Raw genomic sequence first — 42,932 nt, 5'->3', positions numbered from 1 at the left:
CTTCTAGTAGGTGGAAAACCACGCCTTATATCCCCGTCCTTCAGGGCGGGGTTTTACGGCGCACTGGATAAAATATTTTTTATGCCTTTAACGAGCACAATCCCGGAATACCGGGATTGTGCGGTCGGCTTTCATAATGACACCGGTATCTGACGGTTAACCCTGCGGGATACTGCGTACCGGAAGGTTTTTACTTGTGGTAATTACCGGTGTTTCTCTTTCCCTGAGTTTAAAACCTGAAAAATACGAATACAGGACACAATCATTGTTGTTTCATCAGCGATAATTATTCTCGTGTTGTTTGACAGACAATAAATCTGACCAGAAACCATAGTGGAAGAAGAGCAAGCAGGCACATCCCCGCCCCGGCAAAGGGAGTGTATGCGAGCTTATTATGGTGCACGAAAACACTGCCAATATTTTCCCCACAAAAAATACCAAGATTAAAAGCAGATATATTCAGGGCAGAGGCAAATCCGACAGCTCGCGGAGTATAGCGTTCTGCCACTAACAACATGCCCTGCTGTACCGCAGGAGATAATCCAAATGCCAGAACTCCCTACAGGAAAAGTAACCCAATGACAACCGCTTTCAAATGAAGAAAAGCAGCCAGAGCTATTAATGTCACGGCCAGCAACACCATCTGCACCCCCAGCGTTTCAGACCAGCCCCGGGTTGATGAAAAATGGCCGCCAGCCAGGTTACCGGTCATTGTGGCCACCCCGAAAACCATCAACAGAAAACTGGCGGCTTCGGAAGAAAATCCGCTGATTGTTGTCAAGATGGGAATCACAAACGTAAAGGCAGCAAAACTGGCCCCAAAACCCAATACAGTAATGCTCATCATGGTCAGGATTGCCGGATGTGACAGAGCCTGCAACTGTTCTCTTACATTACCAGATTCGCTCTTTCTGATGCCGGGCAACCAGAACATTGTTGACAGTAATGCAAGAAGAGCCAGTAAACTCACCATGATCAATGGCACCCGCCAGCCCATTATCTGACCAATAAAGCTGCCAAGCGGTACCCCAATAACCATGGCCAGGGTCAGTCCGGCAAACATAACGGCTATGGCCCTACCTGCTTTCCCCATTGGGGCTATTCTGGCCGCTACCGTCGCACCAATGGCGAAAAAACTGCCATGCGCTACGGCGGTTACCAATCGCCCGGTAAGGAAAAGAGGGTAACTGCCCGCTAGTGCCGAAAGCAGGCTTCCTCCCAAAAATATAAGGATCAGGGCTGTCAGCACCGGTTTTGGGGGGTAACCAGAGATCGCCATCACCAGTAACGGTGTACCGATGGCCAGAGCCAGCGCATATAAACCCACCAGGTTGCCGGCACGGGGTAGATCGATGGTCAGAGCTGTCGCGATTTCAGGCAGAATACCTACAACAATAAATTCTGCCATACCAATAGCAAATGCTGTCACAGACAATGCGAGCAAACCGGGATGAATACGCAGCATAGCCTTATACTCTGCCTGTAGTTGACGTTGCCGCGGCCCCCGACAGAGCGAGTTGCTGGTCTGAATCAACCGAAGCCCCGGCCACGCCAACAGCGCCAAGGATAGTGCCCTCCTCATCCCGCAGAACAACACCTCCTCCAAAACTGATTAAGCCTCCGTTAGTCGACTCCAGTGAATAAATTTTCCCGCCCGGGCAGGCCTCCTGACCCAGGGTGGCTGAATCAGAACCAAACAAAGCTGCAGTGCGTGCTTTTTTAATCGAAACATCAATCGCGCCGGCAACAGCACCGTCCATTCGCAGGAAACTTCTCAGCTGGCCGGCATTGTCCACAATACTGATACACACAGCCAGGTGTTCCTCCTGAGCCAGTGAGGTGATTGTGCGAATGGCATCACGTGAAATTTTTTCGAACATATAAAAACACTCCGGTTGATGAAAGAGTGTTTTTTATAGCGGACCGGGTATTATTGCCCAAGTAATGCCAGTTATTAGCTATCAAAGTTTGATAATATTGAACATTTCCCGCATCACTCTGACAGCCAGTCGTCTGAGATAGTCAGGATGCAGGCGATTAGAAGGACCCGCCATTCCCAGTGCGGCGACAACGTAACCCTGCTGACGGAGAGGAAGTGCCAGGCAATTGAGTCCTTCTTCGGCCTCTTCTAAATCAAGCGCATATCCACATTTAGTGATACAGGCCAGCTCATTATTAAGTTTGTCAGTAATAAATCCCTCCTTTCTGAGGGTTCTTGTCAGTTCATCATCAAAAGCCAGAAAGACATGCCCAATTGCTGAAGTGGTTAGTCCTTCCCGTCTCCCCCTGGGACTGGCTACCCGAAGTGAACTGCCACCCTCAATCGCATCAATATAGAGGTACTCACGTGTACCGCAGGGCACAGCCAGCCAGCAGGTTTCGCTGCTGAGCGCAGCCAGCCTGCGCAGAGCGGGATTAAATTGTTCGCGAAGTTGCTGGTCCGTCTCCGTGAGTGGACGAGCAATATCCCGTAACCGCAGCCCTGCAATATAATACTGTCCCCGCCGAGAAACATATCCTAGCGACGAAAGCGTGGCGAGTAGCCCATGTAACGTAGTTTTATTGAGAGAAAACTGTTCTGACAGTTCAGCCAGACGAAAGCCTTCGTTTCGGGTGACCAGTGTTTCAAGAAGAAGCATGGCCCTCTCTACGGACTGTATGTATTTACGCTGATTCACGGCCAGATATCCTGAGCAGAATAATGACGAAAAAAGAGTAACAGGTCAGAAGTCTTTCTAGTGGCTTGACGGGGCAGTTCCGCAATAGTTTCTCCGGTGGGGACGCTCCTCTTAATATCAGACAGCTTGAGTAATTCCCCTGGTCTTTTTTGTCTCTGTCCGTGTAGGCAACCAAAGTCGCACCATTAAAGCCTAAAACCCTTACCCCGTAAAACTTCCGGTTATCTTTTTCGGATCCCAACTGAAAAAGAGAGAAGGAAACCTATACATGACATATCCATATGCCACACATGTACATATGGCAGGCATATGCTAATCATCTGCATATCCTTCACCTATATAGATGTAGAACATCTGCCTATACTTGGCATATGTATAAATATAAAGGCTGGTCGGCCAGGAGAAAGACCATGAGAACCGTATCGATATTTAAAAACGGTAACAACCGTGCCATCCGTCTGCCCCGAGATCTGGATTTTGACGGCATCACCCTGCGCCCCGTCCGCCAGCCTGGAAAAAGCCGATCCGGACTTTATGGCGGAGTGTGAGGATGTTGTCACTGATGAAGGACGATTTAGCCTGTGAACAAGACCAGGATGCTCGACACTGACATCTGCTCGTTCATTATGCGAGAGCAGCCAGACGCCGTACTGAAGCGCCTGGAGCAGGCTGTGCTGCGCAACCAGCGCATCGTTATTTCGGCCATTACCTATTCTGAAATGAGCTTCGGCGCCACCGGCCCGAAAGCCTCGCCGCGCCACATCCAACTGGTTGATGCCTCCACGAACATTCCGTGTATAAACACTGCCTGCGAGGTCTGATACACGACTTTCATCGCATGGGTAACAAGTGTTTCACCATATCCTTGGTGATGAATGCTTTTATCAATTGGCAGACGACCCAAAGTCACACTAGGAACATTTTTATAGGGCACACGCTTTTGTTGTGTTTTGCTGGGTAGAAGTGTTTTTTCAAAGCAACTGCCAGACAGGGCGTAGTATCCCTTAACACGTGGTTTATCCTCTCTCGTCACGAGCAGATAACCCTGTAAAATCTAACTGTTGTGCTGCCGTTTCAGATGATCGGTGAGAAACGTATTCAGATACTCTTCTCCACAATCGAAGTTGCTTAATTCATATTCAATTTCCTCTGAAAAAATCTCAATCTTTAAACCATCCATCTGTTACTCAAGTTCCTGGAGACGTTTAGCAGCGCGTTTCAGCCGGTCATTCGGTACTGGCGGATTAGTGATTGCATCCATAACCAGGTTCCAGGACTCCTTATTGAGGAGCAAGCGACGGTGCTGGTCAATAACTTCTGCAGCAGCCGTACTGACCATGAACTGTGAAATTGGCTGGTTAGTTATTGCTGCAGCTTCTTCGATCATGTGTTTGTCGTCTTCATTTAATCTCAGGTCGATTCGCTGCTTCTTCAGTGATGGCATGGTTTTTCTCCCTGACCACTCTTACTTCTGAAAGAGCGGACAGTTTTGTTGGGCCGGGCCTTAAGGCAATAGCATTTATCCAGGCCTGTAGTGATATCTCGATAATATGTACGGAAGTATGCCGTACAATAATAACAGGATTATGGTATGCAGGTTTCAACCACCAGTTGTCACTGAACTTGGGTACAGCACGTAAATGTATAGTGAGAAGACCCACGACGTTAATCTGAGTAGGATCAGACTAACGTCGTGGGGTCTGCCCATAAGAAACCATTATGTACTACATAACCACTGTATTATTTCTCTGCATGAAATTCAGGTACGGCATACTCTACATTGAGGGCTGAATACATTAGTGCTCGCCGCAGTCCGGTGACCGGGCTTTAGCCCGCGAACCGGCGAGGAAGCGCAATAAAACAGAAGCTGAAGGGAGCAGGTACGCACTGGAGCTACGGCAAGTGATCATTTAGCAGGGCATGAATTACCTTGTCGGTCAGCAGGTTATCCACATATACAGTCATTCGATCCAGTAATAAGATCCTTAAAGTGATCCCTGCAAGATCCAAAGAAGATCCCGGCACCTCTGAAGGCCGCGCCAGTACTGAGCCTGGAGCATGATCACATAAGCTGTAGCTGGTTGATCATAAGCTGTAACTGGTGCAGAATAAGCTGTATTATGCAAAAGATATGCTGTAATGAGCCAGTAATATAAACTACAGTGAGTATGTCCCCTGAAAGTTCATCAGGGTTGTGCATAAACTGAAGCCAGTTGTCTGGCGTCTTACAGACCATCACATGAAAAGAGTGGCTGCTTTTATTCTTAAACTATCCACCGATCGGAGGCTCTCTGGACAAGGACAATCTGGACATAAAAAAGCTGTTTGAAGAGGTGGATAAATCCTCCGGTGAAGTCGTAAATCTTACACCTAATGCCAGTAATACAGTGCAGCCTGTGGCCCTGATGCGGCTTGGGGTGTTTGTTCCCACGCTCAAATCACTGAAGAACAGCAAAAAAAACACGCTTTCCCGTACTGATGCGACGGAAGAACTGACGCGCCTGTCTCTCGCCAGAGCCGAAGGTTTTGATAAGGTGGAGATCACCGGCCCACGGCTGGATATGGATAATGACTTCAAGACCTGGGTAGGAGTGATCCATTCCTTTGCCCGGCATAAAGTTATCGGCGATAAAGTTGAGCTGCCGTTTGTTGAGTTCGCAAAACTCTGCGGGATCCCCTCCAGTCAGTCATCACGCAAGCTCCGGGAGCGTATCAGCCCCTCGCTCAAACGTATCGCGGGTACCGTGATCTCGTTTTCCCGCACAACCGAGAAGCACACCAAAGAGTACATCACGCATCTGGTGCAGTCGGCTTACTATGATACGGAGAAAGATATCGTCCAGTTGCAGGCCGATCCGCGCCTGTTTGAACTCTACCAGTTTGACCGGAAAGTGCTGCTGCAGCTCAAGGCCATCAATGCCCTGAAGCGCCGGGAATCCGCTCAGGCCCTGTATACTTTTATAGAGAGTCTGCCGCGGGATCCGGCGCCGATATCACTGGCACGTCTGCGGGCCCGTCTGAACCTGAAATCCCCGGTATTTTCGCAGAACCAGACGGTGAGGCGAGCTATGGAGCAGCTCCGGGAGATTGGCTATCTGGATTACACTGAGATCCAGCGGGGACGCACCAAACTCTTCTGCATTCACTACCGCCGGCCCAAGTTAAAGCCACCGCATGATGAGAGTGCGGAGAACCCGCAGTTGCCTGCTGCACAAGGAGATGTCAGTCCGGAGATGGCCGAAAAACTGAAACTTCTCGAGAAGCTGGGCATCACCCTTGATGACCTGGAAAAACTTTTCAAATCCCGCTGACCATAAGCTGTAGTGAGTAAACCGCGATGTAATACTCGCTACAGCTTATATTACTGCCTCTGGTGAGTGTTCTGCTCACTACAGTTTATATATGCACTAATGAGAGCTGCACATACCGGCACTTCAGTCTTGTGGCTGGGTCGCAAACCACCCTGAATATCGTTCCTCCTGTAGCCAGAGCTCTATGCATCAGCAATACCTGGCCACCACAAATCTCTATCTGCTCACTACAGTTTATGTTACTAACTACAGTTTATTTTACTCACTACAGTGTATTTCTGGAATGCTTTACTCACCACAGCTTATATAAGCTGTGGTAAGCGACAGTGTCACTTCAGGGGAGGGAGTGTTCGGAGGATCTGTGCGGCATCATGCCCGTCACCGGTGAACGGCACGGCCAGCGTGGCCGCCATGTCCAGCGCAAACACCCGCGTATACACCTCCATCGAGCGCGGATCCTTGTGACCGGCCAGCGCCTGAATAACCTTCCTGGGCTGGCGGTGATAAAGCATGTGCATGATATAGCTGTGCCGGAATGTATGCGGTGTCACCGGAATTGAGAAATGCACTCCATCAGCTTCGGCCCGCTTCACGGCCTGCTTCAGCCAGTTCCGCATGGTTTCGTCGGTGACGGCCACAGTGGTTCACGCCGGCGGGGACGGGTGGTGACCATCCAGCTCTCCATCTGCCTGACATAGCTTATATCTGTCAGCGGGACCAGACGGACCTCATCCTTTGGCGGGCGACCGCGTCGCGCGCGGACTTTTTCAGACAGCACCCGCACAAACGGTCGCAGACCGTCGAGATCAAACGACTCCGGCGTCAGCGTTCTGGCTTCTCCGATACGGATGCCGGTGTTCCACATCGTGGCGAACAGCATGTGATGCCGCTGGTCAGGCATATACCAGAGGAGGGCGCTCACTTCCGGGGCCAGAAGATAGGCCGGGGTGGCCCCGGTGGAGGTGGCCATGCGTCGTAATGCCACGGCGGTCGCAAAATCAACGCCCGGGGCGATCGGCAACAACGAAACGCGTTCTGGTGAATTCTGCAGGGGAATGACGTTGTTCATCAGTTATTTTTCACGTAGCGCACGCACTGTTTATGGATACAGGTATTTTGCACCTGACCGGCCGATCCTGCCATGACAATAAATCGCAGCGCGCGGATCCTTTTATTGTCTTATCCCGCATTATTGCGGGTAAAACCAAATGCGTAAAGGATCCTTTTTCAACATAGATCCGCGTTAAAGCCAGTCATGACGCGGCCTGAGGGCTGTTTTACGGTTTTTGGGGTAATGCCAGGGCAATCTAGGATTGGAAGGTAACGGGTAAAAAGCAGAAGAACGGGAGATGCGCTACGTGAATTCTGACCAGGTACCCCACAGTAACCTTGTCAGTTTTCACGCAGCGCAATGTGGTTGCTGACTACTGCCAGTTGAGATGACGGCCGGCATCCTGATGCTGGATTAATATACGGATAATAATAATTTCAGTATCAGTCTGCAGAAAATAAAGCATATGCCGTTCAACGGGCAGTGCGCAGATATATTCCCCCAGTTCAGGACGGGGAGTACCGATATTATTATCTATCATAAACTGAAAAATACCGGATATCTGATTAATATATCTGTCGGCCTGCTCTTCACCGAAATGGTGGTAACCATAATACCAGATATCCTCCAGATCCTGACTGGCTTTAGGTGTGAGTTTAACGGTTTTCACCGGCGGCCCTCGTGCCAGCTTTAACTTTTTTCAGGAACGCGTCCTTTTCCCACGCCACGGGTTCACCGCTGCTCAGGCCTTCTGCCAGTAAATCCCGCAGAGCCTGGAGACGTGACTCTGCCTGTTTCTCGCGCAAGAGACGAAGTGACTCGCGGATTACTTCACTCTGGGTACGATAATCACCTGATTCTATGAGTGATTCTATGAAGTCACGGAGTTCATCTCCGAGATCCACTGTCATTGTTCTGGCCATATTCAAGCCCCATGATTGTAAGTTTAAATCTTACAATCATTTTATTAGATACTCAAAGGCGCGTCCAGTGCTGAACATTTGGGTGAAATGGGGTAATGCCAGGGTAACCCGGATCAGGACAAAAGGAAGAAGAAGACAGAAGGAAGAAAAAGACAGAAGAAGGGGGCGCTACGTGAATTATACTTTGAGTCAATAACCTGAATAGAGGCTCCAGACTGAAGACTGATGAGGTATTATCTAAATACCTTAGCGTAAGATAACTGTATTCCCCACTTAACGTGAATAGGTTTTAAATTAACTGGATGAAAAATAAATTTCTCGCCATTCATAGTCGACCTCGTCTATATCGGTCGCGAGAGTTTGTATCATTCGATGACCATCAGGGACTTCTGAAATAAAACTCTTCATCATTTCGAAAGTAACATTGTCGGATATATCAATTCTGGTAAAATCTTTCTCTGCAATATAAGTCATAGCAAAATGTTTGAATAAATCATTTCGAAGTGTCTGGACAGAACTGAGGCAAGCATTTCTCTGTCATCTTCAACTTCAGCATGTAAGAAAAAAGATTTCATAAAAAACTCCTTAATTTGATATGTAATATTACTTGTCCGCTTGTCTGAAAGCAAGTTGACAACTACAACCATGCAGATGGTGATAAGTTGTAAGTTGAAGAGGGTAGTTTGCACAAATCTGGCCCGGTGGAATGACATAAATAATTAATAACTTTATTAAAGTTAGATTGTTAATTACTCCTGATGGATCTGGAGAAGAGTACATCCATACTAAGAAATTCAGAGGAATTTGGCTATTATGTGAGTAAGGAGACTGGAAGAGGGAAGTTGTGCTACGTGATCTGACCTTGGCTACACCTCCTGTAACCCTGTTATATTTTCGCGAACTCAATGTGAATTATCGGTTACTGCCCGTTGAGATGACGACCGGAATCCTCTAAATAGCTGCGCCTAATACCGCTACACTTTTGCCTGCCCATGTTTCCCTCCCGGGAATGGGCTGATGGTTTTTGCCCGCCGATATGTGGCTTTAAGGTGTTTCTGCAGGCTGATGAACAGCGCCGAGCTTTTGTTGTTGCCACCAACGTAACTGACTTTTCCCGTGCCACTATGTAGCGCTCCGGCAAGATAGTATTTTTCATTCTGGCCCGACATGACCACTCGTTTTTGCTGTCCGCGAAACTGCCAGTCTGCACCGATTTTTGGATTGAGATGGATATCCACTTCATACTCATAAAAGACCGGAGTTCTGTGTTGCATTCGTCCAGTGCTTTATGGATTGCAGCCATTTTTTCGTCCTTATGGGGATCGCGGATACGCAACGTTGATGCGGTCCTACGCCATACCAGTCCCGCAGATGGCAATCAGCGACGCACAGTCCCGGCATGTAACTGGCATCCGGTTATATCATTGACTTTTATTGCCAGTAATTCGGTACTTCAGCGCGGACGTTGATAACCAAAATCGCCGGGGAAATGTTTTGTCAGTTCACGTAACAGGGTGCAGATATGCTCAAAAGGCCAACATCGGGAGTGTCCTGCGGTTAAAGATTTCAGGCCTTCAGCACCTGATAACGTGAACCAGATAATCCAGCGACCGACGGATGAACGGGCACAGCAGAGCCTTCAGGCGATGTCACTGATACAGTCTCCGCGATACAACATCAGCATGGCAGTGAGCCTGCGGGCATGATTTTTACACGTGTTTTATGGATAGCTTCTGCGTCAGGCATCGTTCGTCACGGGGTATTGGTGCTATGATCGGCATCGCTCAGTCCGGTTGGTGATTTGTTTTGATTTGGCGATTGCTCAGAACGCACAATCCAGGATGAGTTGCATTTAAGTGCTCTACTATTCTGCGCAGCTATTTAGCTTAATGTACGGATAAAATAATATCGGCATCACTTTGCAGAAAATAAATGATCTTCCGTTCGAAAGGTAAGTCATTGATATATTCCCCTTGTTCAGGCCTTGGAGTGCCTATACTGTTTTCGCCCAACATATAGAAAATATCAGATATGAGATTGATATATTTATCAGCCTGAACCTTACCAAAATGGTGATAACCGTAGAACCAGATATCTTTCAGATCCATGCTAGCTTTCGGCGTGAGTTTAACGGTTTTCATTGCATGCCCTTTTACTTGCTTTGAGCTTTATCATTAATACATCCTTTTCCAACTTCACGGAGTCCTCACTGCTCAAGAACTAAGGAAACACAGTTAGGGGATAAGTATTATATGATGAATCAACTTCTTCATTCTCAAAAATAGGTATGAAATATTTGAAGATAAAACAAGAAGAATCATCTTTAGATATTATCTCTATATCAAAGTCATCTCTTTTAGGAAGATTAAAAAAAGGTAATAAACTCATATAAACATGATAAATAAAATGTAAATAGCTCTCATGAGAACCTGTAAAGGAAAAACAAGCATAACTACCTGAATTTAATTCTATTTGGGTATTAGAATGTTCGGGATCTGTCCAGATAATAGTATCTATTAACACTTCATTGTTGGTTGTTTTTTCTAAACATATTCTATTTGAAATATAAATTGTGTTTCTTTTTTCTAATTTTTCATTTATTCTCCTAAGTCTTTCTTCTGATGGTTTTCCTGTGAAAGGAATTTGTTCTTTATGTCTAAATAAAAATCCATTAATGAATTTATTATCTATATGATAAATTTCAGGAAGAGGGAATAAATTATTAGTGTCTCTATATCCAGTCATATTGCGGAATGTCCATATCTTATTTTTTCTATATTGAAGAGGTGTGTGGCCGGTATTTTTTTTAAACTCTCTTGTAAATGTTTGCTGTGAATCATAGCACAACCTCGTTGATATACTTGATATAGATAAGTTGGATAACCTGAGGAGAATTGCAGCTCTGGATATCCTGCGTAACTGGATATATTTACCTATTGAAAAACCTAGTTTATCTTTAAAAATCTTTTGTAGATAGCGTCTGCTATATCCAGAGTAAGAAACTAAAGAATCAATATGAATATTTTTTGCTTCAATATTATCTTCAATATATTTTGTTATCGAATTTATAGTCATTTCTTTAATCATTATAGCCTCAATAAAAGATTAAAATATTGTTCTCTATAATTAACAACAAATAATTATTAGCTAATTGTGCACATTATACACGAAAATGCATAATTAGCTAATACAAAAAATAAAAACATAAATATAATAAAAACACTAAATATTAGTAATTGTTTGATTACTTTCTGATGCATATTTATAGAGATGGTAATTATAAAATCTTTATTTATCGTTATCTATTTATTTTTTGACCATTAAATGTATTGAGGCTAATAGATGACTATGAAATCATTTTATGAAAATTTTAGCAGTGCACATCGGTTAATCCCTGGAAACACAGAGCAAGAGCATTTAAAGTTATTAATTGATATTTCGAAAACGCGTAGTGGCAAAGTTATTAATGCACTGCATGACTATTTTGTTCTGGGTTCACCCAGAACAGATATATGTCACAAATATAATGTCAACCAAGGTTACTTATCACTAAAAATAAGAGAGATGCAGGAGCTAAGCGGTCAAGTCTATAAATTATTCCCCTATTATATTTAATTATAACTGATTAAATAATATTCTTATGGATAAATATAACAATCAGATTGGCGTAGTTTCGAAAAGGTATTGCCAAATTATTGATCTCTTTGTTTTAATATATAGTTCAATAAAAATGTTATCCCCCGCCTTTACGGCGGGGATCTGTCACTTTAAGCGATCAATTTTTCATATCTGGTCAATATGGCAGGAAGTTATTAAAACTTCCAAGTAAAATGACTGGCAAGTAGTAGTCTATTATAATTAAATGTCGGTGTGTGATACCAAGATTTACCTACAGTCAATCCGAGGTGTATTTTTTCGGTTATTGGCTGAATACGTTGTACACTGATACTCTTAACACTGCCATAAAGAGTTTCAGACGACCAGTCATACATATAAGCACCTGTCCCTCGACTCAGCCACAACTGAGTATAACTGCCACTGTGAGAGGAGTTCAGGCGCAGAGATAACGTATTACTGTAACTACCTCCCACATCACTTGAATCATAGTAAGTATAGCGGTAGCTTGCAATTATCGATCCTACATAGAGTGATACGCCACCTTGCAAGGCATTAAGCTCCACATCGTCATAATATTTAGAATAACGATAACCGGTAGTGAATAAAGTTTTTGATAGTAAGTTCAGATTAAAATCCTGCCGAAAATCCTGCCGAGCAAAGACGGGAGTATTATCAGCAAAGGCAAGGCCGGTTCGAGTTGTCAACCAGTTATTCCATTTATACCAAAAAGCCCCTTGCCCTCGTGTAGCATCAAAATTCTTATCCTTATAATCACGGTGTCCTTGTGAAAGATTCAAAAGAAACGTCGTTCCCTCATCTTTTGCTATAATTTCAGTATATGTTAAATTGAGTTTGCCATGTTCTTTTGAATAATTCGTAAAATTATATCCTGCTGTAAGTGATGTCAAATTAGCATAGGCAGGTAAATTTATAAATATTATAGATATTAACAAGGCCTTTATCTTCATTTTAATGTCCTACTCTGATAAGTTCTTGTCGCAGAGAATAAACACCAGAAGGTAAGTTACGTTCAACAATAATCCGAGGACCTAGTTGTGTATCTGGAGCAATAATTCTTCCGGGTAAAATAATAACCTGGACACCGAGTTTTGAACGACGACCTATATAACAACCTAATTTATCACGTCCGCTATCAATATATTTATCGTATATACGAACGGAGACAGGTTTTGCATCTAGACGATGATTGCTTGTCCTCACCTGTGCCCCTAAATATACTTTATGTTCAACAACAGAGTCAGCAATAAAGCATTGAGGTCCAATAATTACGCCCGATTCAATAACTGAATTTTTCACTTCTGAGGCAAAACCAATTTTCACACCATTACTTATTACTGTTCCTGAACGTATAAATGAATAATTCCCGATTAAACAATCAGAACCAATTACTGCAGGTCCTTGTATTACAACACCTTGGCAAATACGCGTATTTACACCAATGACAACATCACCTACGCTTTCATCAATAATTACTTGTTTTGCAAGTTGTATATTTTTATCTCTAGCATCTAGATTCAGATATTTTTTCATTTCCTGAGGCAGTGTGCTGGGAATTAGTTCCCGACGATTCCACCAGAATGGTGTAACGTGTTGGTTTGTCTCGCAGGGGTTCACGTCCAGTAAAAAAGGCAACAAATCCATAAATAATCCAGATAGTATAAGCTAATAATACATACAAAACGGAAAGTGGCGCTAACGGAACTAATAACCAGCAACGATGAAACCAAGCGTTAAAAGCACCGATCAGACATACCACTCCAACCCAAAACAAAGGAAAAATTGCTAAGATGGCTCCATGCGGACCAACAGTAAGTAACTCATTACTCCAAGTAATCAAATAAATCACAACACCATAAATCACAACAAGAACCATGGGGAAAATACTGAATATCCCAAATCGACTAAATAAGAGTGATTTATGTAGCCGCATACAGACTGCGTAACCAATGATCCAGCGTCTCCAGCGTCTCCATTCATCACTCAAAAGGTTGCATTCCTGTGGGTAAACAACACAACGATTAGCTTGACGAATACGATAACCATTTTCAACGAGTGTCCAAGATAGATCGAGATCTTCAACTTTAGTTCGATCAGAAAAACCGAATTTTCGTAAAACATCCGTACGAAACATCCCACAGGAACCACTGATAATGAATGGGGCACCACCCAGAAATTGCTGCAATGTCCGTTTCATAATGATCATTGGCAACTTTACTGTAGCTCGAATGTGTGGCAATAAACCGGCACCTTTCAATGCAGTAGAAGGAATACCTCCCACTGCATCTGCACCACGTTCTATTTCTGCTAACATATAGCCTATCCCGTCACTATTCGGTGGTACAAAAGTATCGGCGTCACTTAAAAAAACTTGATTGCAAGTTGCGTAATTAAGACCATTCATCAAAGCACCGCCTTTGCCTGTATTTTCTTGTGTAACAGCTATAAAGCGATCTCCCCATTTCCGTTTAATTTCTGCCATAATTTCTTCGGTATTATCTGTGGAGCCATCATTAACGCAAATCACTCGATGAAAATAAGGATTACGTAGTAAATTTTCTAATGATAATGCCAGACAAGCCCCCTCATTATATGCAGGAATGATAGCATCAACACTGTTTTTATTTTGGCTCGGTTTTGTTCTTAACTTACACAAAAACCATAGGGATATGGATAACGCCATAAATATAAAAATCCATGTTTTCATCTGCTCTACTCAACACTTAAAGAATCATTTTGTGAATAACAAAACCTTCACCAAGGTCACTATTGACCTGTTGTCCTCGAAATTGTGCGACAGCCCGTAAGCGTTCTGGACGCATATAATCACGCATGGATTGACTTTTATGTTTGCTTAAAGCACTAAGCTTTAAGTTGAAATTATCTTCTTCTACAGATTCAAAAACCTGAGGCATAAACGAAAGCCAAGTACTTGGTGTTTCATAGCCAAGAATTTGTGGGATAGAGCGGCAGGCAACCATTGAGGCCTGATAGACTGCAATATGATCTTGATGTCGATCAGCATCATGCATTGTATATACACGGATAATTTCAACATCATGTGGAATTTCATGTTTAATGACATTTTCCAAGGTGGATATCATATCGTTTAGCTGTAGATAAGTCTGTGTATCAGTAAAATCAAAATGAATTATTTTTTTACATCCTAATATTGTTAAGGCATTGTATGATTCTTGACGGCGATCTATAAGCTCATTGGTACCATATTTACCAGATGTCATGACAACTGCTGTTATATAAACGCCTTGCTTTGCGAGGCGGGCAAGGGAAGCTCCACAACCTAACTCAATATCGTCAGGATGCGCGCCGATAGCAAGCACGCCAACTTTTCTTATATAAGAAGAAAGGGAAAACTTTTGTAAGTATCTCAAATTATACACCTATCTTATTTATAGTAGGAACATGACATAAATTCAATATAGTTGTCAATATTATTGTAGAATTAAAATATCAGTTGACAGATGACCATTGCAAGTAGAATTAATTTAAAATAATTTGCTTTTTTATATAATGTCGATCCTCATAACGATAAAAGATGATTAACTATCTGATTTATATGTAATTAATAACGCCGCAGTTTTCAATTTAATTTAATTATTCTGTTTTTTATTTTTATGTTTATATCAACTTATAAATTATATATGTTTTATGCTAATTAATTGCTCTTATTGAATCCCCAAATAGTTAATATACACATCAGAGCATTTAAATAGCTGCGCAGAATAGTAGACCACTTAAATGCAACTCATCCCGGATTATGCGATCTGAGCAATCGCCAAATCAAAACAAATCACTAACCGGACTGAGCGATGCCGATCATAGCACCAATACCCCGTGACGAACGACGCCTGACGCAGAAGCTATCCATAAAACACGTGATAAAAATCATGCCCGCAGGCTCACTGCCATGCTGATGTTGCATCGCGGAGACGGTATCAGTGACGTCGCCAGAAGGCTCTGCTGTGCCCGTTCATCCGTCGGGCGCTGGATTATCTGGTTCACGTTGTCAGGTGCTGAAGGCCTGAAATCTTTAACCGCAGGACACTCCCGATGTTGGCCTTTTGCTCTATTGGATGCTGCTGTAGTGGTACAGTAAATTTGGCCACCTGATTAAAGGTGATATTCTCACCGCAACATAAAACAGGTGACTTAATGAACAAGAAAACTAAGCGCACTTTCACCCTTGAGTTCAGGCCGGAATGTGCATAGCTGATTGTTGATAAGGTCTACTCATATCGACAAGCCAGTGAAGCGATGAATGTTGGTTCTACCACGTTTGAGAGCTGGGTGCGCCAACTCAGGCGAGAGCGTCAGGGGATTACGCTCTCTGCAACTCCCATTACTGCAGAGCAGCAACGTATTCGCGATCTGGAAAATCAGGTTCGCCGTCTGGAGGAACAGAATACGATATTAAAAGGCTACCGCACTCTTTATATCCGATTCACTGAACGGTTCACGATAGCCACCAGACAGAATGACAGCCATACGGTTGTAAAACTTTGCTCCGCGCTAGAAATACACCGTAGCAGTTATAGGTACTGGCGAAAACGACGAGATACTGTCAATCAGGCTGTACAGCGAAATACTCCGGGCGTGGAACCAAAGCCGGGCTCAGCAGGCGCATGCACTCTTGCTGAAATGCTGGCCCAAAATGACGTTCCGATGACCCGTTACCTTGCCGGGCATCTGATGAAATATCTGAACCTGAGTAGTTGCCAGCTCGGAAACATCAGTTCCAAAATGCCCGTCAGGAGCGTACCTGCCTGCCGAATCTGCTTGAGCGTCAGTTCGCTGTACTGGAGCCAGATCGGGTATGGTGTGCCGAAGTGACTTATAGTGTGCCCGGAGTTCAGGGCGAGCATGGATGCTCAAATGAACCACGAGTCTGTCTGGAATATTGAACGGGGAACTCACGATGAGAAACCCAACAATCCCACCGGGTGTGACGGTGGAGAACCTGAGCTGCAGTGACCTGTGGCATGCCCGCAGGGTGATGTAACCCGCTGACAGCGGGGATTGAGGCGAGATCACTAAGCCGAGACGATCCTCAAGGTTGAGTACTGAAAGGCTGAAAAACATGAACCTGTTAATCCGCCTCTGTGGGTTGAAAACGTCACCACGGCCTACGTGATCTGACAGGCCGTGCAGAAGTAACGAGCAGTGATATGTAAGCACAGCCCATCGAAGATCGAAGGTGTTTTGATATGTATGCGAAACTCCGGGACAGCAGCGTCTATCACACTCGCGTTGCTGATTTCTGCCAAATTGCGGCAAGCAAGGATAAAGAGTGCGACGGGCAGCCTCCTCAGTATGTCTGAGTCCAGACAGGTAAACCGGGGAAGGTCAGCGACGGATGTCAAGGAGGCATGGTTCCGATGACGCGATGGCTGGCGGAGCTTCCGTAGTAGTCCGCGATGGGGAAAGCCCATTACATGGCGAAGGGAAGCAGTTTACATGTGTTTGCGACGTGAATTAACTGACCTAACGGGGTGAAGACCCTTTATAATCAGCGGAATACAACGCAAGCTTGCCACATGGGCAACAGCCGATTCGCCCCGACGGATTGAACGGCTGCGGCGTCTGATAACACAATCAGAATGGCTGGCTGAAGCGGCGTGGATCACGCTCTCATCAAAAGGGGCGCATACCCCCGGCGTTGATGGTGTGAACAAAGCAACGCTACAGCCCAGACTGGCTGCTGAACTACAAATACTCAGAGATGAACTTCTCTCTGGTCACTATCAGCCTCTACCAGCCAGACGGGTTTATATCCCCAAAAGCAACGGCAAACTGCGACCACTGAGGATCCCTGCATTGCAGGAGCGTATTGTTCAGCGGGCAATGCTGATGGCGATGGAGCCGATATGGGAGAGTGATTTTCATACGCTGTCATATGGCTTCCGGCCTGAACGCAGTGTCCACCACGCGATCCGCACGGTGAAATTACAGCTCACCGACTGCTGATGAAGGCTGTCCACCGCAGGATCAGCGACGCACGTTTCATGACTCTGCTGTGGAAAACCATCAAAGCGAGACATATCGATGTCGGTCTCTTTCGGGCGGCCAGTGAAGGCGTGCCGCAAGGGGCGGGTAATATCGCCGCTGCTGTCAAATATCATGCTCAATGAGTTCGATCAGTATCTGCATAAACGCTACCTGAGCGGAAAAGCCAGAAAGGATCGCTGGTACTGGAATAACAGTATCCAGCGAGGCCTAAGTAGAGAAAACTGGCAATGGAAACCTGCGGTTGCATATTGTCGGTATGCCGATGATTTCGTGCTTATCGTCAAAGGTACCAAAGCACAGGCGGAAGCCATCAGGGAGGAGTATCGGGGCGTGCTCGAAGACAGTCTGAAACTCTGGCTGAACATGGACAAGACCAGAATCACCCATGTTAATGACGGCTTTATCTTTCTGGGTCACAGGATCATCCACAAACGCAGTCGTTACGGCGAAATGCGGGTGGTCTCGACGATCCCAAAGGAGAAAGCCAGAAACTTTGCGGCATCGCTGACGGTACTGCTATAAGGCAATTACAGTGAAAGCAAAGTCGATATGGTTGAGATACTCAATCGGAAACTGAAAGGCTGGGCGGCGTTCTACCAGTTCGTTGATTTTAAGGCCAAAGTCTTCAGTTATATCGATCGTGTGGTGTTCTGGAAGCTGACTCACTGGCTGGCCCGTAAATATCGAACAGGTATAGCTTCCCTGATGAGGTGGTGGTGTAAATCACCGATAACCGGGTCAGAGTAAAGCTTTGATTATATTTGGTAAAACCAATCACGGCAAGTTCAGCGGTGAAATCCTGTACCGGTTGGTGGGGCAAGGCAAGAAGCGGTTCCGCTGGCTTCTGCCCGAAAGTTATCCCTGTCTGAGGCAGGAAACCAGAAACACATACACATTGAGCTACACTGAAGTGGCAATGGCGTTCGCCAGCGTTTAAACGGGGAGCCGGACGCGCTGAAAGGTGCACGTCCGGTTCGGGGAGGAGAGGCAGGGAAATCGTCCGACTACGCCCTGCCTCTTACTCTACTCTTGGCAGGACATCGCTGGTTCTATCTGGCGGTTGTTATGGATCTTTTTACCCGGAGGATTATCGGCTGGAGTCTGTCAGCTAATGCAGATACAGCGTTGGTAAGCAGTGCCCTGCGGATGGCCTATGAGATGCGTGGCCAACCTCAGGAGGTCATGTTCCATAGTGATAGTAATAATGCCGGTGTCAGTTTTTATCATCACTCAGTTTGCCGTTTAACCAGATTGGTGTGATTACTGATGCAGTGAAGACCTTCCCGCATCCTGACTCACACAGCGATCGACCTTTTGTGTCCTGCCCTGGACCCGTCGGTTGCCGGAAGCGTCTTCATGCGAGGCATCTCCTCACCGATGCGCGTGACTCAAGAAGGGCCTGACGGCTTGTCTCGTTACTGTCCTGTCCGGGTTATCTGTCTGGAGATTCAACTCCGTTTCCTCACAGGAGCTCTGTCATGGCTGATAAAGTTACCGAAGCCGCCGTTGTGGGTGGAGTGGATACACATAAAGATCTGCACGTTGCCGCTGTCGTTGATCAGAACAATAAAGTCCTGGGGACCCAGTATTTTGCCACAACACGACAAGGTTACCGGCAGATGCTGGCCTGGATGACCTCATTTGGGGCATTAAAGCGAATTGGTGTTGAATGTACAGGCACCTATGGATCAGGTCTGCTTCGTTATTTGCAGAATGCCGGGTTAGAAGTTCTTGAAGTGACCGCACCAGACCGGATGGAACGACGCAAACGGGGTAAAAGTGACACGATTGATGCTGAGTGTGCTGCTCATGCCGCATTCTCCGGAATAAGAACCGTCACACCCAAAACGCGCAATTGCATGATTGAGTCTCTTCGGGTGTTAAAAACTTGCCGCAAAACAGCGATATCGGCCCGAAGAGTTGCTCTCCAGATTATCCATTCCAATATTATCTCTGCCCCGGATGAATTACGTGAACAGCTAAGAAATATGACGCGTATGCAGCTCATCAGGACTCTGGGATCCTGGCGGCCTGATGCAAGTGAATACCGCAATGTTACCAACGTTTATCGTATTTCATTAAAGTCCCTTGCCCGACGCTATCTCGAGTTACATGACGAAATCGCTGATCTGGATGTCATGATTGCGGCAATTGTCGATGAGCTGGCGCCTGAACTGATTAAACGTAATGCTATTGGATACGAAAGCGCTTCGCAGTTGCTGATCACTGCCGGAGACAATCCCCAACGATTAAGATCAGAATCAGGTTTTGCTGCACTGTGTGGTGTCAGCCCTGTTCCCGTATCTTCTGGAAAAACGAATAGTTACCGACTTAACCGGGGTGGAGATCGTGCTGCAAATAGTGCACTTCACATCATCGCCATCGGACGTTTACGAACTGACGATAAAACGAAGGAATATGTCGCCAGGCGAGTAGCCGAAGGGCATACAAAAATGGAAGCGATACGCTGTCTGAAGCGCTATATCTCACGCGAAGTTTATACATTACTGCGAAATCAAAACAGGCAGGTCAACAGCATCCCGATAACGGCTTGACTCTTAGAAGGGCGTCCAAGGAAGCCAGTATACCGGCCTTAAATATCAACAAGCTCTCTGGCATTACAGAATGAAGCAAAGCGACAGTCGGCGGGGGAACTGCTGGGATAACAGGCCCATGGAACGCTTCTTCCGTAGTCTGAAAATAGAATGGGTGCCGATAAATGGTTACGCAGGTAAGGATGAGGCCCAACGACAAATCGGCGGTTATATCTTGAATTACTACAATAGCATCAGACCTCATCATAACAACGGGGACTAACGCCGGAAGAATCAGAGAACAGATACCGTTCTTACTGTAACACCGTGGCCAGTATTTCTTGAGCACTACAAAACTGCAAACATTGCATGGCAACAGTCTCAGTCCAGAGCACGGTAAATCTCCGTCAGCTGCTTACAGTACTGTTATAACGGCCAGTTTAAAGTGCTACCTATGTGAATGGTTCATATACATAACACCTCGCCATTTGAACTATATGATTTATTTGCGTAAGACCGGGACTAAAATTATTATCCGAGAATTAAGTCAGCATTAGGATGCCGGACGCCATATCAGATAGCACTTATCAGAAACGCCTATTGCGCTACGTGAAAATGTCAGGGATACAGGAGGGTAAGTACTAGGTCAGAGTTCACGTAGCGCATCTTCTCTCCCCCGTACGTTCCATTTCCGCCAAGCATTACTCACAGCAGTGAATAATTCCTCTGAATCTTTTTATATTCGATGTTTTCTTCTCCCGAACATTGCCAGATACATTTTGGGAACTGCATTTTACCCGTAATAATAGCTGGTTTTTAACGAGTGGATCACGGGCCCCGCTTCACGTTTTTTCTACATCAAACAAAATAACTACCAGACCTACAGATGGTAAAAGCTTAGACACAGGGGGGGATATCTGATTATTATACAGGCGAATATGCATATCCACTTAACGAACAATAACCGCTCGCTAATCTTTCATCTGGATCTGAATCGATGGTCGTAACCGTCTATAATATCGAAGTATTTCCCTTTTATCTCTATTGCAGTGCAGACAGAAATAGCAGAATGGGGTTTTACTGAACGGGGCGTTCAACTAAATAACAGACAATGATATTGCTGTTTTATAACGGTAATCACAAGCTAAGCCATAGTCGCCAGGCTACCTATTCACTTCCAATCCAGTTTGGAAAGGAGTTCATCCACAGAACTATCCGGCTAGTTACAGTGATGTGCTTCAACAGGTGTTAAACTGACTCTTCGCGACTTCTGGCTGTGGTTGCGTTACGTCATTGAGCATATTCAGGACTGGCTGGGGCGGCAAACCCAGTTTTCCATCATGCTACCATGAAATGTCGATATTCACGAAAAATAAATATCAATACGGTTCAGTTAATCTGCTTACTGTCATGTTGACAAATAAAAACATGGATTTATCATATTATTATCTAAATATGATTTATTATAATCATTTAACCCTAACAAAAAAATAACGCCACTTAAACATTCTATCAAAAAATAAAACCAAATGTTATTTGGTGCGTTGTGTGATGAATTTGATGTAAAATATTGTTATTGTTGTTTTTTTTGGGGTTATTAATTAGTTGTTATTGGTTTTATAATATTTTATTGTTGATTTTTTATCTTCTCACAATTATATTGTTTCTCTTTTTTGTTGTTTATGTGTTTTGGTGTTGTTTTTATTTGAGAGATTTTTTAACATTAAGGGTATAGACAAGATTGAGATTTGTATTTGGTAGAGGAGTATGACTCCTTGGGAAAAATTTAATATTTGTTTAGCGAAAAACCAGGTCATCTTATCAAAGGAGTAGTACATGAAAAACATTATAGATTGCTCATTGAAGTGTCTAATATACGCAGCATAAAAGTTATTTATGCGCTTGAAAGCTATCTTATAAAAGGAAGAAGTGTAAAAGATGTCTGTGCAGATTAATGAGTAACGTCTTCTTATTTCAGTACAGTTCTACGGAGAATGCAGGAAGTTAGTCTCTGTATATACTGTATGATGCCATACTATAAAGTATAAGGAAAATTATACTGCTCCGATTTTTAGATTAGCTAGACACTGATTTTAATATCAGGTCGGGTGGTGATCTGGCATAGTAAGTTATTATTACCTTGTGTTTGACAGAGGGGAATGACTCTTTGGGCAGAAGTGAATATTTATTTAGAGAAAAGCCAGGTCATCTTATGAAAGGAGTAGTACATGAGAAACATTTTAGATTACTCATTGAAGTATCTAATATACGCAGCATAAAAGTTATTTTTGCGCTTGAAGACTATCTTGTAAACGGAAGAAGTGTAAAAGATGTCTGTGCAGATTACGGGGTAACGTCTTCTTATTTCAGTACAGTTCTACGGAGAATGCAGAAAGTTAGTCTCTGTGTATACTGTATGATGCCATACTATAAAGTATAAGGAAAACTATACTGCTCCGATTTTTAGATTAGCTAGGCACTGATTTTAATATCAGATCGGGTGGTAATCTGGCATAGTAAATTATTATTACCTCGATGGTCTTTAGCTTAGAACGGTTAGTACAGACCTACGAAAACACTTGGAAATTAGAAATGATAGACCATGAGAAATAAATGGAAATTGTTTTTTATAATTTTCATGGGAGACGTTTAATGTGTTCAGAAGGTGGGATGTGCGAAGATTATTTTTGTTCTTAAGTTTATTGGTGATTTCTTTTGGTACATGTGCAAACTTCATAATATATCCAATATCAAAGGATATTCATGGTGGCGGTAGCGAACTTATTCGTATCTACTCCAAGTCAACTGATACGCAATATATAAAGATATATGCAAAAAGGATTATTAATCCAGGAACGCGCGAGGAGAGCGAGGTTGATGTAGCCAACTGGAAGGATGGAATGGTTGTCACCCCTAGGCTGATAATTTTACCAGCAGGCTCAAGTAAATCTGTACGTTTAACGCAGGTAAAAAACCCTGCAGTCGAGGAAGTTTATCGTGTGTATTTTGAATCGGTAAAACCAGATAAAAAGGAAGATATTACCGAAAACAAATCAATAAAAACAGACCTATCGGTTAATATAATTTATGCCGCTCTCGTTCGGGCATTGCCAGAGACCACGAAAGTGCATGTTAATGCTTCGGTGTCACCAGAAAAAAGTATAGTGATTAATAATGCAGGCAATATCAGGGTTGGTGTAAAGGATATTTACTTCTGCAGGATTGCTAAGATGGGTAATGATTGTGTCAAAAAAAGTTATAACAAGAATATATACCCAGGTAACATGTTTGACACAATAGTCAATAAAGAAGGATTCGCGCACATATTTATTGAAACAAACAATAATGAGAGCGCGGAAAAGGAAGGGGAAGTGATTCATCTCACTATTCCCTGAATGTTAAATTGGACAGAAAAAATCTGTTCAATAGTATGAAGCTGAAGGAGTATAAATGAACTTGAAGAAAACGGTTGGAGCTTTTGTTCTTACTGCATTGTTTGCTTCTATGGGGGCGTCAGCAGTTGAGAAAACTATTACTGTGACTGCCAGTGTTGACCCGACTCTTGATCTTTTGCAGTCCAATGGTGATGCATTACCCACTTCTGTAGCATTAGAGTATTCTCCAGCAGAGAAAAAGTTCAAGCGTTACACGCTTAATACTGCTGTTCACACTAATGCCGCTGATAAAGGTGTTGTAGTTAGGCTTGCTGGAGAAGCGAAGCTGACTAATGTCATGGACTCATCGGACAACATCCCAATAGATGTGAGTTGGGCTGGGCAGACCTTAAGCACCAGTGATACAACTGTGGCTGCAGATGACCTGGATTTCGGTGCGACTGGTGTTAGTGGCGTGTCTGCATCTCAGGAGCTGGTAATTCATGCGAAGGTAGATTCCAACAAATTGCCAAATGCAGGTAATTATCAGGGTGTGGTTACGATTGTTCTGACTCAGTCAACGTAATTATAGATATCTATTTCTGAAAACTATTTTTTAGGGTAGCAGTGTGTTGTTTAATGCTACCCTGTTTATTATCCGCAAAGGTTGTTATTATGGTGTATAACAAGTTAAGCCGGATTGCTTTTGCATTATCCTTTGCGCTCGGGAGTTCTTCCGTATATGCTGACTATCCCGATACAGAGAGTATCCCAAAAGAATTCCGTGATTTATGGGGCGAGCAGGATGAATTACTTGAAGTACGTTTGTATGGACAATCTCTTGGGATACACCGTATCAAGACAACCCCAACAACCATCCGATTCGAATCACCTGACAATGTATTAAGTAAGATAGATGTTAGCAAGAATAAAGATAAATTAAAAAAATTAATGCAGGATTCGTTTCCGCGCAATGGCAACCTGAGTTGTCAGGGGGAGTTGAGGGATCAGGAGCCTAGTTGCAATTATGTTAAAACAAACGCAGTAGCTGTTGTTGTTGATGATGCTGAAAATATCCTTAATCTCTTCATTGGAGAACAGTTCCTTATACCCGATAACTCGACTAGTGGATATCATAAGGTATCCAGGAATACGGAAAAAGCACTCATACATAGTCAGGTAATTAACTTTTCAGATTCTGGATACTATAAGAATTTTTATATTTCGGGAGCGGGTTCTCTTGGCGTAACAAAAAATAGTTATGCTGTACTGGACTGGGGGGCAAGCTACAGTCATTCAAAATATGACAGCTATAATGATAAATCTGTTAATAGCCTGTATTTCAGGCATGATATAGATAGTCGGTATTACTATCAGATAGGCCGTATGAATCGCTCTGATTTATCAAGTAGAGCTGGGGGGAGTTTTAACTTTAATCTGCTACCTGTGCCTGATATTGACGGTGGTCGTATCGGGACTACTCAGTCATACATGAAGAGTATTGGAAAATCTGTTTCATCACCAGTAAAAGTGATGTTAACGCGTTTTTCTCGAGTAGAGGCGTATCGCAATGAGCAATTATTAGGGATCTGGTATTTAGACTCGGGTATAAATGAATTAGACGCAGACCGTTTGCCAGACGGGAACTATGATCTGAAACTAAAAATTTTTGAACAAGATCAATTAGCTCGTGAAGAAATAATCTCATTTAATAAAGGAAGAACTTCGGTGGGTGATATGCAGTGGGATGTGTTCATCCAAGGAGGAGATATAATCAATGATAGTAACAGATATATTGAAGAGCAGGATAATCATAAATCTGCCGTTAATGCCGGAATGCGCTTACCGGTGACAAGAAATCTCTCGGTCCAACAGGGGGTGTCTGTTATTGATAACAAAGACTACTATGAAAGCGGTTTTCGCTGGAATTCCGGACTCCTAGATGGTTCTCTTAACGGTAATGTTAGTTTTCTTGTTGGTGATGGTGCACGAGGGAATTATCAAAATATTACCTATACTGATGGATTCAGTTTGTCATTCTATCACAATGACAAACGCGTCGATAACTGTGGAAAAAGTTATAACGCTGGTTGGAGTGGATGTTATAAATCATATTCTGCATCCCTGAGTGTGCCTGTATATGGTTGGACTAGTACTCTGGCATATAGTGACTCGTACAATGAGTCAGTCTACAGATACGATGCTGTTTCTGAATATGATTACTACAATAATTATAAATATAAAGGAAGAACGAAAAGGTGGCAGTTTACGGCATCCACGACTTTGAGGTGGATGGACTATAACATTATTCCCTCGATAGGTGTGTATAACAGCGAACAAAGTAACTGGACGGACAAGGGGGGATATGCATCCCTGACTCTTACCCGGGTGAGCGGCTACAAATCTCTAACAGCGGGTTATACCTACAATTATTCCAAAACTAACAATGCTTCTAACGAAGCATTTGTTGAAGGGCGTTTGACATCAAATGCTCATGGCGATTATCGAGAACTTAGTGCGCGTATAAGTGGTAATAAATATCGTACAGAAGGGGGAGTTACTGGAAGAATCAACAACAGGTTTGGCGATTTGAACGGCACATTGAGTATTAATAAAAACCGAGATATACATGATTCCAGTCATTCCCTGACCGCTGGTTACAGTTCTTCATTTGCTCTCACTACTGATGGTTTATACTGGGGAGGAAATGCTTCAGGCCTGAAAAGTCTCTCAGGAGGGGTTGTAAGGGTTAAATCAAATCAAAATGAAAGGAATCTCTTAAATGTCGGTGGTTCGCTGTATGGCGGTTACACACTTGGTAGTAATGACAATGCATTTATCCCGGTACCGTCTCTGGAACCAGCCCGTCTGACCATTGAAGAGAAAACCACCGGGAACAAGAATATTAATATTCAAGCTCCATCAGAAAGCAGGTTGTTTATATTACCAGGAAATATTTACCCTGTTGATGTTGAGGCAAGTGTTAGCATAACTTGGATAGGTCGTGGAATTGACCGTAACGGGAATCCGTTGTCAGGCGCCCATATCCTGAACTCCCAAGGTATCATTCTTGATAATGATGGTGGTTTTTCTTTTGAAAATACAATGGCTGACAACGACAATAAATTGTTTATGTTAAAAGACAAAACAATATATTCTTGTCCTCTGAACAAGAGTGAAGTTCGGAGAGGAATTATTTTTGTGGGTGAGATTGTGTGTGAGTCAATCAGCAGGGAGTATCTTCCGGGAGAACTGGTTAAGAATTCCCGTGTTCAAAAAATACTGGCAAACAGATAATCCGGAGAAATAATGAAAAGACTTCTGATGATACTATCACTCATTTTACCCCTGAATGTTGGTGCTAATACATATCCGTACACACCGACAGGAACTTTGACGAAAACAGATGTGCTAGGGCCAGGTGACAGAGTGAACTCTTTCCCAAAGTACTATATATTTAATGGATATCTTTCAGGGTTTGATATAAATTCCGATTTATATGACCGTAATATTTTTTTATGCATGTCGGCAACAGATACTTCAACAGGAGCCTGCCATACAGCAGGTATTGGTTCTTTAGGTGCTACTTACGGTGTCTCGAATATCAGTTTGCAGTTCACAGAGAGGAGAAGCTTGATCAAACGTAATCTGATACTAAACGGATATAAAAATCATGTGTTTGCGGGAAACGCAAGCGGTTGTGGTGTGACTGGTAACATGGTCCTTAATTCACACGTGTACTCATGTTCTCTAACAAATGGAACAACACAGCGTTCTAATGGTACATTATTGACGTTATTTATTCCAGAAAATGAAATCAATAAATTACCATTTGGTGGTATATGGGAGGCAACGCTGGTATTAAAGGTAAAACGTTACGCAGACTTTGATTTCGGTACTTATACCATAAATATTACAGTCCATTTAACGGATAAAGGTAATATTCAAGTCTGGTTGCCGGATTTTAAAAATTCTCCTCGGGTTGACCTGAACCTGCGGCCAAAAGGCAGCGGAGAATATGTTGGCAGTAATACTCTTGATATGTGTCTCTATGATGGATATAGCACCAACAGTGAGAGTATGGAAATAAGATTCTATGATAACAGTGGACAAACCGGAAGCAATACATATTATCTCAGTAAAATAGGCGAGTCTTCTTTGAAGTTACCGTACAGCGTGTCATTTCTGCTCGGAGGACGAACTCTTAAACCTAAAAATGGACAATCGTTCACAATAAATGACCCTCTTGGACTTGAAATAAACTGGAATCGTATTACTGCAGTATCCATGCCTGAAATTAATGTGCCAGTGTTATGTTGGCCTGCAAAATTATTATTTAATGCTAACGTGAAGAATCCTGATGCCGGACAATATAAAGGTCATCTAAACATAATCTTTACACCAAGTAGTGAAAATATCTAAAAAGTTCACATCCCGATCTTGATTCTAACGTCAGGATCGGGATAAATATGCAGGAAGGCGAGAAAATAAACACAGACAGGATATTACTCCTCAGCTTGTTAACAAGAATAAAAAACATCAAAGAAATGACTGTTTTTTATCCGTTTCCATTCCTCTTAATGTTAATAGCATCTATTAATCTATTGATGCCAGATTTTAGATTGTGGCCGTTGGCTATTTTATGTACGTTTCCCCGCCCGAAGAGAGCAACTCGCGTGTTGCTGAGATCCGCCTTATATCGCGTATTCGTGCGAGCGGCTCATGTATTACTACCAGCTTCGACAGACGATCACTTCGTTTAAGAACCCGCCGTACAGCATACAATCAGAAAATCAGAAAATCAGCCTTCAGCAACCGCTGGTGCAGAGTAAGCGCACAATGAGAACTGTCTGGTCATAATGTGAAGTATTCGACAAAGAGGTTTTTACCAAATAGTGGTGGGAACCAAAATATCAGATATAAACAAAACAGTAACGCCGGGCAACCGTAAAGGTCAGCCTAATTATTCTCTCGAATTTAAGGTTCAGCTTGTTGCGAACTCTTGTGAATCTACTTGTCGATATCAAAACGGGCACTTGGAAATTGCGTTAATGTGTGCGTATTCTGCTCTGATCGATCATCCAGGGGACTTAACTTTTCTACTGTTTTTTAACCTGTTTTTTCGTCGCTTTGCAGCACCGGTTTATTTTTCCTCATGGATTCCCCCTGGAGTACCAGTCTGTGAGCGTTATGCACCAGCCTGTCCAGGATGGCATCAGCTGTTGTCGGGTTCTCCATCAGACCATGCCATTTATCTACCGGGAACTGACTCACCACGATGGTGCTGCTTTGCTCGCACCTGTCTTCGATGATCTCCAGCAGATCGTTACATTGCGGGTTCGTCAGCGGCTCCAGACCAAGATTATCCAGGATTAACACCTCTGTTTTTTGTAGCTGTTTCAGTTGCTTCAGCCAGCTACCATCAACACGGCCCTGCGCCAGTACTTCCAGCAGACGACCCGCTCTCCAGTATTGTACCGTGTGTTTTTGTCGGCAGCCCTGTTCTCCGTGTGCATTGGCGATCCAGCTTTTACCACAGTCCGTAGGGCCGGTTATCAGGATATTTTTGCAATGAGTGATGTAGTGGCCGTTCAGCAGTTCCCGCATCTGCTCCGGCTTCAGTCCCCTGGACGCCGGGTAATGCAGCCCCTCCGGCGCTGCCTAGTATTTCAGATTCGCGTTTTTTCTCAGTCGTGCAACGCGACCGTTTTCCCTGTTCAACAGCTCGTCGTCAGCCAGCAGAACCAGCCGCTCTTCGAACGACAGCTCGTCGTAGGTCTGCGGCGTTTCACGCTGCCGTATCAGAGATTCAGCCATCGCCGGGAGTTTTAACTGGCTCAGTTTATGGAGCAGATTGTTGTTCATTTTTATCTATATCTCAGTATGTTAGTGGTAGTAGCCGGGACCGCGCAGGTTCTCATGTTCCAGAGATGCTGTAGGGTGTGTTTCCCCGCCGCGCATTGCCTGAAGTTCCTGGTTTTCGCGCTGATGGTGCAGCAGGTTTTCGATGAACCGCCTGTCTGGCATCTTGTGGTGCCAGGCTACATGACAGGCTTTTTCCAGTCGTTCGCGTCCGTATTTATTCTGCAGCGCGATCAGCCCGAGAACGGCCCTGTAGGCCTGTTTCGGGTGTGCCTTGCGTTTCAGCAGTGACTCCACCACTTTGCCGGTGTACGCGCCGAGGAAGGTCAGACAGCGGCTGTTGGCGTTCAGCCAGGACATCATATCCTGCCCTTCACATGCCTCGGCGTAGGTATAGTTGGATGCCCTCATCACAGCTACGAAGATGGCGACCCGTCGGATCTTGCCCGTTTCAGGACTGATGATCGACACAGTCGGACCACAGAAGTCGATAAAGAGCTTTTCGCCGGCGCGGTGCTCCTGGCGCATCGACAGGCGCTGGGTAGCTTTCCATGCCCGGTAGCAGCGGCAGAACTTGGAGTAGCCCAGCGCGTGGTTCCCGAATAGCGTTTTGTATTCCAGCCATAACAGCTGGCGCGTGACGCCTGGACGTCCTATCTCCACGTCAATGTAAAGCGAGTCTGGCGGCACCAGTTCCGGATGAGTGGTTGTTTTTACGGGGAAGATGAGCTTTTCCAGATGAGCTGGCGTGATGGAGTCAGGCAACGGCCATGGCAGCGATGTCGTTTTGAAGCGGAACAGAACTTCGTAGACGGTGGAGGGGCTTATTTTGAGCGTGAGACCGATACAACGGTTACTCAGATTTTGTCCATATTTGAACTGGAGGATTTTAAAACACGTTTCCATAGAACTCCTGGGTACTTTCTTTCTGGCCAATTGATGTATCCATTGACATAAAAAATCAGCAATGAAGACCGTGTGAGAAAGCGTTAATTCCCGGAGTGATCGACTGGTTTCAACGCCACGATCTTTGACCGTTATTTGTCATTTTCATGCCCGCTAGATGCTTTCTTTACTGATGCTGTCTGCTTTCCGCCATTTCATCGTCACTGATTGGCGTTGCGTTTCTGGCCAGCACTCTGAACCGCCCCGGAAATCCTGGAGACTAAACTCCTTGAGAGAGAGGTAAACAGGATGACTAAAAATACGCGTTTTTCCCCTGAGGTCCGCCAGCGGGCCATCCGTATGGTTCTGGAGAGTCAGAATGAATACGACTCACAGTGGGCAGCACTCAGTTCCATTGCTCCGAAGATTGGCTGCACGCCGGAGACACTCCGCACCTGGCTTCGTCAGTATGAACGGGACGCCGGCAACGGTGATGGCGGACTGAGCACCGCTGAACGTCAGCGTCTGAAAGAGCTGGAGCGCGAGGTTCGTGAACTGCGCCGCAGCAACGATATCCTGCGCCAGGCTTCCGCGTATTTTGCGAAGGCGGAGTTCGACCGCCTGTGGAAAAAATAACGCCCTTGGTGGATACCCTGCGTGATGAGCACGGGGTCGGACCGGTATGCCATGAGCTGGATATCGCCCCGTCGACATACTACCGGCATCAGCAGCACAGGCAGCATCCTGACAGGCGCAGTCAGCGGGCGCAGCGTGATGACCAGCTGAAGCCGGAGATACAGCGCGTGTACGATGAAAACCACAGCGTGTACGGTGCGCGCAAGGTCTGGCGGCAGTTGCTGCGGGAAGGCATCAGTGTGGCCAGATGCACGGTGGCACGTCTGATGACCGTCATGGGACTTGCCGGTGTGCGCCGGGCTAAAAAGGTCCGCACCACCGTCAGCCGGAAAGACGCCGCTGCGGGTGACCGGGTGAACAGCCAGTTCGTGGCGGAGCGACCCGACCAGGTGTGGGTGGCAGATTTTACCTATGGTGTGCCCGGAGTTCAGGGCGAGCATGGAGGCTCAAATGAACCACGAGTCTGTCTGGAATATTGAACTGGTAACTCATGACGAGAAGCCCAACAATCCCACCGGGTGTGACGGTGGAGAACCTGAGCGGCAGTGACCTGCGGCATGCCCACAGGGTGATGTAACCCGCTGACAACGGGGATTGAGGCGAGACCACTAAGCCGAGATGATCCTCAAGGTTAAGTACTGAAAGGCTGAAGAACATGAACCCGTTAATCCGCCTCTGTGGGTTGAAAACGTCACCACGGCCTACGTGATCTGACAGGCCGTGCAGGAGGAACTGGCAGTGACACGTAAGTACTGTCGTTCGAAGGTATTTTAGATATGTATGCGAAATGCCGGGACAGCAGCGCCCATCACGCTCGCGTTGCTGACTTCTGCCAACTTGCGGCAAGCAAGGATAAAGAGTGCGACGGGCAGCCTCCTCAGTATGTCTGAGTCCAGGCAGGTGAACCGGGGAAGGTCAGTGACGGATGTTAAGGGGGCATGGCCCTGATGACGCACTGGCTGGCGGAGCTTCCGTAGTAGTCCGCGATGGGGAAAGTCCATTACATGGCGAAGGGAAGCAGTTTAAATGTGTTTGCGACGTAAATTACCTGACCTAATGAGGTGAAGACCTTTGATAATCAGCGAAATGCAACGCAAGCTTGCCACATGGGCAACAGCCGATTCGCCCCGACGGATTGAACGGCTGCTGCGTCTGATAACACAACCAGAATGGCTGGCTGAAGCGGCGCGGATCACGCTGTCATCAAAGGGGGCGCATACCCCCGGCGTTGATGGCGTGACCAAAACAATGCTACAGGCCAGACTGGCTGTTGAGCTGCAAATCCTCAGGAATGAACTGCTCTCCGGTAACTACCAGCCCTTGCCCGCCAGACGGGTTTACATCCCTAAAAGCAACGGCAAACTGCGACCACTGGGTATCCCTGCATTGCGGGATCGTATTGTTCAGCGGGCAATGCTGATGGCGATGGAGCCGATATGGGAGAGTGATTTTCATACGCTGTCATATGGCTTCCGGCCTGAACGCAGTGTCCACCACGCGATCCGCACGGTGAAATTACAGTTCACCGACAGTGGTGAAACCCGGGGCCGTTGGGTGATTGAGGGTGACCTCTCCAGTTACTTCGACACGGTCCATCATCGTCTGCTGATGAAAGCAGTCCGCCGCAGGATCAGTGACTCACGCTTTATGGCTCTGCTGTGGAAAACCATCAAGGCCGGGCATGTTGATGTTGGGCTTTTTCGCGCTGCCAGTGAAGGGGTACCTCTGGGTGGCGTAATATCGCCGTTGCTGTCGAATATCATGCTGAATGAGTTTGATCAGTATCTGCATAAACGCTACCTGAGCGGAAAAGCCAGAAAGGAACGATGGTACTGGAATAACAGTATCCAGCGGGGCCGAAGTACTGCGATCAAAGAAAACTGGCAATGGAAACCTGCTGTGGCGTACTGCCGGTATGCCGATGACTTTGTACTTATTGTCAAAGGCAGCAAAGCGCAGGCGGAAGCGATCCGGGAGGAATGCCGGGGCGTGCTCGAAGACAGTCTGAAGCTCAGGCTGAACATGGACAAGACCAGGATCACCCATGTCAATGACGGCTTTATCTTTCTGGGTCACAGGATCATCCGCAAACGCAGTCGTTACGGCGATATGCGGGTGGTCTCGACTATCCCAAAGGAGAAAGCCAGAAACTTTGGCGCATCGCTGACAGCACTGTTATCAGGCAATTACAGTGAAAGCAAAGTCGATATGGCTGAGCAACTCAACCGGAAACTTAAAGGCTGGGCAGCGTTCTACCAGTTTGTTGATTTTAAGGCCAACGTGTTCAGTTATATCGACCGTGTCGTGTTCTGGAAGCTGGCTCACTGGCTGGCCCGCAAATACCGTACAGGAATCGCATCCCTGATGAGGTGGTGGTGTAAATCACCAAAACTGGGTCAGAGTAAAACGTGGGTTTTATTTGGTAAAACCAATAACGGTAAGCTCAGCGGTGAAATCCTGTACCGGTTGGTGGGGCAAGGCAAGAAGCTGTTCCGCTGGCGTCTGCCCGAGGGGAATCCCTATCTGAGGACGGAAGCCAGAAACACATACACATCACGTTATCCAGAAGTGGCAATGGCGTTCGCCAGCGTTTAAACGGAGAGCCGGATGCGCTGAAAGGTGCACGTCCGGTTCGGGGAGGAGAGGCAGGGAAATAGTCCGACTACGCCCTGCCTCTTACTCTACTGAGCACCTGGTAGGGCTTCGCGTACGTGGCGTTCATCATCGATGTGTTCGCCGGCGTCATTGTGGGCTGGCGGGTGTCATCGTCGATGGAAACGACGTTCGTGCTGGATGCACTGGAGCAGGCGTTGTGGGCCCGTCGCCCGTCCGGCACAATCCATCACTCAGATAAGGGGTCGCAATATGTGTAGCTGGCGTACACTCAGCGGCTTAAGGATGCAGAGCTGCTGGCGTCAACCGGCAGCACTGGGGACTCATATGACAACGCGATGGCGGAGAGCATCAACGGACTTTACAAAGCGGAGGTTATACATCGTAAAAGCTGGAAAAACCGCACCGAAGTGGAGCTGGCCACACTGACGTGGGTGGACTGGTATAACAACAAACGGTTACTGGAACGGCTGGATCATATCCCGCCGGCAGAAGCGGAAAAAGCCTGGTACGCTTCCATCGGAAACGGTGATCTGGCAGCCTGAGTTCACAGACAAAACACTCTCCCGGAAAAACGGGGCGATTCACTCCAGCTTTGCGTTTCTCCTTCAACCACTTCCTGTGACTCTCGAGCTCCCTGTCTGCCGTCAGATGAGCAATCAGAAAGCCTTGCTGATGTGTTTGAGTTCCCCGATATAACCTGTGAGGTGACGTTTCGTAACGGAAAAATTTGCCTCAATGGTAGTGTCAGCAAAAAGCTCTTGATTATGCTGTAAGCCTCTTTATCTTGGTTATTGCAGAAATAAGCCCAGTAAAATACGGGCTTATAAACGATGCCTTGTCTGATGACATACATAAGCTGAAACAGCGCCAAGCCAAGCGTGAAAGCGAAATCAGCTACCTGCGGGCGCGGCTGGATAAACTTCGGCAATCGTTACGAATAGTATTTCGCCGTATCACACAGATGGAACCGGCTTCAACAGGAAAGCTGATAGCCTTACAGGCCAAGTTGATGACCTTGGCGGTGCAGTGCCTGTAGCCTCAGACCCGCACCCGTAAACCGTTCCCCGAATAACTCCTCTAGGATTAAAACCGGTTGTTACCTGCAGAACTCTGTTGCTCGGACTGCGGTGGTCCTCGGAACTATCTGGTAGAAGATGCTGCCGAGCAACTGGAGTTGATACGCAGCACTTTCCGGGTTATCGGGACGGTATGTGAAAAACATGTCAGTTACTTAGTGTGATGCCATCTTGCCAGCCCCGTGATGTTATGCAGGCTTGCGTATGCAAGGTTCAACGAGCTCTACTGCGAAGCTCGTATATAAGGAAGCAGCATGCTGGACTAATGCCCGACGTAAAATCCATGATGTTCACATTCGCACTTACTCAATACTCATAAATAAAGTATTGAAGCGGATCGATCAGTTGTACGCTGCCGAGGCAGGTAAAAGGGAAATGCTTACAGAAGGCGCCTTGCCGTGCAACAGACGAAAACGCTCTCAAGACTTTCAGAGCTGGCAGAGGCGCTCGCCTACATCCTTGGCCAGAACGATAGCGATGACTTTTATTGCGCCCATGTTTGCAGTGCTTCTGAAAAAAGAACCCTCAGTTTAAGCATGGCAAGTCTTGTGCTGAGAGAGCGACCTCCATCGTATAAATTCAAAGCAACTCTGCTTTAGGAGGAAATGATCAGCCATTCACTGCGTTAGGGGGCCGCATGCCAGATTTGATACTCTGTTGTACATGTTATTTACATTTTACTGCAAACAGAATTCCCTATTAAAAGTATATGGTCATTAGTATGGTGCTCAAAAAAGTGCTTTTTTATTGCATCCTGGGATATGTGTATGATGATCAATTTGACAAAAGTTTACACAAATTTGATAATGATGGTTATTATATTCATGTATTTTAAGTTTAGTTATTTTTGGAATTCTTTTTGTTTTTAACAATATTGAAGTTATTTGTTAATTTTTTATTTTAAAGTAAATCCAATGTTTATTAACTATTTTTAAGATTTAAAAAAAGCAATTAAATTCTGTTTTTGCATTTCTTTGTCAGCAGTATAAGCTATAAATGCCATGCATTTCAGTGCATTATTCTGATTTTTTGTGCGTTAGCTGAAGTTGTGAGCTATTTATTGTGAGTGTTTTTTTATGATTTAAGCTTTATTTTTATTTTTCAGTTATTTTAGAATTATCTCGCAAAGAGGTGTTGGATTATATTTAGTTGAGGGTGTATGGACTCCTTGGGCAAAGATGAATATTTGTTTAGAGAAAAACCCGGTCACCTTATTAAAGGAATGGTTCACAAAGAACATTTCAGATTACTTGTAGAAGTGTCGAATATACGCAGTGCAAAAGTAATTTATGCACTAGAGGGGTATCTTGTAAATGGAAAATCTATTAAAAGTGTATGCGAGATTTATGGGGTAACTTCTTCTTACTTCAATACGGCGTTGCGGAGAATGCAAGAAATCAGTCACTGTATTGCATTCATGATACCCTTTTATAAAGGATAAGAATTTGTCTGTATTTATATTGTTTAGATGATTGGTAATTAATGGTAATGTTTAAATCATTTTTTATAACCTTGCTAAGTACATTATTTGTTTATCTGAATACGGCTAGTGCAAGTGTACATAGAAACACTTTTCATGCAGATGTTGTTGCATCGGCATGTCATGCTGTAGTTGAAGCAGATATAGCAGGAGATAATCTTCTAACATTTCCAACATTCAGGAAATCAGATAACGGACAAGTTACACCACGTAAATTCACTATACGTCTTTATGAATCGGGTTCTAATGTTAAGGGGTGTTCCGCATTTCTGGCAGGTCAAATTGCTACACTACAATTTGGTAATCCGGGACAGCTCGATAGTGGTGGTGTCGTGACTAAAGGGGCAGGTGATGGTATCCGAATTGATGTACGTGCGGATGATTACCAGGCAGATTATCGTAACCGACTAACAGACAGGAATAATGTTATTAACTATCCAGTTACTTTTGCGTCTGGCGGTCAATTTAATTTTGAAGCAAAACCGATAATCCCATCTGACGTTAGAGCAGGTGAGTACAGTGGAGCATTGTCATTTGTAGTAGTTTACAATTAACCTAAAATCATGAAAACGCTTACTTATATTAAATACGTACCTTTTAGACTTTCCTGCGTAGCTATTTATATTAGCTGTGCATTGATGTCTCAGACCGTTAATGCTTCTACTGAGCTGGATATGTCATTTATTCACGGAGGTCATTCTGTCGATAAAGAAGCATGGGGTGCTCTTAATGATGGTATTGTGCCTGGTCAGTATTTGGTTGACGTTATTATTAATGATAAAAAAACAGGTAAGCAAATTTTAGATATTACGTCTCAAGATAAGGATGGTATTTGTTTTACACAGGAATGGCTTGGTAAATCTAATATTTTTATTAATCAAGACTTTTTTAAAAGTGGTTATGACAGTAGCCGCCAATGTTATGTTATTGCTGACGCTGATTCTACAAAAGTAGAATTTGATGTCTCCACTCAAACACTGACATTAAATATCCCTCAATTGGGACTTGCTGAGCGGCCAGAGAGTGTTGAGTGGGATTATGGCACTTCTGCATTTCGAGTTAATTATAATCTTAATGCAAATACAGGTCGGAATTATAGCAGTGCATTTGGATCAGCAGCATTGAAAGCAAATGCCGGTAAATGGGTTGTTAACTCCAATTCCACGATCACATCGGGGAATAGTGGTAATGAGCTTTCAATAGATATGTTTACGGCTACTCGTGCGATACAAAGTTTAAGAGCGGACTTAGCGGTAGGAAAAGTTCAATCAGGTGATAATATACTAGGCAGCACAGGAACGTATGGTTTATCCCTAACCAGAAATAATAATATGAAACCTGGGAATCTGGGATATTCACCTGTTTTTACGGGAATTGCAAATGGCCCATCTAGGGTAACTTTAAGTCAAGATGGACGTATTCTATACTCAGAACTTGTCCCGGCAGGTCCATTTTCTGTCAACGACGTGTCGTTATACACAAGTGGCGACGTAAAAATGAGTATCATCGGTGATGATGGACGGGAATACATTCAATATTTTCCTGTTTCCGTAATGGCAGGACAGTTAAACCCCGGACAACATGAATTTAAAATTGATAGTGGTATACCGGATGATGACAGTAAATTAGAAGGAGGAATACTTTCTGCTTCTTATGGATATGGCATGAAGAGTATGACTTTTCGGTCAGGTATTGTTATTAATCAGGACTATCATGGTCTAAGCGCAGGATTAATTACCGGTCTGGGTAGATTAGGTGCGGTATCTGCAGAAGGGGCATGGTCTGTGGCCCAATATAAATTTCAACCACAAAGAAGTGGAAGTAAAGCACAGCTTACATGGTCAAAAAGATTTGAGGAAACAGGAACCGGTCTGAGAGCAAGTTGGTCCAGAACGCAAAACAGTGATTTCACCACTTTGTCCCAATTTAATCCAAAAGAATTATGGGAGAAGGATAAGGATGGACGCAAAGTTAAAGATGAATGGAATATTGGGGTTAGTCAGCCAGTAAAAGGGCTTTTTAGCCTGTCGCTTTCAGGGTGGCAACGAAATTACCACAATATCACAGGGAAAGACGCAGGTTTATCTGGTTCTGTAAGTACACGAATCGGAGATGTGAGTTTGAGTCTGGGGGCTACAGGTTCAAAGAATACGAAAGGAATTAATGACTGGGCTGTTTCAGCCTCAGTGTCTGTTCCCTTTACTGCCTTTGAGCGTCGTTATAGTAGCAGCACATCGGTGACAACAAGTAAAGGGCAGGGCGTAGGTATTAGTTCAGGGCTCTCTGGCTCTCTGACAGATCGCTTGAGTTATGGTATTAGCGGCGGACGTGACAGTGATGGTAGTGGAACATCAGGGCTTACAATGTCCTATTCAGGGGATAATGTAATGGTGGGCGCTAGTCTGAACCAGTCTTCGCATAATGGTACAAGTGGTTCTGCTTCTGTAAGTGGATCGGTACTGGCAGTACCTGAGGCTCGTAGTGTCATGTTCAGTAAGACAACCAGTGACACAGTGGCAGTCATAAATGTTAAAGATACACCAGGAGTAAAAGTAACTTCTGGTTCAGGTAATACTGATAAGAATGGAAATCTGGTCGTTCCGCTTAGCAGTTATGACTGGAATTCCGTAACAATAGAAGCAGGGTCACTACCACTGGATACTGAACTTGCCACTACTAGCAAAAAGCTTGTCCCTGCGGATCAAGCTGTTGTATGGATGCCTTTTGAAGCGGTGAAGGTTAAGCGATATTTGCTGCAAGTTAAGCATAAAGATGGGAATTTCGTTGAAGGTGGAACTTGGGCAAGAGACCAAAAAAATACTCCTCTGGGTTTTGTAGCGAATAACGGAGTATTGATGATAAATACGGCTGAAGCGCTTGGTGATATTACGGTCGGGAGATGCCAAATTCCTGCATCTAGGTTAAAAGAGACTGAAAAACTACAGGAGATTATTTGTGACTAATATTAAATTTGGGAAAGATAATTTTAAATCTGCAAGTAAGTATGTATGGGGAATGATGTTGGCATTAATGTTAACTTCTCATGCAGCAATTGCATCACTGTCTGCTGATCAGACGCGGTATATATTCAGAGGTGATAAGGATTCTCTGACTATAACCGTTACGAATAATAACAAAGAACAAATGTTCGGTGGGCAAGCTTGGGTAGACAATATTGTAGAGAAGGATACAAGGCCAACATTTGTGGCAACGCCATCCTTTTTTAAGGTTGCTCCTGGTGGGAAACAGACTTTGCGTATAATTTTGGCGTCTGACCACTTACCGGAAGATAAAGAGTCAGTTTATTGGTTGAATATTCAAGATATTCCTCCAGCGATGCAAGGGAGTGGCTTAGCTATTGCGTTGCGCTCTAAACTTAAATTATTTTATCGTCCTAAATCCTTAATAGAAGGACGTAAAGGAGCTGAAGAAGGTCTAGCAGTTCAAGAACGTTCTGGTTCGAAGTTATTGGTAAATAATACGCCTTATATTTTTGCTATCGGTGGCCTTCTGGATTCAAAAGGTAATAAGTTGAAAGTTAATAATGATGTAGCACAAAAACTATTAATGTTTATGCCAGGTGACTCTGTTGCAATCCCAGGAGGGGATGTATCGAAAGTAGAGTCTTTGGATGATTATGGTGAATTAAAAGTATGGGATATAAATAAAAAATAGTTGTTGTCATTAATTGGGTTCATTGAGTTACAATACAGAGATGAGCATATGAGAGTCGGCATTATTACAGCCATTATTGGGTTAATGATTTTTGGGGGAAATAATGTTTTTGCTAATAGTAGTAAAAACCAAGAAAAAAATCATTACTTGGGTGTGCTTAATGGGCAGGTCGAAGGCAATAGCGTAGTTAAGGTTAACCGTACTCTGACAAACTCAGTAATATATGATTTTTCTTCAGAAGAAAAGTTACCAAACAATTTGATTGTTAAAGATGCTACTGTCAGAGGCGGAAATAATGGGAGTGTATTTGTCACGGCAAAGCAAATATTACCGGATAGTAAAGGTGAGGCATTTATAACCCTTAATGTTGCTATGCTTATTGATGGAAAGAAAACTCCTTTCAATTTTGAGTCGAGGGGGGAGGATGCAATTTTAAACATTCCATCGAACGGGGGAACATTACAACTAAGAAGTGATAGTCCTGTAGAGCTAACAGTCCCTGTAAATTACAGAGGGAATGTCAGAATTGAAATGGAAATTGAAGACGAGTATGTTGATTGATATATAAATTTATCCTGTTTTATTTATTGAATATTAGTTAGTGTCTATAATATGGTTAAATAAGGATAGTGATGAAGGTAATAAAAGCAATACTTACTACTATTGTTTTGTTTTACTCTTTGCATGCTTTTTCTTCCACTATTCTGGATGGAGGGGAAATAAGATTCAGAGGATATGTTACTGATGATGGGCCTAAATGGCGCTGGAGGGTCGCATCAGATGATAAAATATGGGATGTTGATTTATCTGAATCTTTTCAGAAAGATGGGAGGTTTATCTTTAATCTTAAAAGGAAAGGGACTATCCCTTTTCTGGAAGGGTATTTATATGAGGTAACTGAGCGGGGAGGGCCTGGTATGACGCCGTATATATCCTATACAACTGGAGAAAAACCACTACAGCTGTATGAAGGAACAAATACCACAAGTCAACGATTCAGAACAGGAGTTCCAGTTTATAACCCAGAAACAGGGCAGCCAGTTGGTGAGTTATTGTTCACAGTTGAACAAGGAATGGCTGTGGCACTGGGGCATCAGACAGATAACGCGGGACCAGGCCAAGGTATGTTCCTGGTAAGTGGCGGAAGCGTAAATAATGTTCAGCCAGATAAGTTATCTGCAGGATTGATTAACCGACTTTCCGCTTTGCTATTTATGAATAAAGGCTTTAATAATAGAGTTGGCACTAATGGAAATATAAAATCATTATCGCAAAATATTTTATCTGATGGTCGGACCGAAAATATAGCAGCTGCTTATGCTTCAGTCTTAAATGATTTTGAGTTGCATCTCTCGGCAGGAGATATACCGGAAAAATGGTATGCAACGTTGAATGTAACAGTTACTGTGCACTGATTAAAATGAAAGTGATTAAAATAGTTTTGTTGTCTTTACTGAGTACATTCTTCTATTGTTCTTTCGCTGCGGCTAACTGGAGCACACCCGGTCATGATTTTAATGGCGGATTAAAATTTGAGGGGAGTGTTACAAATAACCGAAATCCATGGGAATGGAAGATAGTGGGTAAGACAATGGTTCCTGCTTTAAACGGAAATAAACGCGATGGGGAGAATAACTGGAAGGTTCCCATTCCATCAGTGACCATCCTGTCAGGAAAAACATCCAGAACATCTCCTTCTGGTCGTCAGGGACTCACTCCTGTAATTCGTTTTGGGAGGACAGGTGATGAAAATAGAGTGCAATGGACTGCTCCAGGGATCGCCACCGTAACTTTACCTGTTTATGGAGAAGAACAAGAAGCAGATGGTATGTTTACATTCAAGATCAGGGTTGCAGCAGTTATGAAATACGTTACAGAAGGTAAGGCGGAATATTATAGCCTTTATGATGACACCGTAGGTAACGGTTTACCTGATAGTAAATATATAATCGAACCAAATCATGTTGTAGGGATATTACGTGAAATATTTATTGCAGAACCTCTGAATTGGCTTAACAATGATATTGTGGTATCCGAAAAAATGAGTGTGAACGCATTTTCAGATAAAAAATTCAGACAGGTTGATGGCGCATATGGAGCTCAAATTGTACAGGATAGTGGACAATTGAGTTTTAGTTCTGATGCAGTACCTGCTAAATGGCGTGTGACATTACCGATAAGTATTGAATATCAATAGGATTTAAATGATGAGATTATTAACGAAAATACAAATCTTTACGGCTTTGTTTATCGGATTCACAACTATCGCGCAAGCTAATCACTGGCAGGGGGGGGCGTACACTGGAGGAACGGATTTTGGAGGAACAATAAAAATATCTGAAAATGTATGGCAGTGGTATCCCTCTTCTGTTGTGCTCAATTCAGAAATTCTGGATACGGGAACATTTTCCGTGACCAAATCTGGAATGCTTTATCAGACAGAAAGCGAAAAGATGTTTACAATTCTGCAAGGCAGAACACTTGGTCTGATAAGCAAACCAAAGCCTGGTATTCAACCTGTTGTTATTTTTACTGATTCGAATATGGAGGATTTGCGTTTTCCGGTAAAAGGAGTACTGAGTAATGGGAATTATCGATATGGTGAAGGGAAATTAAACTTCAGACATGCGCTGGCATATCAGGATAGTAGTTTAAATAATGGCTGGGTATCCAGACCTGATTTATCAGATAAAGAAAAGGAAGAAATCAGTCTGTTAATGAAAGGTATTAATGGATATGGATATCGAAATGAACAAGATACAAGCATAGTGATATACGAAAACATCTTTAATCAAATTTTAGGTGAAGCTAAGGGTTATAAGCATACTGATTTAGCGGGAGCATGGCTAACGACAGTAAAAGATATAAGTGTTAGTTTCCCTGGCTCGGAAGAATATATTAATCAATGGCAGGGGTGGATTTTGCCAATAGTCGTTTATTTTTAGATAGATAATTTATTTTATTGATGCCATGGTGTGTGCTTCATTTTCATTTATGATTTGTTATCAATGCTTATAATGTCAAGGGTAGTGAAAATATTGTTATCTCAATATCTTTTATTAGGGGTTGCCTATATTTAAATTGGTATAATTATATAAATATCTGTTTGAATTATTAAGTTTTTTGTTTTTTGAATTGAGAACCCTTAATTTAAATTGATTGTGAAAT

32 protein-coding genes, 14 pseudogenes and 1 other annotated feature are annotated in these 42,932 nt (G+C 44.0%); of the genes and pseudogenes, 29 read left to right on the top strand and 17 right to left on the bottom strand.

Annotation, left to right across the window (positions count from 1 at the left end; genetic code table 11):
- Nucleotides 1-559: 559 nt before the first annotated feature.
- The 3 genes from AACS05_RS00225 to AACS05_RS00215 form a co-directional block, all read right to left on the bottom strand.
- Nucleotides 560-1,465 (bottom strand): MFS transporter, encoded by a 906-nt coding sequence (locus AACS05_RS00225; RefSeq protein WP_223307037.1) that lies wholly within the window; start codon nt 1,463-1,465, stop codon nt 560-562.
- Nucleotides 1,466-1,469: 4 nt separating this feature from the next.
- Entirely contained in the window at nt 1,470-1,880 is a 411-nt protein-coding gene (locus AACS05_RS00220) for a GlcG/HbpS family heme-binding protein (protein ID WP_045449966.1), read from the bottom strand.
- Between the two features lie 81 nt (nt 1,881-1,961).
- Nucleotides 1,962-2,678, bottom strand: a complete 717-nt coding sequence (locus AACS05_RS00215; RefSeq protein WP_255351286.1) for an IclR family transcriptional regulator — start codon at nt 2,676-2,678, stop codon at nt 1,962-1,964.
- 410 nt (nt 2,679-3,088) lie between these two features.
- On the opposite strand from AACS05_RS00215, the pseudogene AACS05_RS00210 reads away from it, so the two are divergent.
- A pseudogene (locus AACS05_RS00210) lies at nt 3,089-3,263 on the top strand (type II toxin-antitoxin system VapB family antitoxin).
- Nucleotides 3,260-3,457: pseudogene (locus tag AACS05_RS00205) on the top strand (type II toxin-antitoxin system VapC family toxin); the annotation flags it as partial. The pseudogenes AACS05_RS00210 and AACS05_RS00205, both read left to right, overlap by 4 nt.
- On the opposite strand, the pseudogene AACS05_RS00200 reads toward AACS05_RS00205, so the two are convergent.
- Both AACS05_RS00200 and AACS05_RS00195 read right to left on the bottom strand, forming a co-directional pair.
- A pseudogene (locus tag AACS05_RS00200) lies at nt 3,454-3,858 on the bottom strand (N-acetyltransferase); the annotation flags it as partial. The pseudogenes AACS05_RS00205 and AACS05_RS00200 sit on opposite strands and share 4 nt — an antisense overlap.
- Before the next feature lie 3 nt (nt 3,859-3,861).
- Nucleotides 3,862-4,122: a type II toxin-antitoxin system TacA family antitoxin gene (locus AACS05_RS00195; protein ID WP_045449964.1), complete on the bottom strand. Its 261-nt coding sequence runs from the start codon at nt 4,120-4,122 to the stop codon at nt 3,862-3,864.
- Between the two features lie 877 nt (nt 4,123-4,999).
- Between AACS05_RS00195 and AACS05_RS00190 the strand changes: the two genes are divergently transcribed.
- Nucleotides 5,000-5,989, top strand: a complete 990-nt coding sequence (locus AACS05_RS00190) for a RepB family plasmid replication initiator protein (RefSeq protein WP_144243112.1) — start codon at nt 5,000-5,002, stop codon at nt 5,987-5,989.
- Between the two features lie 329 nt (nt 5,990-6,318).
- Here the strand turns inward: AACS05_RS00190 and AACS05_RS00185 are convergent.
- Nucleotides 6,319-7,010 (bottom strand): annotated as a pseudogene (locus tag AACS05_RS00185) (tyrosine-type recombinase/integrase).
- Between AACS05_RS00185 and AACS05_RS24895 the strand changes: the two are divergent.
- Entirely contained in the window at nt 6,958-7,134 is a 177-nt protein-coding gene (locus tag AACS05_RS24895) for a hypothetical protein (RefSeq protein ID WP_404842386.1), read from the top strand. The pseudogene AACS05_RS00185 and the gene AACS05_RS24895 sit on opposite strands and share 53 nt — an antisense overlap.
- 279 nt (nt 7,135-7,413) lie before the next feature.
- Here AACS05_RS24895 and AACS05_RS00180 read toward each other — a convergent pair whose 3' ends face one another.
- The 5 genes and pseudogenes from AACS05_RS00180 to AACS05_RS00160 form a co-directional block, all read right to left on the bottom strand.
- On the bottom strand, nt 7,414-7,710 hold the full coding sequence (locus AACS05_RS00180) for a type II toxin-antitoxin system RelE/ParE family toxin (protein WP_045449963.1): 297 nt from the start codon (nt 7,708-7,710) through the stop codon (nt 7,414-7,416).
- Complete coding sequence (locus AACS05_RS00175) at nt 7,697-7,963, bottom strand: type II toxin-antitoxin system ParD family antitoxin (RefSeq protein WP_045449962.1); 267 nt, start codon at nt 7,961-7,963, stop codon at nt 7,697-7,699. The genes AACS05_RS00180 and AACS05_RS00175 overlap by 14 nt, the downstream gene beginning before the upstream one ends.
- A 1,013-nt stretch (nt 7,964-8,976) precedes the next feature.
- A pseudogene (locus AACS05_RS00170) lies at nt 8,977-9,744 on the bottom strand (IS630 family transposase); the annotation flags it as partial.
- 105 nt (nt 9,745-9,849) lie between these two features.
- A complete protein-coding gene (locus AACS05_RS00165) occupies nt 9,850-10,104 on the bottom strand; it encodes a type II toxin-antitoxin system RelE/ParE family toxin (RefSeq protein ID WP_045449960.1) in 255 nt (84 codons plus the stop codon).
- A gap of 79 nt (nt 10,105-10,183) precedes the next feature.
- On the bottom strand, nt 10,184-11,050 hold the full coding sequence (locus tag AACS05_RS00160; RefSeq protein WP_071829092.1) for a helix-turn-helix domain-containing protein: 867 nt from the start codon (nt 11,048-11,050) through the stop codon (nt 10,184-10,186).
- Between the two features lie 255 nt (nt 11,051-11,305).
- Here AACS05_RS00160 and AACS05_RS00155 point away from each other — a divergent pair, with 255 nt between their 5' ends.
- Nucleotides 11,306-11,578 carry a PapB/FocB family fimbrial expression transcriptional regulator gene (locus tag AACS05_RS00155; protein WP_071829091.1) on the top strand — a complete coding sequence of 91 codons (273 nt, stop codon included), beginning with the start codon at nt 11,306-11,308 and terminating at the stop codon, nt 11,576-11,578.
- A 197-nt stretch (nt 11,579-11,775) separates the two neighbouring features.
- Here the strand turns inward: AACS05_RS00155 and AACS05_RS00150 are convergent, their stop codons facing one another.
- The 4 genes from AACS05_RS00150 to AACS05_RS00135 are packed head-to-tail and all read right to left on the bottom strand — an operon-like array spanning nt 11,776 to nt 14,991.
- A complete protein-coding gene (locus tag AACS05_RS00150; RefSeq protein WP_045449959.1) occupies nt 11,776-12,549 on the bottom strand; it encodes a YaiO family outer membrane beta-barrel protein in 774 nt (257 codons plus the stop codon).
- Between the two features lies 1 nt (nt 12,550).
- A complete protein-coding gene (locus tag AACS05_RS00145) occupies nt 12,551-13,132 on the bottom strand; it encodes an acetyltransferase (RefSeq protein ID WP_045449958.1) in 582 nt (193 codons plus the stop codon).
- The gene (locus AACS05_RS00140) at nt 13,104-14,306 is read right to left on the bottom strand and encodes a glycosyltransferase (RefSeq protein ID WP_045449957.1); all 1,203 of its coding nucleotides are present in this window, start codon (nt 14,304-14,306) and stop codon (nt 13,104-13,106) included. Before AACS05_RS00140 ends, AACS05_RS00145 begins: the two co-directional genes overlap by 29 nt.
- A 16-nt stretch (nt 14,307-14,322) precedes the next feature.
- Complete coding sequence (locus tag AACS05_RS00135) at nt 14,323-14,991, bottom strand: PIG-L deacetylase family protein (protein ID WP_045450040.1); 669 nt, start codon at nt 14,989-14,991, stop codon at nt 14,323-14,325.
- Between the two features lie 438 nt (nt 14,992-15,429).
- Between AACS05_RS00135 and AACS05_RS00130 the strand changes: the two are divergent.
- From AACS05_RS00130 to AACS05_RS00075, 12 genes and pseudogenes are all read left to right on the top strand, one after another.
- Nucleotides 15,430-15,683, top strand: a pseudogene (locus AACS05_RS00130) (helix-turn-helix domain-containing protein); the annotation flags it as partial.
- 53 nt (nt 15,684-15,736) lie between these two features.
- Nucleotides 15,737-16,455, top strand: a pseudogene (locus AACS05_RS00125) (transposase); the annotation flags it as partial.
- A gap of 679 nt (nt 16,456-17,134) precedes the next feature.
- Nucleotides 17,135-18,563, top strand: a pseudogene (locus AACS05_RS00120) (reverse transcriptase domain-containing protein).
- An 80-nt stretch (nt 18,564-18,643) separates the two neighbouring features.
- A pseudogene (locus tag AACS05_RS00115) lies at nt 18,644-18,827 on the top strand (DDE-type integrase/transposase/recombinase); the annotation flags it as partial.
- A 277-nt stretch (nt 18,828-19,104) separates the two neighbouring features.
- Entirely contained in the window at nt 19,105-20,181 is a 1,077-nt protein-coding gene (locus AACS05_RS00110) for an IS110 family transposase (protein WP_045449956.1), read from the top strand.
- A 16-nt stretch (nt 20,182-20,197) separates the two neighbouring features.
- Nucleotides 20,198-20,505: pseudogene (locus AACS05_RS00105) on the top strand (integrase core domain-containing protein); the annotation flags it as partial.
- A gap of 1,448 nt (nt 20,506-21,953) precedes the next feature.
- A complete protein-coding gene (locus AACS05_RS00100) occupies nt 21,954-22,115 on the top strand; it encodes an adhesin biosynthesis transcription regulatory family protein (protein WP_223307036.1) in 162 nt (53 codons plus the stop codon).
- 185 nt (nt 22,116-22,300) lie between these two features.
- On the top strand, nt 22,301-22,600 hold the full coding sequence (locus tag AACS05_RS00095; RefSeq protein ID WP_307138112.1) for a PapB/FocB family fimbrial expression transcriptional regulator: 300 nt from the start codon (nt 22,301-22,303) through the stop codon (nt 22,598-22,600).
- A 232-nt stretch (nt 22,601-22,832) separates the two neighbouring features.
- Nucleotides 22,833-23,555: a fimbrial protein gene (locus AACS05_RS00090; protein ID WP_045449953.1), complete on the top strand. Its 723-nt coding sequence runs from the start codon at nt 22,833-22,835 to the stop codon at nt 23,553-23,555.
- Between the two features lie 55 nt (nt 23,556-23,610).
- Nucleotides 23,611-24,120 carry a CS1 type fimbrial major subunit gene (locus AACS05_RS00085; protein ID WP_045449952.1) on the top strand — a complete coding sequence of 170 codons (510 nt, stop codon included), beginning with the start codon at nt 23,611-23,613 and terminating at the stop codon, nt 24,118-24,120.
- 89 nt (nt 24,121-24,209) lie between these two features.
- Nucleotides 24,210-26,831: a TcfC E-set like domain-containing protein gene (locus AACS05_RS00080; protein ID WP_045449951.1), complete on the top strand. Its 2,622-nt coding sequence runs from the start codon at nt 24,210-24,212 to the stop codon at nt 26,829-26,831.
- Nucleotides 26,832-26,843: 12 nt separating this feature from the next.
- Nucleotides 26,844-27,956, top strand: coding sequence for a CfaE/CblD family pilus tip adhesin (locus AACS05_RS00075; RefSeq protein ID WP_045449950.1), 1,113 nt, complete (start codon nt 26,844-26,846; stop codon nt 27,954-27,956).
- A 687-nt stretch (nt 27,957-28,643) separates the two neighbouring features.
- Here the strand turns inward: AACS05_RS00075 and istB are convergent.
- Both istB and AACS05_RS00065 read right to left on the bottom strand, forming a co-directional pair.
- Nucleotides 28,644-29,399 (bottom strand): annotated as a pseudogene (istB, locus tag AACS05_RS00070) (IS21-like element helper ATPase IstB).
- A 21-nt stretch (nt 29,400-29,420) separates the two neighbouring features.
- The gene (locus tag AACS05_RS00065) at nt 29,421-30,302 is read right to left on the bottom strand and encodes a transposase (RefSeq protein ID WP_045449946.1); all 882 of its coding nucleotides are present in this window, start codon (nt 30,300-30,302) and stop codon (nt 29,421-29,423) included.
- Between the two features lie 288 nt (nt 30,303-30,590).
- Between AACS05_RS00065 and AACS05_RS00060 the strand changes: the two are divergent.
- From AACS05_RS00060 to AACS05_RS00005, 12 genes and pseudogenes are all read left to right on the top strand, one after another.
- A pseudogene (locus tag AACS05_RS00060) lies at nt 30,591-31,330 on the top strand (IS3 family transposase); the annotation flags it as partial.
- Nucleotides 30,872-30,988 (top strand) — a sequence feature (AL1L pseudoknot). (Overlaps the previous pseudogene by 117 nt.)
- Nucleotides 31,331-32,003: 673 nt before the next feature.
- Nucleotides 32,004-33,512, top strand: coding sequence for a group II intron reverse transcriptase/maturase (gene ltrA / locus AACS05_RS00055; RefSeq protein ID WP_045449942.1), 1,509 nt, complete (start codon nt 32,004-32,006; stop codon nt 33,510-33,512).
- 83 nt (nt 33,513-33,595) lie between these two features.
- Nucleotides 33,596-34,075, top strand: a pseudogene (locus AACS05_RS00050) (IS3 family transposase); the annotation flags it as partial.
- 497 nt (nt 34,076-34,572) lie between these two features.
- Nucleotides 34,573-35,076 (top strand): annotated as a pseudogene (locus AACS05_RS00045) (IS66 family transposase); the annotation flags it as partial.
- A gap of 692 nt (nt 35,077-35,768) precedes the next feature.
- A complete protein-coding gene (locus AACS05_RS00040) occupies nt 35,769-36,050 on the top strand; it encodes a PapB/FocB family fimbrial expression transcriptional regulator (protein ID WP_045449939.1) in 282 nt (93 codons plus the stop codon).
- Between the two features lie 47 nt (nt 36,051-36,097).
- Nucleotides 36,098-36,643 carry a fimbrial protein gene (locus AACS05_RS00035; RefSeq protein WP_081918254.1) on the top strand — a complete coding sequence of 182 codons (546 nt, stop codon included), beginning with the start codon at nt 36,098-36,100 and terminating at the stop codon, nt 36,641-36,643.
- A 9-nt stretch (nt 36,644-36,652) separates the two neighbouring features.
- On the top strand, nt 36,653-39,052 hold the full coding sequence (gene pefC, locus AACS05_RS00030) for a PefC/AfrB family outer membrane usher protein (RefSeq protein WP_045449938.1): 2,400 nt from the start codon (nt 36,653-36,655) through the stop codon (nt 39,050-39,052).
- A gap of 52 nt (nt 39,053-39,104) precedes the next feature.
- Nucleotides 39,105-39,764 (top strand): fimbria/pilus periplasmic chaperone, encoded by a 660-nt coding sequence (locus AACS05_RS00025; protein WP_045450039.1) that lies wholly within the window; start codon nt 39,105-39,107, stop codon nt 39,762-39,764.
- 48 nt (nt 39,765-39,812) lie between these two features.
- On the top strand, nt 39,813-40,325 hold the full coding sequence (locus tag AACS05_RS00020; protein ID WP_052369309.1) for a DUF5462 family protein: 513 nt from the start codon (nt 39,813-39,815) through the stop codon (nt 40,323-40,325).
- A gap of 71 nt (nt 40,326-40,396) precedes the next feature.
- On the top strand, nt 40,397-41,179 hold the full coding sequence (locus AACS05_RS00015; protein WP_045449937.1) for a F4 family fimbrial subunit: 783 nt from the start codon (nt 40,397-40,399) through the stop codon (nt 41,177-41,179).
- Between the two features lie 5 nt (nt 41,180-41,184).
- Nucleotides 41,185-41,961: a F4 family fimbrial subunit gene (locus AACS05_RS00010; RefSeq protein WP_045450037.1), complete on the top strand. Its 777-nt coding sequence runs from the start codon at nt 41,185-41,187 to the stop codon at nt 41,959-41,961.
- 7 nt (nt 41,962-41,968) lie between these two features.
- Entirely contained in the window at nt 41,969-42,709 is a 741-nt protein-coding gene (locus AACS05_RS00005) for a hypothetical protein (protein WP_144243111.1), read from the top strand.
- Nucleotides 42,710-42,932 lie beyond the last annotated feature (223 nt).

The sequence above is a fragment of the Citrobacter sp. S-77 genome (assembly GCF_963864895.1).
Lineage (GTDB): Bacteria > Pseudomonadota > Gammaproteobacteria > Enterobacterales > Enterobacteriaceae > Citrobacter > Citrobacter murliniae.
The sequence above is the reverse complement of the archived record's forward strand: the minus strand, read 5'-3'. Positions and strand labels throughout refer to the sequence as shown.

Excerpts from the sequence above, each read along its gene's own strand:
- ltrA (WP_045449942.1), top strand. The coding sequence starts at position 32,004 with ATGCAACGCAAGCTTGCCACATGGGCAACAGCCGATTCGCCCCGACGG.
- AACS05_RS00085 (WP_045449952.1), top strand. The coding sequence starts at position 23,611 with ATGAACTTGAAGAAAACGGTTGGAGCTTTTGTTCTTACTGCATTGTTT.
- AACS05_RS00005 (WP_144243111.1), top strand. The coding sequence starts at position 41,969 with ATGATGAGATTATTAACGAAAATACAAATCTTTACGGCTTTGTTTATC.
- AACS05_RS00225 (WP_223307037.1), bottom strand. The coding sequence starts at position 1,465 with ATGCTGCGTATTCATCCCGGTTTGCTCGCATTGTCTGTGACAGCATTT.
- AACS05_RS00140 (WP_045449957.1), bottom strand. The coding sequence starts at position 14,306 with ATGAAAACATGGATTTTTATATTTATGGCGTTATCCATATCCCTATGG.
- AACS05_RS00220 (WP_045449966.1), bottom strand. The coding sequence starts at position 1,880 with ATGTTCGAAAAAATTTCACGTGATGCCATTCGCACAATCACCTCACTG.
- AACS05_RS00150 (WP_045449959.1), bottom strand. The coding sequence starts at position 12,549 with ATGAAGATAAAGGCCTTGTTAATATCTATAATATTTATAAATTTACCT.
- AACS05_RS00155 (WP_071829091.1), top strand. The coding sequence starts at position 11,306 with ATGACTATGAAATCATTTTATGAAAATTTTAGCAGTGCACATCGGTTA.
- AACS05_RS00020 (WP_052369309.1), top strand. The coding sequence starts at position 39,813 with ATGAGAGTCGGCATTATTACAGCCATTATTGGGTTAATGATTTTTGGG.
- AACS05_RS00175 (WP_045449962.1), bottom strand. The coding sequence starts at position 7,963 with ATGGCCAGAACAATGACAGTGGATCTCGGAGATGAACTCCGTGACTTC.
- AACS05_RS00195 (WP_045449964.1), bottom strand. The coding sequence starts at position 4,122 with ATGCCATCACTGAAGAAGCAGCGAATCGACCTGAGATTAAATGAAGAC.
- AACS05_RS00160 (WP_071829092.1), bottom strand. The coding sequence starts at position 11,050 with ATGATTAAAGAAATGACTATAAATTCGATAACAAAATATATTGAAGAT.
- AACS05_RS00040 (WP_045449939.1), top strand. The coding sequence starts at position 35,769 with ATGGACTCCTTGGGCAAAGATGAATATTTGTTTAGAGAAAAACCCGGT.
- AACS05_RS00025 (WP_045450039.1), top strand. The coding sequence starts at position 39,105 with ATGATGTTGGCATTAATGTTAACTTCTCATGCAGCAATTGCATCACTG.
- AACS05_RS24895 (WP_404842386.1), top strand. The coding sequence starts at position 6,958 with ATGCGTCGTAATGCCACGGCGGTCGCAAAATCAACGCCCGGGGCGATC.
- AACS05_RS00010 (WP_045450037.1), top strand. The coding sequence starts at position 41,185 with ATGAAAGTGATTAAAATAGTTTTGTTGTCTTTACTGAGTACATTCTTC.
- AACS05_RS00110 (WP_045449956.1), top strand. The coding sequence starts at position 19,105 with ATGGCTGATAAAGTTACCGAAGCCGCCGTTGTGGGTGGAGTGGATACA.
- AACS05_RS00075 (WP_045449950.1), top strand. The coding sequence starts at position 26,844 with ATGAAAAGACTTCTGATGATACTATCACTCATTTTACCCCTGAATGTT.
- pefC (WP_045449938.1), top strand. The coding sequence starts at position 36,653 with ATGAAAACGCTTACTTATATTAAATACGTACCTTTTAGACTTTCCTGC.
- AACS05_RS00065 (WP_045449946.1), bottom strand. The coding sequence starts at position 30,302 with ATGGAAACGTGTTTTAAAATCCTCCAGTTCAAATATGGACAAAATCTG.
- AACS05_RS00015 (WP_045449937.1), top strand. The coding sequence starts at position 40,397 with ATGAAGGTAATAAAAGCAATACTTACTACTATTGTTTTGTTTTACTCT.
- AACS05_RS00165 (WP_045449960.1), bottom strand. The coding sequence starts at position 10,104 with ATGAAAACCGTTAAACTCACGCCGAAAGCTAGCATGGATCTGAAAGAT.
- AACS05_RS00080 (WP_045449951.1), top strand. The coding sequence starts at position 24,210 with ATGGTGTATAACAAGTTAAGCCGGATTGCTTTTGCATTATCCTTTGCG.
- AACS05_RS00145 (WP_045449958.1), bottom strand. The coding sequence starts at position 13,132 with ATGAAAAAATATCTGAATCTAGATGCTAGAGATAAAAATATACAACTT.
- AACS05_RS00035 (WP_081918254.1), top strand. The coding sequence starts at position 36,098 with ATGTTTAAATCATTTTTTATAACCTTGCTAAGTACATTATTTGTTTAT.